This window comes from Devosia sp. Root635 (assembly GCF_001427605.1).
Lineage (GTDB): Bacteria > Pseudomonadota > Alphaproteobacteria > Rhizobiales > Devosiaceae > Devosia.
The window spans coordinates 223237-279659 of sequence record NZ_LMGZ01000001.1 but is presented as its reverse complement, the minus strand read 5'-3'; the positions used below and the strand labels follow the sequence as shown (position 1 = coordinate 279659).

The following is a 56423-nucleotide window of genomic DNA, read 5'->3' as shown; positions in this document are numbered from 1 at the left end:
TGGCACCAATGACCTGACCCAGACCACTTTTGGCATTTCCCGCGACGACGCGCCGACCTTCCTTGCGGCCTACCAGCGCAAGGGCATCTATGAGCGCGACCCGTTCGTCACCATCGACGAGAAGGGCGTGGGCGAGATGATCGCCATTGCCATCGAGCGGGGCAGGGCGGCCAATCCGGGGCTCAAGATCGGCATCTGCGGCGAACATGCCGGCGATCCGGCATCGCTGAAATTCTTTGCCGGTTTGGGCGTCGACTATGTGAGTTGCTCACCCTATCGTGTCCCGGTTGCACGGCTGACGCTGGCGCAGGCTTCTGCTTAAATAGCGAGGCAAGGATCCCCATATGAAGGGGGACCAGCCGGCGGCTGCCGGCACAAAAGGGAATGGGGCATACCGACGTGAGATTTTTGCCGGTTCTGGCGCTGCTGCCGCTGCTGACTGTTTCCACTCCGGCCGTCATGGCCCAGCCGGCCGGCTCCCAATGCACCGCGATCGCGGTCGACGCTGACCGTCTGGCCTGCTTCGATGCGGCCTTTGCCGCCCCGGCGGTGGGCGACGACGCGCTGGTGGTCTTCGAATCCGAGCAACTTATCCCCGCCCGGCCCAATGGCCGCGAACCCGCGACGATTACGGTTGCGTGCGCGGCGGGCGTGCTCACCGTGGCCTTCACCTTTGCCGGCAACACCATGTCGGCGCTGGGCAACGATGCAGGCATTACCTGGCAGTTCGACCTGCAGGCGGCGCGCAGCCGCACTCTGCCGGTCAATGCCGAGAACACCGCGATCCTCCTCAACAATACCCGGGATTCCCTGGACTTCATCCAGAGCGTGGCTGGCGCGACAAACCTCACAGTGCGGGTCACGCCGGTCAGTTCGCGTTCGCTCACGGTGCGCTATCGCGTCGATGAATTTGCCGATCAGGTGGCGCCGATCAGGGGTGCCTGCGGCGCCTGACGCCTGCGACAAAGCTGTCAGTCACATTCCCGCCGGGCGCTGGCCATGGTTAACCCATTGCTGCGCCTCAAAGCCTGTTTACCCAGCGCTAACCCTAATCGGACATCATAACAATTGTCGGCATTTTAGCGTCACTTTCGCCGATCAGTAGTTTTGTTGCGTAGCGTTGAGTAGCGTTTGATGGCTTCTTCCCACCGGCCGGTGCGTTCGCGCCCGGTCAGAGCGGTTCGCCGACATCCCTTCACCAGGCTTCTGGTCGTCGGGATTTTTTGTGGCCTCGGCTATGCCGGGCTCACCAACGGCGCCTTTGGCCCGGCTGCCGACCTTGCTGACGCCCTGCCGTCCGATGTCGATCTGGTCGCCGCCAGTATTTCTTATGCCGGCGTCGATCCGGTTATCACCGGTTCGGTCGATCGCCTGTTCGAAACCGCCAGCTTTACCGGCCCGAACCGGGCCGAAAAGACCGATCGCATGCGGCCGCCGGTTGATGTGCTTGCCATTTCCCGCAGCTTCGAAGACGTCCGCATTCGCCTTGCGGCCCTGCGCGGTGGACCCGCTGATCCGACGGCCCTGGGGCAGTCGCGCATAGCCGACGTGGCCATCGAGCCGACGGGCGATGTCGAGATCGGGCCGCGCATGTCGGTGGCGTCCATCGATCCGGCGACTGCGGCGGCGCTCGACGCTATTGCCGGCATCGCGCCCGCAATGAGCACGCCCATGCCGGTCATGGCCTCCGAGCAACTGGCTTATGCCCGCGCCACAGCCCCGGTTACCGGCGGCTTTTCGAGTGGCACGGCGATGCAGGTATCGGACAAGGAACTGTGGTGCCTGGCCACCGCGATCTATTTCGAGGCGCGGGGTGAAAGCTATCGCGGGCAGGTGGCGGTGGCCCAGGTCGTGCTCAACCGGGTCAAGGATTACCGCTATCCCGACACCATCTGCGGGGTGGTGTTCCAGAACCAGAGCCGGCGCAATTCCTGCCAGTTCTCGTTTGCCTGCGACGGCATTCCCGAGACCGTCAACGATGGCCGCTCATGGGCGCAAGCCGAGGATATTGCAAAGAGATTTACCGACGGCCAGCTCTACCTGACCGAGGTCGGCGACGCGACGCACTACCACGCCAGCTATGTCCGGCCGGCCTGGGCGCCCCGCATGACCAAGGTTACCCAGATCGGATTGCATATCTTCTACAAGTTCAAGCGCGGCTGGCTGTTCGGCTAGCGGGTCGAGCCGTAGTAGGAGAAGGAACCGGCCGTGCCGGTGCGGAAGGCCGACCAGCGGCCATTGGTCCAGTAGCTGAAGACGTTGCGCGCGGGCTCGGCCGCCTCGACACTTATCCCCGGATATTGGACGTGGCTGGAGAACATCGCATCGGTGGAATAAGTGCCGGTCGCGGTGGTGGTGATGGTGACATAGCTGACCTTGCCGGCCTCGACCTTCTTGACCGTGGTGGTCGAGAGCGGATCGGTGGCAACGGAGGCGTCGTAGTCGACGGTGTAGTCACGGTCCTCGAACCTGACCAGGCTCGCGGCATCGATGCCGCTGGGCGTGAATTCATCGGCAAAAGCCTCGAAAACCATGCCCGGTCCGATGGCCGCAAGGGCGGTGGCGCAGAGGGCGCCGACAGTCATGCCGAGCAGGAGATGGCGATCTGGCAGGTTCATGGCGTTCCGTCCCGAAATGAAGCGAATGGCGACATTGTCTTAACGGTTCAGAAACCATAGCAGCCCCGACAGGGCAAAGTTCATCCTTGGTTAGGGTTAATGTCCACAGGAGCCAAGCCCTTGGCCTCTAGACCGAAATCGCTTCGAAGGCGGCGATGAAGCGGTCATGCGCCTCGCGGGTCGGCCAGGGGCGGATCAGCCGATCGAAGGCATCCACGTCGAAGGCCGGCAGGCTCGGTTCGCCGAAGAATTTGCGAGCTTCCGCATCCTCGAAACCGGCCAGATGGATGGCCTCGAAGAAGGCCGCTTCCCGGTCGGCCTTCTTGACCTGTTTGGCGAGGGCCGCCGGCATGGCGGCGGGCAGCGAGAAACGCAGATAGATGGCCGAGAGCAGGCGGTTTTCGACATCCTTGTAGTTGCCGCCCATCGCCGCCTTGAAGGGCGAGATGATGTCGCCCATCACATATTCGGGGGCATCATGCAGCAGCGCCTGCGCCTGCGAGACGGCATCGCAATCGGGATTGTGGGCGCGGAATAACTCCAGCACCAGCACCGAATGCTGGGCCACCGAAAATGGGTAATCCCCCTCGGTCTGGCCGTTCCAGCGGGCGACTCGCGCCAGGCCGTGGGCGATGTCGGAGAGCTCCACATCCATCGGCGAGGGATCGAGGATATCGAGCCGGCGCCCCGACAACATGCGTTGCCAGGCGCGTGCGCTAGTGCGTGCCATCGGTCCCCAAAAGCTAACAGACTGTTAGCATCGAGATTAGCATCAAGGGACGATTCGCAGAACGTCCGTGACGGGTCCGGGCGAGCCCGGCTTGTACTATTCGACCATTTCGCTTCCGCCAAAGGCATAGGTGGCCCAGGCGGGGAGCGTCACGGTGACCGGCTTGCCGTCCACGGTTACCGCTTCGGGATCGGTGATGCGGTCGAGGCGGAGGATGGCGACGGCCTGGCCGTCGACCACCTGGCCGATCGTGCCGGCCTCGCGGCTGCCGGCGATCAGGGCGCTGCCGGCCGGAGCGGTGATACCAGTGACAATGACGGGGCGGCGGCGGGCGGTGCCGCGATGCTTCATGCGGCTGACCACTTCCTGGCCGACATAGCAGCCCTTGGCAAAGTCGATGCCATCAAGGATGTCGAGGCCAATATCGTGGGCGAAGGCATCGTTGGCGGGGAAATCGGCGCCCTGTTCAGCGAGGCCAGCGGCAATGCGGGCGCCATGATACACCGCGTCATCCGTCGACCAGTCGACGGCGGCAGCGAGGGGGGCGACGATGCGCCAGCCGATGCGGGCGGCGCCGAGCCGGTCGATATGGCTGATGGCATCGGGCCGCGCTTCGGTGGTGAAGCCGACGCGGTGGGTTTCGCGCAGATCATCGATCACCACCTGAGCGCGCAGGCGATACATCTTCATGCGCTTGAGGAAGTCGTCGGCCACCGACTGGTGAACGTCGAGCCAGAGCCCATCTTCGGCCCAGCCGGCCAGGCCTTCGGCCAGGATTTTGCCCTGGGGCGAGAGCAGGGCCCACCAGGCGGCCGTGTCACTGTCGCCGGCTGGAACGTGGCCGGTGACCACATCGTTAAGCAGCTTATGCGCGTCGGGGCCGGAGAAACGGAATACGGCGCGGTCGGCGCGCAGATGGATGGTCATGATGGTCTTCCCAGGAGGACCCAAGACATGGCGCAGCGGGGCGGTATTTTCAAGGATGTCGGGTGGCGTTGTCCCTGCCGGCGCTCTCTTGCGCGGCGATGCCGGTGTTCGTCGGCATTTCCAGCCCTCCCCCACCCTTGATCCCTCCCCGCAAGGGGAGGGAGACGACTGAAACATTGCATATGCGATAGCCCCACCTCTCAAGGGGAGGGTGGGCAGCAGCCGAGAGAATGGCGCGCTATTGCAGGATGCGGTCGAGGTTGTATTCGCCGGAACGGATGCGGTCGGGCAGCAGGGCGATGAGGTCGGCGGTGGCCTCGTCGCCGTGCATCTTGACGAAGGTGGCCAAGGCCGCGAACAGCGAGGCATGGGCCAGCGACGCGCTCTGCACGCCATCGTCCTCGGCGCCATGCCAGGCCTCGGCGAGATATTCGAGCGCCAGTTGCCGTTCGCCCTGTTCACGGTCGAAGATGGCAGCCCCGGAAGCGGATGCAAACATGGTTTTGCTCGTGGTCATGACGTTTGGGTTAGCATGAAGGGCCCCAACCGGCGCGCGGGAAGTAACCCGAAGGTTAACGGGCGGTGCGCGATTGTACGGAGAGGGCCGCATGTAGGCGGGGAATCATCGCCCGCCTATTCGGCAAAGCGCGTATGGATGTCGCGCGCGATGCGCTCGGCCTCGACCAGCAGGCGCGTCAGGGCCTCGCGCGCGGCCGGCGTGCAGGCGCGGTGAAAGCGCGAATAGGCGGTGTAGCCGACATTGAAGGCCCCGGCGAGGCGCTGGCGCCGGTCTTCGTCGGGTTCGTCCAGCGCGATGAGCTCGGCCATCTGGGCCCGCCAGTCCTCGGTGCCGGCTTCGCAAAGCGGCTGTAGGAAGTAGAGGCTGCCCATGATCTCGGCAAGCCGCTCCATCTGCCGCTGATAGGGCGGGTCGATGGCGAAGGCCGGGGCAGTGCCCAAGGCAAGCAGCAGGGCGATGGCGAGGCGAATGCGCTTCATGGCGATTGCTTATCACCCTTGCGCCAGAACTGCGAAGGCTCTCGCAAGCACGTCATCGAGGCGGCTGGTGGTGCGCAGGGCAATGAGGGCCGCCGGGTCGAGCCATTTGTGGTCGGCGATCTCGTCGGAGGCGCGCAACTGGCCGGAGAAATCGCGGGTAGCGAACACCGCCAGCCGGAATGTGCCGTCGCGGCCAAGCGGCTGCACCAGCACGGGCCTGGGATTGCGGATGGTGAGGCCCACCTCCTCCGATATTTCGCGGATGGCGCATTGCTCGATGCTCTCGCCCGGCTCGGCGCGGCCGCCGGGCAGGGTCCACAGATGCTGATAGGGCGCATAGGCGCGCTTGATCAGCAGCACTTTGCCGTCGCGGACGAGGGCGACGCTGGCGGCGTTGGGAACGTCTTCGGTCACTTGAGGCTCATTTGCGATTCGGTCGATCGCAGACTACCTGTTGTTTGCTGATTCAGGAGTGCGACCATGTGCGGACGCTACGCTTCGACGCTGCCGCCCGAAATGATGGAAGAGCTGTTCAAGCTGTTCAATTCCATCGACCTGGTGCCGCGCTACAATATCGCGCCAACCCAGCCGGTGGCGGCCATCTGGGAGGCGCATGGCCGGCGCGAGGCGCATTTCGCCCGCTGGGGCCTGGTGCCCGGCTGGGTCAAGGATCCGCGCGATTTCCCACTGCTGGTCAACGCACGGGTGGAAACCATGGCCGAAAAACCGGCGTTCCGCGATGCGCTGAAGCATGGCCGCTGCATCATTCCGGCCAGCGGCTATTATGAGTGGCACACCAATCCGGACAAATCCAAGCAGCCCTATTACATCACCATGGAAGACGACCGGCCGATGGCGCTGGCCGGGCTCTATACGAGCTGGATGGGCCCCAATGGCGAGGAGATCGACAGCGTGGCGACGATCACCGTGCCGGCCAATGAACAGTTGTCGGAAATCCATCACCGCATGCCGGCCATCCTCGAGGGCGAAGCGATCGAGGGTTGGTTGAATGTGCGCAACGTGCGGGCGCGCGAGGCCGGGCAGCTGGCATTGCCGCTGAAGGATGGGGCGTTGAAGTTTCATCCGGTGTCGACGCGGGTGAATTCGGCGCGGGACGACGATGCCGGGCTGATCGAGCCTGTGACGGTGGTGCGGCCGGAGCCGAGGCCGAAGAAGGTCGCCGGGGGTGGGCAACTGGATTTGTTCTGAGGGGGCGCCGTGGCCTCGGTCCACACCCTCCCCTTAAGGGGAGGGTAGCGTCGCTCGGCCCAAAGGGCCGTAGCAAAGCTAGGGAGGGGGTTGCTGATGCCCCAAAGGTCCGCGTTCGTGGAACCCGCGACACCCCCACCCTGCTCGATTCAACGGACTTAGCAAACGCTAGGTCCTATCTCGCTTCCCTCCCCTCAAGGGGGGAGGGTGGGGCCGGTGGATGGGGCCAGCGGGGTAGTCGCTACATAATCCCGAAATAGCCCAGCGCGTCGCCCATGGCGTCTTCTTCCCAGCCGAGATGGGACAGCAGGACACGTTCGAGGGCGTGGTAGACGGTTTTGGCGTCTTCGAAGCGCGTAGGCGTCGGCTCGGCAGCGAGCGCATTGAGGGCGGTGACGAGGCGTTCGAGCAATTCATGCACTACCACATGCTCGGCCGTCAGCCGCTCGGCAATGGCCTTGAAGGCAGGCCCCTGCAGAGCGAGCACTGGAAAGAGGTGGTGATCCTCGATGGAATGATGCGTGTCGACAATGCCGCAATGCTGGCCGCAGAGATTGCCGAAGCGGCGGTAGTTGGCGACCATGGCCAGATCACCGGTTTCGGTGGCGATCTCGGCCGGCGTCACGCTGCCGGCATTGGCGCGTTCGATGAGCTTGCCGAGGGTGACCATGTTGGCGCGCAGGTGATCGTGGATCATGCGCAGATGTTCGCCGGGGGCGCGCTGAGCGTCGGTCAGGCCTTCGAGCCTGGGCACGGGGGGGCGGGTGGCGTCGTCGAGGAAGGTGATGTTGAGCAGCATGGCGGATAGATGGGGCCAGCGCAGGATGAGTGCAAGACGGCACCGGTGGGGAACTGGGTGCCCTTCATGTGACCGTGGCACGCCCTCGTGGTTCGAGGGTCGCTGCGCTCCCGCCTCACCATGAGGGCTACTTCCAGCTCGGTGTACCAGGAGCCCTCATGGTGAGGTGCGCTTCTTCAGCGCCTCGAACCACGAGGGCGTGCCACTAGCCCAGCATCTTTCCCGGATTGAGGATGCCCCTGGGATCGAGCGCGGTCTTGATCGAGCGCATCATGTCCAGCGCCACCGGATCCTTGACCTGCCTGAGCAGGTCCACCTTGAGCTGGCCGATGCCGTGTTCGGCCGAGACCGAGCCACCCAGGCGCAGCACGATTTCGTAGATGGCTTCGTGCAGGATTTCGTCGGCGCTGGCCATGAAGGCCTTGGCATCGGCGCCGACGGGCTGGCTGAAATTGAAGTGGATATTGCCGTCGCCCATATGGCCGAAGGGCACCGGGCGGATGCCGGGGACCAGGCGCTGGGCGGCGGCGCTGCCCTCGGCGATGAGTTGGGGCACCGCGGCGATGGGCACCGAGACATCGTGCTTGATCGAGGCGCCTTCCTGGCTTTGCACCTCGCTCATCTGCTCGCGGAAGGCCCACATGCGGGTGCGGTCGGCGAGGGATTCGGCGAAGACGGCATTATCGAGCAGGCCATCGGCAAAGGCGGCTTCTATGGCGGCCATCAGCGCGCCGGACGCGCCGCCCTTCATGCGGCTGACTTCGATCAGCGCATACCAGGGGGACGGGCCGGCGCTGGGGTCACGGTCGAGCACGCCATGACGAAGCTGCATCTCGAGCCCGATATGGGGCACGATCTCGAAGGCATTGAGCCGGCTGCCGATGCGTTCGCGCAGGACCTGAAACAGGGTGAGCGCGGCTTCCGGCCCGGTAATGCTGATCAGCGCGGTTTCGTAATCTTCCGGCTTGGGGAAGAGCTTGAGCGTGGCGGCGGTGATGATGCCCAGAGTGCCTTCGGCGCCGACCAGCAGATCCTTGAGGTCGTAGCCGGTATTGTCCTTCTTGAGGGAATTGAGGCCCCGGTAGAGGCGGCCATCGGCCAGCACGGCCTCGACGCCCATGGTGAGCTCGCGGGCATTGCCATAGGCCAGTACATTGACCCCGCCGGCATTGGAAGAGAGCAGGCCCCCGATACGGGCCGAGCCCTGCGAAGCCAGCCAGAGCGGGAAGATCATACCTTCGGCCTCGGCGGCCTTGTGGGCGTTTTCGAGGATAGTGCCAGCCTCTGACGTCATGGTGCCGGCGGCGGTGTCGAGGACGCGGATATGGTCGAGTCTGGCAAGGCTGACGATGACTTCGTCGCCGCGCAGGGGCACCTGGGCGCCTACCAGCCCGGTATTGCCGCCCTGGGGGATGAGGCCGACCCGGTTTTCATTGGCCCAGCGGACGATGGCCTGCACCTGCTCGACCGAGGCGGGCAGGGTCACGGCGGCCGCCTTCTGGTGGAAGCGCTTGCGAGGCTCGTTGAGGTAGGGAACCATTCGCCCGGTTTCCCCGATGACCGCATTGGCGCCGACAAGCGCGGTGAGCTGGGCAACGATATCGGCGGCGGAAAGGGGCATGGCAAAACCGGAGCTTGGTGTCAGGCGGCTGGCGAACTGATCCTCCATGTGCCACAACCAGCGCAACGACTCCACTGCCTTAGGACGCGCCGGCTTGGCGGCGCGGGAATGTCATGACAGCCCTCGTCTGGCCGGAAATCTACTTTGTCCGGCATGGTGAAACCCCCTGGAATGCCGAACGCCGCTATCAGGGGCGCAAGGACATTCCGCTCAACGACAAGGGCCGCGGCCAGGCCAACCAGAATGGCAGGACGCTTGCCGCCCTGTTCGCCGCGCGCGGGCTCGATCCGCAGGCCTTCGAATGGCACGCCTCGCCCCTGGGGCGGACGCGCGAGACCATGGAGCGGGTGCGGGCCGGGTTCGATGCGCACCTGCCCGAGGTGAAATATGACGTGCGGCTGATGGAGATTTCCTTCGGCGTGCTGGAGGGAGAACTGTTCGAGCAGCTTCCGGCCAACATGGCCATCGCGCCGGGCGAACGCACCGAGGACTATTGGGACTATCGCCCCGAGAATGGCGAGAACTACCGCGATGTCGAGGCGCGGCTGGCCGAATTCGCCAGCGTGCTCAAGGGGCCCTCGGTGGTGGTGGCCCATGGCGGCATCGCCCGGACCCTGCGCGTGCTGATCGAGCATGCGCCGATCGTGGAAGTGATCAACTGGGCCCCGCCGCAGGACGCGGTCATGCATTTCACGCCGGGGCGGATGGAGCTGTTGCGGGGATAGCGGCGGTTGTTGCAGGCGCGGTTCGGGCTTATATTGGCGAGGTCAGCCGATGGAGGCGTCCGTGAACGAGATCAAGAAGTCCAGTCTTTTTCAATCGATCGATGGACAGGCGATAAAAGTTCCCGCTGGATTTGAGATGCCTGGGACTGAAGTCACCGTCACCAAGGACGGTGAGCGCCTGATTGTCGAGCCGACCGGGGAGACATCGAAAGGCCCTCTTACCTGGGCCGAACTGCTCGACCAAATGGAAACGATCGACGTTGATTGGCCAGATGTCGATGAGGGGTTGCTTCCGCTGGATGACATAAAACTTTGATCGACATCGAATTGATGCTCGATACTAATATTATGTCGCATTTCATGCGCTTCCCGGCTGGTCATGTGGCGGAGCGCATCAGGCGATATAATGTCCAAAGCACCGGCATATCCATCATCGTCGCCAGTGAGTTGCGATACGGAATAGCGCGGGTCAATTCCCAGCGGCTTCAGCATCAGATCGAGTGGGCCTTGTCATTTGTCACGATCCTGCCGCTAGAACCGCCAGTTGACGAAATTTACGCAAATCTGCGCGACCGATTGGCAAAGGAAGGTCGGCCAATCGGTCCGAATGACTTGTTCATCGCTGCTCATGCGCTTGCGTTGAATGTGCCGCTGGTGACGGACAACATCGGCGAATTCTCCCGCGTGCCCGATCTGCGGGTCGAGAACTGGCTCGATTGACCTGACGCGCGGCGCTGCCTAGAAGGCGCCGGGGCACGTAGCGCGGAAAAATCGATGACACAACTGGATTGGCCGGACTTCTATTTCGCCCGGCATGGCGAGACCGACTGGAATCGCGAGCGGCGTTACCAGGGTACCCTGGACATTCCCCTCAACGATACGGGCCGCAAGCAGGCCGATGCCAGCGGCGTGCTGCTGCGGGAATTGCTGGAACGGGACAATGTCGACCCGCTGTCGCTTCGCTGGTTCGCCTCCCCGCTCGGCCGGGCGGCCGAGACCATGGAGCGCATGCGGGCCGCCTTCGACACGGACCTGCCGCCGGTGGTGCTCGATCCGCGACTGCTCGAAATCTCGTTCGGCACGCATGAGGGCCGGCTCCACTCCGAAATCGCGCGCGAACAGGCCCTGGTGGGTGACCACGACCGCTGGCATTACCGGCCCGAACAGGGCGAAAGCTACGATGACGTGGCGCTGCGCCTGCTCGATTTTGCCCGCGAACTGACCCAGCATGCCGTGGTCGTGGCCCATGGCGGGGTGCTGCGGGTGTTGCGCCACCTCGTCGAAGGCGTGGAGCGCGACCAGGTGGTGAGCTGGCCGCCGCCGCAGGGCGCCGTTGCCCATTTCGTGCGGGGCCGCATGACGCTCTATTCGGCGACCAACACGTGGGACAGCGTGGATTGATTTGACCTTATCGCGCCGGGCCGACTTTTGAAGCCGCGTTTTCGGAGCGGAAAAGTGTTTCCCACTTTTCCTGAAAACGCTTTATGAAAGCCCGCAACCACGGGGGCGCGCCATGTCTTTCAATACGTTCGGACATCTCTTCCGCTTCACCACCTGGGGCGAGAGCCATGGGCCGGCGCTGGGCGTGGTGGTGGACGGGTGCCCGCCGGGCCTGAGCCTGACGCCGGACATGATCCAGCGCGACCTGGACCGGCGCAAGCCGGGGCAGAGCAAATACACCACGCAAAGGCGCGAGGCCGACGCGGTGAAAATCCTCTCAGGCGTGTTCGAGGACGAGCGCACCGATGGGCCGCGCACCACCGGGACGCCGATTTCGCTGCTGATCGAGAATACCGACCAGCGCTCCAAGGATTATGCCGAAATCCGCGACAAGTATCGGCCTGGCCACGCCGACTATACCTATGACCAGAAATACGGCCTTCGCGACTATCGCGGCGGTGGCCGCACCTCGGCGCGCGAAACGGCAGCGCGGGTGGCGGCGGGCGCGGTGGCGCGGCAGGTGCTGGCGGGCATATCCATCCGCGCCAGCCTGGTGCAGGTGGGGCCGCACAAGATCGACTACAATAATTTCGACTGGGATCAGGTGGACGAGAACCCGTTCTTCTGCGCCGACGCCAAGGCGGCGTCGCTCTGGGCCGACTACCTCGACGGCATCCGCAAGCAGGGCAATTCGGTGGGGGCGGTCATCGAGGTCGTGGCCGAGCATGTACCGGCTGGCTGGGGTGCGCCCATCTATGGTAAGCTGAGCGCCGACCTCGCCTCGGCCATGATGAGCATCAATGCGGTCAAGGCCGTGGAAATCGGCGCCGGCTTCGAGGCGGCGAGCCTGACCGGCATCGAGAATGCCGACCAGATGCGTTCGGGCGAGGCGCGGCCGTATTTCCTTTCCAACCATGCCGGCGGCATTCTGGGGGGAATTTCCAACGGCGACCCCATCGTCTGCCGTTTCGCGGTGAAGCCGACCTCATCGATCCTGACGCCGCGACAGACGGTGACGACGGGCAACGAGGACACCGATATCGTGACCAAAGGCCGGCATGACCCCTGCGTCGGCATCCGTGCCGTGCCGGTGGGCGAGGCGATGATGGCGCTGGTGCTGGCCGACCATGCGCTGCGGCATCGCGGGCAGACCGGCCGGGATGGGGCCGTGGGGTTCGAGCGGAACTGAGCGGCTGCCAGGATCGGTCGGTAATCAGGCGCGACGACATCAACACCCACCAGCGCTTCCCGCGGACTTGATCCGCGGGTCTCTCGCAGCTTGCGCCGTGTTGAAAGTGACCCGCGGATCAAGTCCGCGGGAGGCGCCGGTGGGTGGGGTAGGTTGGATTTTCCCCGCAATACTGCCAAAGCCTGAATGTCGATTGACCCTAGCGCTTAGCGCTTGCGCACGAATTCGGTGCGCAGCACCAGGCCCTTGATGGCGTCGTGGCGGCAGTCGATTTCCTCGGGATTGTCGGTCAGCCGGATCGACTTGATGACGGTGCCCTGCTTGAGGGTCTGCCCGGCGCCCTTGACCTTGAGGTCCTTGATCAGCACGACGGAATCGCCATCGGCCAGCACAGTGCCCGATGCGTCGACTACGGTCGGGCCGGCTGCGGCCTCGGCCGCCAGTTCGAACGCCGGGCGCCATTCGCCGGTCTGTTCGTCATAGACATAGTCGTCATTGGCATCGGTCATGCTGGAATCCTGTCGAGATATCGGGGGGTGCCATGCCCTAGCCGAAGCGGGCGGCAAGGACAAATTTGGGTTCTGATTGCGGTCGCTGCGTGGCTGCGGCGGGTTTGTGGGAACAGCGTGCGCCACGCCCTCGTGGTTCGAGGCGCGTGAAGAACGCGCACCTCACCATGAGGGCTACTCCTGGCGCAATGTACCGGTAGCCCTTTGCGAGAACAGAACAATGAGGGGCGTGGCAATCAGCCTCGTCTGAAGACCAGCACTGTCTCCACATTGCCGTCGCCGCCGGCGATGGGCGAGGGGACCGATACCCGGTGCCGAAACCCCTGTGCCTCGAAGAAGGCGATGACTTCAGCGAGGGCAGTGGCGATGGCGGCATTATCCGTGACGATGCCGCCCTTGCCGACATTCTGGCGACCCACTTCGAACTGCGGCTTGAACAGGATCACCGCGTCGGCGGTCGGCGTGCAAAGGACCAGCGGCGCGGCGAGAACCTTGGTGACCGAGACAAAGCTGATATCGGAGACCAGCAGGTCTATCGGCTCGGGGATGGTCTGGGCGGTCAGGTCACGGGCGTTGATGCCCTCCATGCCGATGACGCGGGTGCTGCCCTTGAGGCGCGCATGCAGCTGGTCGTGGCCGACATCGACGGCATAGATGCGGGCGGCACCGCGCTCCATAAGGACCTGGGTGAAGCCGCCGGTCGAGGCACCGACATCGAGACAGGTCTTGCCGCTGGGGTCGATCCCGCCGGCATCGAGGCCGGCGACCAGCTTGAGGGCAGCGCGGGACACGTAGTTGGCGGCGGGGTCGCTCAGCGCCAGCGTGTCGGTTGCGCCGACCATCTGGTTCTGCTTGTGGGCGGTGACGCCGTTTATGGTGACAGTGCCGCGCAGGATGGCGTCGCGAGCGCGGGCCCGGCTGGGCAGCAGGCCGCGCTGCTCGAGGGCGAGATCGAGGCGGATGCGCTCGCTCATCCCTCGACCAGGCGCTTGACCTTGGCGATGGCGGTATCGGTAGCTTCCTCATAGGCGACGGTGCTTTTGAAGGTGCCGTCGGCGTCGATGAGGAAGGTCTGGGCGGTGTGGTCGACGAGGTAATAGGGGTCGTCGGCGGCATAGCCATCGGCCTTTTCGCCGACGACGCCGAAGGCGGCCTTGACGGCTTCGGTCTGCGCTTCGTCGCCGACCAGGCCGATGATCGAGGGGTCGAAGCCTTCGACATAGCCCTTGACCGTATCGAGCGTGTCGCGCGCCGGATCGACGGTGACGAAGATGATGCGGAGCTGTTCGGGCGTGAGGCCGAGTGCGGCGCGCCAGGCGGTGGTTTCGGCCAGCGTGGTGGGGCAGACATCGGGGCAGAAGGTGTAGCCGAAGAAGATGAGGCTGGGCGTGCCCTTGAGGCTGTCCTGCGTGAAGCTGCCGCCCTTGGTGGAGGCGAGTTCGAATGGCTGGCCGGTAACGCCCAGCGGGCGGGTCGGGGGGCGGAACAGGTAGAGCGCGGTGGCGCCGATGGCCACGACGGCGACCAGCGCCCAGAGTGCGATGCGGAAATTACGGAGGGATGCGGGGGTTGTCATGTTGCCTCGGTGGCACGCCCTCGTGGTTCGAGGCTCGTGAAGAACGCGCACCTCACCATGAGGGCTACTCTTGGCTCGGTGCTCCAACAGCCCTCATGGTGAGGCGGGAGCGTAGCGACCCTCGAACCACGAGGGCGTGGCACGATTTTACGCGTCCAGCGGCTCGGTGCCAGTGGGGTTTCCGTCGCGGGAGAGGGTGATCTTCTCGATGCGGGCCTCGGCCGCCTGCAGCAGGGCTTCGCAATGCTTCTTGAGGGCTTCGCCGCGCTCGTAGATGGCGATGGATTCGGCCAAGGGCGCGCGGCCCGATTCGAGCTTGCCGACGATTTCCTCGAGTTGGGCCAGGGCGGCCTCGAAGCTCAGCGTCTTGACGTCGTCATTGTCGGCCATGGTGAAATCCTACTCGTCGAGGCGCCCGGTGGCGCCGTCCATCAGCATGGCGACATGGTGTGAAACACCCCCCGCCAGGCCCTTGAGGTCATAGCCACCTTCGAGCAGCGACACAATGCGGTTGCCGCAGCACCGCGCCGCCGCATCCATCAACTTTCCCGTGAGCCAGCCATAGTCGGATGATTGCCAGTTGAGCTGGGCCAGCGGGTCACGCTCATGGGCGTCGAAGCCGGCGGAGATGAGAATGAGATCGGGTGCGAAATCGATCAGCGCCGGGATGATGCGGGACTGATAGGCGTCACGCATGGACTCACCGCCGGTATTGGGGGCGAGGGGAGTGTTGGCAATGTTGCCGACGCCCGTCTCGCCGGCCTTGCCGGTGCCCGGATAGAGCGGCATCTGGTGGCTGGAGGCGTAGAAGACCGTGGGATCCGACTTGAAGATATCCTGCGTACCATTGCCGTGATGCACGTCGAAATCGACGATGGCCACGCGTTCGGCGCCATATTTGCGCTGCGCCTCGCGGGCCACGATGGCCGCGGTATTGATGAGGCAGAAGCCCATGGGCGTGGCGATTTCGGCATGATGGCCGGGCGGGCGAATGGCGCAGAAGGCATTGTCGGCCTCGCCCAGCAGCACCGCGTCGAGCGCCGCCAATGCACCGCCGAGGCCGGTGGCGGCGGCGGCGAGCGAATTGGCCGAAATGAAGGTATCGGCATCAAGCTGGCCGATGCCCTCGGCCGGGCGGCCCTGGCGCAGATGGGCGAGATAGCTGGAATCGTGGACCAGCTCGGCCAGCATCAGGTCGCCGGTGGGCGCATCGCGGCGCAGGAGCTTGTCGAAGCGCGGGCTTCTCAGCGCATCCTCGACCGCGCGAATGCGGTCGGCACGCTCGGGGTGCCCCTGCGGCGTGACGTGATCGGCAAAGTTCGGCTGGCTGACGAGCAGCGTGGTCACCGGGGGCTGGTCTCCTGATTCGCTCCTTCGTCTTGACGCGCGAGGGCGGCATTGTCAAACAACCGGCCATGACCGAACCCGCCGTCGACCCCCGAACCGTGACCGAAGCCGCCGCCCTGCTGCGCGCGGGCAGGCTCTGCGCCTTTCCCACCGAGACCGTCTATGGGCTGGGCGCCGACGCGACCGACGCCGACGCCGTGCTGGCCATCTATGAGACTAAGGGGCGGCCGCGTTTCAACCCGTTGATCATCCACTGCGCCGACCTGGCCATGGCCGAGGCGCTGGCGGAGTTTTCGCCGCTGGCGCGAAGGGTGGCGAGCCTGTGGCCGGGCAGCCTGACGCTGGTGCTGCCGGCAAAGAAGGGCAACGGGCTGGCCGATGTGGCCATGGCCGGGCTCGACAGCGTGGCGATCCGGGTTCCCGACCATGCCTTGGCGCTGGAGCTGATCGCGGCGGTGGGCAGGCCACTGGCGGCGCCATCGGCCAATCCATCGGGGCGGCTGTCGCCGACCACGGCGGAGCAGGTGCGGCAGGGCTTTGGCGGCACGGTGCCGGTGCTCGATGGCGGGCCGTGCCGGGCGGGGGTGGAATCGACGATCATCCGGGTGGAGAGTGAGCGGCTGGTGCAATTGCGCGCCGGGGCGGTGGCGCGGGCGGAGATCGAGCGGCGGTTGGGGCTTGCCGTGGCTGTGGCGGAGAAGAGTGCCGCGGTGGCGGCGCCGGGGATGCTGGCGAGCCATTATGCGCCCAATGCGCAGATGCGGCTCAATGCGGCGCCGCGGGATGGCGAGGCTTATCTGGCGTTTGGGGCGGCACCGGATTTCGATGGGGTGACGCGGAACCTGTCGCCGGCGGCGGATTTGCACGAGGCGGCGCGGAACCTGTTTGCGATGCTGCATGAGCTGGATGCGGCGGGGGTGGGGGTGATTGCGGTGGCTCCGATCCCGGAGGAGGGGCTGGGCGAGGCGATCAATGATCGGCTGCAAAGGGCGGCGGCGCCGAGGGATTAGAGCTGCTCTAACCTCTCCCTTCGGGGGAGAGGTCGACTTGCGAAGCAAGGCGGGTGAGGGGGCCTTTCCCACGCACTGCACCATGCAAAGGCCCCCTCACCCGGCGCTGCGCGCCGACCTCTCCCCCAAAGGGAGAGGTAAGGAAGGCTAATCCCGCACCTTATACGGCTTCTGGTCCCGCATGAACCGGGCCAGGGCCTCAAGGTCCTGATCGCCGCCGGGGGGCAGGACGACGCGCAGGTTTACATAGAGATCGCCATCGCCATGGAGGCCCTTGCCCTTGAGGCGGAGGGCCTTTGACGTGTCGACGCCGGGGGGCAGGTTGAGTTCGACCGAGCCGTCAAGCGTGGGCACGCGGACCTTGGCGCCGAGTACGGCTTCGTAAAGCGCCAGCGAAACGTCGGTGCGCAGGTCGGCGCCGTCGCGGCGGAATTGTTTGGATTTCTCGAAGCGCACGGTGACCAGGGCGTCGCCGGGTTCACCCATGCCGGGCGAGCCCTGGCCCTTGAGGCGGATCTGCTGGCCTTCCTCGACCTTGGCCGGGATCTTGACCGACAGCACCTTGCCCGAGGGCATGCGCACATCGATCGGCTTGGCTTGGTGGGCATCTTCCAGCGAGATCGTGGCGTTGACCACGATATCCTCGCCTTTCATGCTGCGGCCGCCGCCGGCTGTTGCGCCGGCAAAGGGGTCCCACTGGGCGCCGCCAGCCGGGCCACGGCCATTGCCCATGCCGCCGCGCTGCTGGCCACCGAAGCCGCTCATGAATTCCTTGAGGATGTCCTCGGCCGAAAAACCCGCGCCGGCCGCACCACCGCGAGCGCCACGCGCGCCGCCGCCAAAGCCGCCGGGATTGAAGCCGGCGAATTTGGGATTGCCGTCGGCGTCGATCTCGCCACGGTCGAACTGGGCACGCTTGCCGGCATCGGTCAGCAGGTCATAGGCATTGGTCGCCTCGGCAAACTTGCCGTGCGCCGAGGGATCATCCGGGTTCTGGTCGGGGTGATACTTCTTGGCCAGCTTGCGATAGGCGGACTTGATGTCCTTCTCGCTCGCCGATCTTGGCACCCCAAGCACGGTATAAGGATCGCGCATTTGGTCCGTTCAATGTCGAGGGCGTTGCTTCGCCCAAGGTTCAAGTCCTATATGGCCACCGCCCCCGGTAATGTCCAGTTATGCGCGACGAAGGGATGATTCCACCATGCTCCAGACGCTGACCGAGCGCCTGTTCGACGATAGCGACCGCGCCGACCTCGATCCGTTTGCCCTGTTCGAGGAATGGTTCGCTTTGGCCAAAGAGGCCGAGTCCAACGATCCCCATGCCATGGCGCTGGCCAGTGTCGATGCGGATGGGTTGCCTGACGTGCGCATGGTGCTGCTCAACGCGCGGGATGCGCGCGGGTTCTGCTTTTTCACCAATTTCGAAAGCGAAAAGGGCAAGCAGTTGCTGGCCCAGCCCAAGGCGGCCATGGTGATGCACTGGAAGTCGCTGCGGCGGCAGGTGCGGATGCGGGGCCCCGTGGAGGTGGTGACGGACCAGGAGGCGGACGCCTATTTCGCTTCGCGCGCCAAGGGCAGCCAGATCGCCTCGTCGGCCTCGGAGCAGTCGCGGCCGGTTTCGAGCCGCGAGGCGCTGCTGACGCGAGTGGCCGAGATCAGCGCCGAAATCGGCGAGAACCCGGTGGTGCGGCCGATGCACTGGTCGGGGTTCAGGATCGTGCCTGAGAGCATCGAGTTCTGGAAGGACGGGGAATTCCGGCTGCATGACCGGGTGCGGTTTGTGCGGGATGGGAATGGGTGGAGGAGTGAGAGGCTTTATCCCTGAGTGTACATTTTGAACGCATGAACATCAGCTCACCGTGGGCAGCCGCCTTCCCAATCCCTTCCGCCTCGCCTAAAACCCTCTGATGGCTTGAGGGTGGATCATGGAGCGGCCGGTGGCGGTGGTGTTTACCGGAACGCGGCGGGAACTGGGGTTCATGCTGCTGCGCGGTTATGTGCTGCTGATTCCCAGCATCGGGCTCTATCGGTTCTGGCTGACGACCTGGAAGCGGCGCTTCTATTGGGCCAATACCGAGATCGATGGCGATCCGTTGGAATATACCGGCAATGCCATCCAGCTCCTGCTCGGCTTCCTGATGGCGCTGGCGGTGTTCGTGCCGCTTTACGGGCTGTTCTTCTATCTTTCCACGCAATCGTCCGAAGCGGCCATCATTGGCTATTCTGCTGTCGCGGTGCTGGTCTGGTTCCTTATGGGCTATGCCATCTATCGGGCGCGGGACTTCCGGCTGTCGCGGACACTGTGGCGCGGCATACGCTGCGACCAGGGCGGCAATGCGTGGAACTATGCGGTCCGGCGGTTCTTTTGGTCGCTGCTGGTGCTGGCGACGGCGGGGCTGGCTTATCCGTTCATGGCGGCGAACCTGTGGTCCTATCGGTATCGCCATAGCTGGTATGGTGACCGGCAATTCGGTTTCGTGGGTAGTTGGAAGCTGCTCGCGCGGCCGTTCTATGGGACCTATCTCGCCATGGCGGTGATCGGTGCGGTGGGATTGGGCATAGGCTCCGCCATGGGTGGGCTGCCGGTGAGCGGCGTGCCGACCGTGGGAGGTGCCGTGGTGATGGTTATCGCCGCGGCGCTGATGGGCCTGCTGGTGCTCTATTACCAGTCGCGCGAGATCAGCCGCATGTTTTCCGCGGTCCGGTTGGGACAGGCGGCGCTGACGGTAACGGTGCGGGCGCGGAGCCTGGTCGGGCAATATGTGCTGTTCGGGCTCGCTTTGGCCGGGAGTTACGTCGTGCTGGCGGCCGGCGGGCTGATCGTGCTGGGCTCGGTGGCGAGTGGGGCGTTTGCGGGGGGTGGATTCGACCCGCAGGTGTTCAGGCAGAGCCTACAGGGAAGCTTCAGCGTGCTGCTGGCCATCGTCTTCGGCTATCTGCTGCTGTTGGGCGCTTTCAGCCTGATGGTTGAACTGTTCCTGGGGCTGGGCTTCTGGAAGCTCGTGGCGCAGGGCGCCAGCATTGCCGGGCTCGACAGCCTGCGCGACGTCAAGGCCCGCGGCGAGGATACCCGTCTTGGCGGCGAAGGGCTGGCCGATGCCCTCAATGTCGGGGCCTATTGATGAGCGGGAGCATAGCGGCGCGCTTTCATGACGGGCTGGTGGCGCAGGTTCACGCCGTGGCGCTTATGCACGAGGCCGGGACGCTGGTGATCCGCGCCGGGGATGGCGCCGAGCTGGGGCGTTGGGCGACGGCGGATCTCTTTGCCGTCCATGGCCGCAAGGACGAATTGCGGCTGGGCGCCAATGGCCAGCCGACCGGCGCCCGCGTGGTGGTCAAGGGGCGCGAGGATGTGGCGCGGGTGCTGGCGACCTTGCCGGTGCTCGGTCAGAAGCGGCGACAGCAGACCGGGCGGGAAATCCGGATCGCGGTGACCGCCACCGTGGCACTGGCGGCGGTGATCGTCGCCTATCTCTATGGCGTACCGCTGCTGGCGGGCCGCATCACCGGACTGGTGCCGCCGGAATGGGAGCGGAACCTGGGCGAGACCGTCGCCCGGCAGATGGAAGCCAGCCTGGGCGACGACAGCGGCTTCGAGGTCTGCGACAGCAATCCGGATAGTCTCGCCAACCGGGCCATCGCGCGGTTCGGGGCGGCGGCGCTGGAGGGATCGGGATCGCCATTCGAGCTCGATATCAGGGTGGTCAAATCCGAGATTCCCAATGCCTTCGCGCTGCCGGGCGGGCAGGTATTCTTCTTTTCCGCATTGCTGGAACAGGCCGAGACGCAGGACGAGTTTGCCGGGGTGCTGGCTCATGAGGTGGGCCACGTGGCTTATCGCCACGGCATGGAGCAATTGATTTCCACCGCCGGCACCGGCGCGCTGATCGGCTTCATCCTGGGCGACATGACCGGCATTTCGGTGGCGGCGGGCCTCGGCGCGACGATCATCGACGCCCGTTTCTCGCGCGATGCCGAGCGGCAGGCCGATGCCTTTGCCGCCCATGTGGCCGAGCGCATGGATTTCAACCCGGCCGGGCTGGCCGATCTCATCAACCGGGTCGGGGCGGACGATGAATTCGCCCGTGCCCTGGCGCTGCTCAGCACCCACCCGCTGACCGATGACCGCAAGGCGGCGCTGGACCCGCTGAGCCAGCAGCGGCCGACCGGGCTTGAGCCGCCCTTCACCACGGCGGAGTGGAACGCCATCCGCTCCATGTGCGGCATGCCCGATCCCAAGACCAAGAGCAAATGATCGCCACCCGGGGAAATCTTCAAATTCGCGCAATACCTTGCGGGTAATCTCGCGGCGCATGTGAAGGGGCGGCATTGCGCATACTGATCCGGACATCGAAATGGGCAATCGTGGCGCGCCGGCTGGGCAGCGTCGCGGTGCCGCTCGTCGTTATTTCGGTGCTGCTGCACTGGTTCCGGCTGATCACCAGCGACCTGTTCCTGGTGGCGGCGCTGGCGGCGGGCCTGGTGGCCTTGCTGGCGGTGCTGGCCGCGCTGATCGCGCTGGCGCGGCTGTGGCAGACGGGCGACCAGGGCTGGGGCAGGGCACTGGCCGGGCTGCTGTTCGGCACGCTGAGCCTGCTGCCCTTTGCCTGGTATGGCAGCCTGATGCTGACCTATCCGCCCGTGACCGATATCGCCACCACCGACCGGAGCCTGCTGCCGCTGGTCTTCGAGCCAGGCATGCAGGCCATGCCGGCGCCGAAAATGCTGTCGGCCGAGACCATGGCGGCGGTTTTTCCCAATGCCGAAACGCGCACTTATCCGCTGGGGCTGGTGCCGACCTTCGGGCTGGTGCGGGCTTTGGTGGCCGGCAATGGCTGGGAAATCCGCCTGCTGCGCGAGCCGACGGCCGGGTTCGATCCGGGGCAGGTCAATGCCCAGATCGTGACGCTGCCGGGCTGGCGCGAGGAGGTGGTGATCCGGGTGACCGGGACGCTGACCAATTCCACGGTCGACATGCGCTCGGCCTCGCTCAACGCCTTGCATGATTTCGGCTCGAACGGCTCGCGGATCGAGGAATTCCTGGCGGCGCTGGACGATGCGGTGACAGGGCTGCTGCGCGACAATCCCAATGCCAATGTGCCGTTGGAGGCGGGGGTGGAGGAGGCGGAGTAGCCTGCAGTAGACCTCATGGTGAGCTTGTCGAACCACGAGGTCGTGGCACCCAGGCCTCCACTCGCTCGACCTCGTGGTTCGACAAGCTCACCATGAGGTCTTCATGGCATCTGGGCCCGCATCCCGAACAATGCCCCAGAACGTCATTCCCGCGCAGGCGGGAATCCACTCTTTGGAAGGTGCGGGGATCGACAAGAATGGATTCCCGCCTGCGCGGGAATGACACCGTGATTTAGGTATCAGCGGAAATCCGCATCCCCAGCAATCCCCGCGACACGCTCAACGCGCCCAGCCCTTCGAGATATTCCACATGGGCGGTGATGGTCAGGCGGGCGGCGCGGCGGACGGGCAGGGGCTGGGCGGGGTAGATTGCCGCCACGATGGCCGGGACGGTGCGGGCACCCGCCCTGACGGCGGCGACGACCTGCTGGTTGCGCATCTGCCGGTGGGCCTTGAGAGCGGCGGCATAGGCCGGGCCGTCGACGATGGGGCCGCCGTGGGCCGGCACGTATTGGCGGCAGGGCAGGGCGATGACCTTGTCGAGCGAGGCGAAATAGTCGGCCATCGAGCCATCGGGGACCGAGACGAGGGTCGAATTCCAGCCCATGACATGATCGCCGCTGAGCAGGATGTCACCGGCGCTGAAGGCCAGGTGATTGGCGCAATGGCCGGGCGTGGCGTGGACGGTGAGGGGCACGTCGCCCGCAGTGATGGTCTCGCCATCAATGAGGGTGCGGTCGGGCACCAGATCCCAATCGCAGGAGTTGCGGATGGGATTGCGCTCGAATCGGCGCAGCGGGCGCGACAGGCGATGCTTGCCGCCGAACCAGAGGGGGACACCCAGATCGCGCGCCAGCCGTGATGCCGATGCGCTGTGGTCGCGGTGGGTATGCGAAAGCATGATGGCATCGACGGGGCGGCCGCCGATGCCATCGATCAGCGCGGCGAGGTGAACCGGATCGTCCGGGCCCGGATCGACCAGCGCAAGGCGTTCGTGGCCCAACAGAAAACTGTTGGTGCCGGTAAAGGTATAGGGGCTGGCATTGGGCGCGGTGATGCGGGTGATACCGTCGGCGACGGGTACGGCGCGGCCAGTCTGGGGGTCGAAGTCCCTGTCGAAGGACAGGGCCGGAACGGGTGATGCCATTGCACTCACTTTGCCGAGAGACTAAAGAAGTCGTGATTTGAACGACAGCGCGGCCCGGGAGGGGACGCCGGTTCAGACAAGCATGGAAGGTATGAAATGGCCGTGACTTTGACCACGCCCAATACGCTGCTCGGCGTATTCCAGCCCAAGGGCGATACTGCCAAGCTGGCAGCCAATCTCGCAACCATCGTGCTCGGCACGCTGCTCATCACCATCTGCGCCAAGATCAACGTGCCGGTATGGCCGGTTCCGGTGACGCTGCAGGGCTTTGCCATCGCGGCACTGTCGGCGGCTTTCGGCCTGCGCATCGGCGTCGCCACCGTGGCGCTCTACCTGCTCGAAGGCGCCTTCGGCCTGCCGGTCTTCGCTACCGGCGGTGGCCTGGCCTATCTCGTCGGCCCGACCGGCGGCTTCCTACTCGGGTTCCTGGTGATGGCCGCCATCATCGGCTATGCCGCCGACAAGGGCGCCTCGGGCAAGCCGCTGACCCTGTTTGCCGCCATGGTCGCGGCCGATGCGGTGCTGCTGGTGCTGGGCTTTGTCTGGCTGCTGGCCTTGTCCGGCAATGCCGGCTGGATCGACCAGAACAACGTGGTCGCCTCGGCCTTTGCCGGCGCCATCCAGCCGTTCATCGTCTGGGATATTCTCAAGATGGCCCTGGCCGCGCTGACTGTAACGGGTGCCTGGAACATCCTGGCCAAGCGCTAAACCTCTGTAAAAGACTGAAAAGGCCGGCCTCGTGCCGGCCTTTTGCTTGACATTTTACTGCTCAGTGAGCAACGGATGGACACATCTATTCTGGTGTCGCCGCGAGGCGGCGCGGCTATTGGGCTGGGGGAACCATGATTGATGCACCGATGCGCACGGTGCTGATTGCCGACGCCAGTGCCGACAGTCGCCGGCCGCTGCGAGACGCGCTGAGCGACGCCGGCTTCGCTGTTGTCGAGGTCGACGATGGCATGGAGGCCATCGACACATTGGGCCGGGAAGCCTTCGACGTGGTGGTGACCGATCTGTGGATGCCGCGCGCCGATGGCATCGCCATCATCCAGTCGATGCGCGCCGCATCGCCGGCAGCCGAGATATTCGTGGTCACCGGGGGCGGGCCGGGCCTGTCCATCGCCACAGCAGCGGCGCTGGCGCTGGTCTGGGGTGCCCGCAAGGTCTATGTGAAGCCGTTCGACATGGGCGAGCTGATCGCCGATATCAGGGCGCTGTTCGGCTCGCTAGCGCAGCACCGATAGCCGCCGGACGATGAGTTCGAGCGAGCGGGCAAAGCATTCCTGCTCGCTGGCCTCCAGCCCGCTGATGATTTCCTCGACCGCCAAAGTCGGATCCTGGTCGAGCATCGCCCGACCCGCATCGGTCAGCTCGAGCAGCTCGGCGCGCCCCTTGGGCTGCTCTGCCGCCTTGGTCAACAAGCCCTTCTGCACCAGGGTCCGCACGGTGCGGCTTACCGGGCCGTTGGCGAGACTCTGGAAACGCGCCAGCTCGCTGGCCGTACGCTGGCTGATCGGGGCGCGGGAAAAATAACGCAAAGCCGTCCATTGTGCTGGAAACAGGTCGGCCGCATAGCCGCGCGAATGCAGCATGCGGGCCGTAAGCTCCAGCAGTTCGGCGAGCGCAGATGTCGATAGGGACCGCAAAGCCAACTCCGCCGCAAGGCTTTCGCCCCGACGCGTACGCGTCCGGGCCAAGACCGATCATGTCGATGCCCCCTATTCATACAAACCCTTTTACACGACGAACAACGCCACGTCACAGCATCGTTAAAAATGTTATTTGTTCACTGAGCCATGATGCGGCCTTCGGCCTGCTCAGACGGGCATCTGCAGCCGGGCCTTGAGGTGATCGCGGAGGCGCTGGTCGCGCGACTCGGGCGGACGCAGGACACAGGTGGTGCAATATTCGCCTGCTGATTCCCCCGTCGTGTAATAGCGGCAGCAGCCGCCCCGCGCCCGGAACCATTCGCAGCCCAGGACGCGCTCGGGATCGGTCTCGTCGCGCAGCACGATCTCGACGAACCCGGTTTGCTTGTTGGCCAGCGGCGAGCCAGGGGCCCCGATGATGGCATTGGCCACCCGCATGGCGTGCTCGGGCAGGCCGATGCGCTTGCCGACCAACAGCCAGCCCGCCGCCAGCGCATCGGCCACCAGCCGCCACATGGCGCTGCGCCCCAGCCGGGTCAGGCCGGACAAGGTTTCGATCAGCGGGGCATGGGCGGCCACCGCCAGGGCGCGGATGCCATCGATATCGAGCGGACGGTGGGTGGCGTCGGGGGCAGCAAGCAGCCGCAGGGTGAAGCGCAGGGCCTCCCCGCCTTCACCATCCTCCTCCCAGCGATACCATTGCGGCGCGGCGGCGATGGAACCGGCCCCGATATCGGGCAGGCCGGGGCCGGCCAGGTGCAGCGCCGCCAGGTTGCGTCCGAAGGCCCAGGCGATATCCCCGATCAGGTAGGCGGCGCACGTCCGCGCCTCCATATCCGCGTGGTCGCGGCTGACAGCGGCCAGCCAGGCCTCGACCACGGCGGGAGGCAGGGCGACGATGGGCTCATGCCCGGCGCGATCCGCGCCGATGGAGAGCTGCAGGTTTTCGGCCGATTGCAGCGGCTCGAGAAACTGCCGCAGCGGCAAACCATCCGTCGCGTCGATTGCCGTCAAGATATATGAACTCCGAAGTCAGGATTTAGCTAGTTCCCGCCCCGGCAAATGTCAATCAGCTCGGCGGCGCTTGACGGGCATCACCGGCTGTGATTGGTCCCCGCCTTCCTCCCCGCGCCCCACAATGGTCGGGCGCGACACAGCATTGGACCACGATATGAAGGTTATCTTCGATACCGATCCGGGGATCGACGACGCCATGGCGCTGCTCTACCTGAGCAAGCTGCCCGACATCGAACTGCTCGGCATCACCACCGTCGTCGGCAATGCCGATATCGCGACCACGACGCGCAACGCCCTGTTCCTGCGCGAGCGCTTCCATATCGCCGCGCCAGTCATCCAGGGCGCCGGCCAGACGCTCGATGGCAAGATCAAGCCCGAACCGGTCATCGTGCATGGCCACAACGGGCTGGGCGACATCGATATTCCGGCGGTCGACGAGACCGGCCTGCAGCCGGGCGCGGCATCGCAGTTCATCATCGATACGTTGCGCGCCCATCCGGGCGAGGTGACGATCATCGCCGTGGGGCGGATGACCAACCTGGCGCTCGCCCTGCGGCAGGACAGGGCCATTGCCGGCCTCGCCAAACAGGTGGTGATCATGGGCGGGGCCTTCGGCTATGAAGGCCGCAGCGGCAATATCACCCCGGCAGCCGAAGCCAATATCTATGGCGATCCGGTCGCCGCCGACGAGATTTTCGCGGCCGAATGGCCCGTCGTGGTGGTGGGGCTCGATGTGACGCATGACATCATCCTCACCGGGGATTATCTCGCCGCTTTGTCGGCCGAAGCCGGAGAAAATGGCGAATTGCTGCGCCAGATGTCGGATCACTATGCGCGCTTCTACAAGGAGGTCATGGGTCTTGCCGGCGTGGTGGGGCACGATCTGCTGGCCGTGACCTACGCACTGCGTCCCGACTGGTTCGAAACACGCTCCGGCCCCATCTGCGTCGTCTGCGACGGCATCGCCGCCGGCCAGACCATCCAGATGCCGGCAGCCCGCAAGGGCGGGCACCCCGACTGGGCCAACCGCCCGGCGCACCTGATCTGTACCGCCGTCAACGCCGACGCCGTCCTGCGCCACTATCGCGAGACAGTAGCAGGATAGAGACGTGCTCGAGAACTGCTAGGCTGGACCTCTACGCGAGGTGCTGATCGCGCAAGTTGCCGTTGGCCCGTCTTCTCTGAACTGCTAGGCTCATGGCCAGCGCCCTGCGGCACTCGTGGAGTTGCCGTTGGCCGTCTTCTCTGAACTGCTAGGCTTACCGAACTCGCCGGTTACAAAGTAACGCAGTTGCCGTTGGCCCGTCTTCTCTGAACTGCTAGGCTGCCGCCACCGCCCGAGGGCTGACCCCATCTGTTGCCGTTGGCCCGTCTTCTCTGAACTGCTAGGCTATGATTGCCGCCTCAACCGTCGCAGGGCATGTTGCCGTTGGCCCGTCTTCTCTGAACTGCTAGGCTCGCGCTTCCTCAATGCAGGCTTGGATGAACAGTTGCCGTTGGCCCGTCTTCTCTGAACTGCTAGGCTTGTCGCGCATGGTGCCCTGAAGGTTCTGCTGTTGCCGTTGGCCCGTCTTCTCTGAACTGCTAGGCTGTGTGAAACGCGCGACCCCAAAAATCATCAGTTGCCGTTGGCCCGTCTTCTCTGAACTGCTAGGCTCCCGGTGATCGTCGGAACAACCGTGTTTTCGTTGCCGTTGGCCCGTCTTCTCTGAACTGCTAGGCTAGGCGGCTTTCGTTGAGCATCAGCCAATCGGTTGCCGTTGGCCCGTCTTCTCTGAACTGCTAGGCTCTTGCCGAACGACATCAGCTCGACGTCACCGTTGCCGTTGGCCCGTCTTCTCTGAACTGCTAGGCTCGGGGGGCTGGCGATCATCGCGCTGATGGTGTTGCCGTTGGCCCGTCTTCTCTGAACTGCTAGGCTTGTCCAGTGCTCCGGTCTGGCCGGCCAGGGGTTGCCGTTGGCCCGTCTTCTCTGAACTGCTAGGCTAGTCGTTGAAGGGCATTGCGCGGCGCATCCGTTGCCGTTGGCCCGTCTTCTCTGAACTGCTAGGCTAGAGGTTGAGCGGCTGAATGAGCAGCTTCGCGTTGCCGTTGGCCCGTCTTCTCTGAACTGCTAGGCTCCCATCCGTGGATGGGGTCATGGGTTCGCTGTTGCCGTTGGCCCGTCTTCTCTGAACTGCTAGGCTCAACGCGAAAAAGGCCGAAACTCTGCTGACGTTGCCGTTGGCCCGTCTTCTCTGAACTGCTAGGCTAGAATGGCCCTTCGCAACGTGTCCCCCGACGTTGCCGTTGGCCCGTCTTCTCTGAACTGCTAGGCTTGCGCAGCAGGATGATGCGGTGGTTGATGCTGTTGCCGTTGGCCCGTCTTCTCTGAACTGCTAGGCTAAGCCCAGGCAGCACACGGAGGCGAATGCGGTTGCCGTTGGCCCGTCTTCTCTGAACTGCTAGGCTCGAGGATGGTGATGATCTAGGCGCAACGGTGTTGCCGTTGGCCCGTCTTCTCTGAACTGCTAGGCTTCAACGCGGACGGATTAGCCGACTGCAAGGTTGCCGTTGGCCCGTCTTCTCTGAACTGCTAGGCTGCCATGGTATTCGCACTCGTGCTGATGGCGGTTGCCGTTGGCCCGTCTTCTCTGAACTGCTAGGCTCCAAAAGCGCAAGTACCAGAAGCTCAAGAAGTTGCCGTTGGCCCGTCTTCTCTGAACTGCTAGGCTGGCAAAAACTACCGCTCCGCTTCTCGGCTTGTTGCCGTTGGCCCGTCTTCTCTGAACTGCTAGGCTGCAGATGTTTGAATACCATGGCGGCGCTGCGTTGCCGTTGGCCCGTCTTCTCTGAACTGCTAGGCTAACACGCTCGACCTCATGCTTTGCAATGAAGTTGCCGTTGGCCCGTCTTCTCTGAACTGCTAGGCTCCAGAAGGCGTTCGGGGAACAGCGTGGTTTGTTGCCGTTGGCCCGTCTTCTCTGAACTGCTAGGCTTTCGGTATTCCATCCCCGCACAGAAGAGCAGTTGCCGTTGGCCCGTCTTCTCTGAACTGCTAGGCTCGGTGCGCGAAACGACAACTCCGCCGCCAGGTTGCCGTTGGCCCGTCTTCTCTGAACTGCTAGGCTAAGGCGGTTCGACACTCGCTCAGGCGAACCGTTGCCGTTGGCCCGTCTTCTCTGAACTGCTAGGCTAAGCGAGCCAAGCGGCGGCAACAGCCACAGGTTGCCGTTGGCCCGTCTTCTCTGAACTGCTAGGCTTCCGCGGCCAACACGGCAGAGGCCGCCACTGTTGCCGTTGGCCCGTCTTCTCTGAACTGCTAGGCTAACTGCCGCCCGGCTACACCATGCGCGATGAGTTGCCGTTGGCCCGTCTTCTCTGAACTGCTAGGCTCGATGTTGGCCGAAATCTCTGTAAATACAGGAGATTTCGGCCACTTCGGCGTCTGGAAATTGGCGGTCGGAGCTAGAAAAGGGCCATCTGGTCGGGATTTTTCTGGCTGGGCGGCGGCCTTGATCCGAGAATCGCACGATGTTTTCATATTGCCGGTCGGTGAACTGGAAGATGTAGACATTGCCAAACTCCGGCAGTCTTGCGCCGATCTTGCGCACGTAGGAGTCGAACTGCTCCTTGCCGTTGCAGAAGCGAAGATAGTTGGAAAGCTGGCTCATTTCAAAGCCAAGATCGAGCAGGTCGTGGCGGAACCGAGTGGCGGCCTTGCGCTGGGCCGGTGTCTCGACAGGCAGGTCGAAAGTTACCAGCATCCACATGAATCGATATCCGCTGAGGTGGGACGGTTCGGCATTGGCCCTAAGCTCCCGTCGGGTCATCGATGGCCTCCTCACGGCGCTCGGCCAGCACAAGACCGGCGGGGAGGGCGAGCCGGGCTTCGCCGGTTTCGAAGCTGGTCGCCACCGAATGGACGAAACGCTGCACGTGGACCGCGAGCGGCGAGACGATGTCGCCGGTCGCCAGGTCGAGCGTGGACATGGCCGCCAACTGCCGCTTGCTGTCGGGATTGACCTCGGTGACGCCTTCGGTGGCAAGGCGTCGGACCAATTCGTCCACGAGCGGGCGGTAGGGCTCCATCAGGTCGTCGGACAGGGCGAAAGCGTTGCCGCGATTGGAATGGAAAACGCTGATAGTGGGGTGCAGCCCCGCTGCGCAAATGGCGCGGGACACGATCGCGCGCAAGACGGCATAGCCGTAGTTGAGCAGGCCATTGAGACCGGCTGCGTCTTGATCGCGCGAAAAGTCCGGACCGAACAGGGCTTTCCAGTATCGCCGCGCCGCCTGTGCCTCCACATTGCCGGGGTCGCCAGAACGAACCTTGCGGGCGAGCATGTCGAAAGCGCCGGCCTCGACACCGCGGCGCGCCAGAACGTCGCCCTGCATGCGGATTTTGCTGGCCACGATCCTGGCCCAAATCTGCTTGCCGAGTGGCCGGGTGGCTGCAATCTGCGCCCGCATGCGCGCCGCCTGCAGGTGGTGTCCCTCCAGCGGCCACACGCAGGCGACCGGCGCATGGTTGCTGCCGCAGATGACCACGGGCACGGCGCGCTCGCTCAGTCGCGTAAAGACGCTATTGGACCAGCTGGTGCCATGGGCATGGACAATCAAGCCACCGATATCGTCGAGTGCAATGCGCCCGCGCTCCTCGCCGGCCTCGCTCACGGTCAAGAATCCGCGATGCACCGCCAGAAACAGGCCATCGGTTTCTATGTCGACTATCCGTTCCATGGCGGCAACACTATGCCGTCGCCAATGGAGGCGAAATTTATTCCTTTATTTAGTGTTAACCGGCGGCGCTCTGCTTGCGCGCATTTCTGCTCTCGCGGTCCTGCGGGCCCGGATCGAATACGCGACCGGTCTCATCCACACGAACCTGGCGGAGTCGCGCGTCCCGCATGGCGCCGCCTGACTTGTAGAAATAACGGAAGCGATCCTCCGGATCGGCGTCGCGGCTCTTGAGCGCTCCGCCCTCCCGATTGCCCGCAAGCGCCATCTGGCCGCCCGAGCCGAATTTCACGACCCGGCCGATGGTGTAGCCGTCCTGTGGATGCTCATAGGCCACCATGTCGTTCTGGTGCAGGCTCAGCACCTTGCGGGCGGCAGGGTTTTTGTTGCGAATTTCGGATTGCCAGTCGGGCCGGTGGGCGTCGAACATGCTCACGACCTCGTGGGTCCATTTGCCATTGGGCAGTTCCCAGACATCGTAGCGATAGTTGGCATCGCCCTTGTAGCCCTTGTAGGGCGTCCCGTCCCGGTCCTTTATGGCGATGACGCTCACCGGCTCGACCACGCGCACATGGCGGATGCCTTTATAGGGTCCGCTCGCGCTGAAACGGGCGAGCGCGGCCGCCAGCTCGGCTTTGCCGGAAATGCCGGCTATCGCGCCATAGAGCGCCTCGGCGAGCTGCCGATCGCGGATCGAGGGGATGTCCTTTTCGGTCAGGGTGGCGAAGGGGACTCGATGCACCATGATTGGTACGCCCTTCCGTTCCTCGCCGGTAAAACCGTAGGCGGTGTCATTGTGCAATTGGCCGGCCGTCCGGGCTGGCTCGCCCGGTTTGGGCAGGGAGCCGTGATCGGGCTTATGGCTGACCACGATCCTGTCGATGGCTTCCTTCACGTCGTCGTAAAAACCCGGCCAGGGCGGCTCGATCTTGCCGATCGTTTCCTCGAGCGCCAGAGCCTCCCGCCCGCCGGCCGCGGTCGCGATGCGCTGCAGCAGGCGCCGGGTGGTCACGCCGACGACTATGGCGTCGATGGCATGATGGCGGTGGTCGTTGCGGTTCTTCTGGTCGTGGTCGGAGATGATGGCGTTGAGGCCCCATTGCCGGCGCAGCATCTCGGTCATCCGCCCCGGAATGACGCGCACATGGTTCCGGCGCGTGAACACCCCCCATTCGTCCGGTTCTTCATCGGGATAAAGCGCGGCGACATATTCATGCGCCATGCGCGAGAGATACTGGGTGTCGGTCAGTTGCCGGGCAAGGAAGCTCTCATCGTCCTTGAATTTCTTCATCGCCTCGCGGCCGAAGCGCCAGGCCTTGTTGCGGGGCAGCCGTTCGGCCCGCGCCAGGATGTCGTCATATCGATCATGCCATTGCGGCACCTCGGCGGGCGCGTGATTGCCCTTTTGCCGATTGCATTCGACATGGCAGACGATGCGATTGGCCTGGCTGTCGTCGAGGGTTTTCGACCAGGGCAGGATATGGTCGATATCGACCTGATTGGAAAACAGGGTGCCGATGCCGATCGCCTTGCCGCAATAGATGCATTCGCGGTTTTCCGGCTGCCTGAGGTTGAGGTCTTCCCACAGCTTGAGCAGAACCCGGTTATAGCCGTTGTCGTCGATGTCGAGCTGGCGCAGCTTCTCCGACCGGGCCTGGGCCGCCTTGGTGTTCCGCGCGATCTCCCGGTCTTTCTCGGCCTTCTGTTCCTCGTTGAGCTTGAGCTCGCGCGCCAGTTCCAGCGCGATCTGGTCGGGCCGGCCGTGGCGGCGCACCAGGGCATTGACGACGCGCTTGAGCTGGTTGAGCCCGATATGGACGGTGGGGTTGGTCAGACGCCCCTTTTGCACGTCATAAGGATCCTCAGGCTTGCCGGTGCCCGGCGGGATGCGCCGGCCCAGAACCTCCTGATAGGGCGGAAGTTCGCGCGCATCGGCCACGACACGCTGCAGGGCGGGGTTGTCCTTCCAGATATTGTCCATAGCCTGCCGCTCGGTCAGCACCACGTCGCGCCCGCTATCGTCCTTGACGGTGCCGTTTTTCAGTTCATCAAGCATATCCCGCAATGCCGTCTCGCCCAGGCGGCCATAGCCGGGCGGCAGTTTGGCGGCGGCGATGGCATCGATCCTGTCGGCGGCAAAGCCATAATGCTCTTCGAGCCACGCCTTGACCTCAAGCGGATCCTCGGTGTCGAGCAGCATCTCGATCACCGCCCAGCGCTCGGCCAGCGGCATGCCGATCCAGGCCTGGCCGAAGCGGTCCTTATGGCTCATTTCGGCCGCGACTTCGTCGCCCTTGAGCTTGTCGCGGGCGTCGCTCTCCTTGTTGAAGCGGGTGCCCGTGGGTGCCTTGAGGGTCTTGCGCAGCGCGGTGAAGGCAGAGGAGCGCTGGGTGCGCAACTGGTTGAACAGCGTATCGCGCTGTTCAAGCGTCAGTTTTTCACGCCGATCGCCCCGATGGACGACTTCCAGCTCATTGAGCTCCTTGACCAGCCGGAATTCCTGGAACAGCGGATGCGCCTTGGGCAGGCGGTCTTCGTCTGGATAGAAACTGCATTTGCCGACCTTCGGGCGCTTGAGGGGGCGTTGAAAAAACATCACCCGATGCAGATGATCGCCCCGCTCCTCGGTCAGCAGTTCGGGATAAAAGGCGGCCTGCGCCTTCCAGATTGCAGCGAATTCGCGCTCGAGAAAGCTGCGCTCGGGATAGAAGCCGTAGCCGTCCTCCTCCTTGTCATCCTTGCTCGGAACACGGGAGGGTCGCACCCGCACCCATTTTCCGGCGGAATGCTGCCGATGCAGGAATTCGCCGAGGGTTCGGGCGCCGGCTTCATCGAGCTTCTGGCCAAGACGCGAAATGCCCGAGGCGATCTTGCCCTGGTCATTGTCGCGCTTGTCGGTCTTGCGATTGGATTTGAAGCCGCGGCGCTGGTTGAGATGGAACAGGGCCCGCCCCAGATGATGGAGCGGCAGTTTTTCGTCCAGCGCGCGGGCCCGCAGCGCATAGACATTGCCGGCCACCGCGCCGAAGCGCCGGTCGTTGGTTTCGGCCAGCAGCGCCTTGCGTGCCTCGTCGGTGGGCGGCATCAGGCCGAATTCGGTCAAGGTATTGAGAAGGGTCCGGCGACGGCGCTTGTAACGGTCGCGGCGGCGCGACATGCCGCGCGCCAGCCGCCGCCCTTCGGCCAGCGAGGTGCCGGACTTGGGCTCGCGGCCATCGGCATAGATGCGGACTGCGGCGTTGATGATGCCGATGGGCTCGCCTCGGTCATCGAGCCGCAATACGGCCGAGCCGATTGACTTGGTGCCGATGTCGAATGCAAAGGCCGAACGAGAAATGTCTGTCACTATTGTTGCCCCCATATGACCTGCATATTTGCAAACACCGGCATCCACGCCAATGGCTCTCGCCATGGCGTGGATGCTGCCGCCCAGCAGTCCAGGGAAGATGTTCCGACGGCAACCAGGAATAACTGCATTCGCCTGACCGCGGGTGGCCATGCCCCGAATTTCGCTTACCTGATCGGTGGCCCCTGCCAGTGGAACGGCAATCCCGCGCGTCCGCATCCACCGGGAAAGAATAGATGCGCCATTCGCCGCGATCTATTCCGTAGGAATAACTATCGCGCCCTACGCACTTCCCCCGAGCGCGGCGATATTGCCCGCTTGGCAGACTTCCGCTAATGTCTCTGCACTGCCTAGCAGTTCAGAGAAGGCGGACCGGCTGTTAACAAGCGAAAGCTCGTAAAAGCTGAACGCACCAAATAAGGCCCTCGCTCCGGCGGGGGCTTTTTGGTTTTGCGGCCATGGGCGGGTGCCCGGTGGGCAAGGCGAAAGTTATTTCAGCGACAGATCGAACAGCCGGTCCTCGAACAGCCGGTTGCGGGAGCTTTCTATGTGTTGCCGCATCCGCGAACGGGCGGCCTCGGCGTCGCGGTCGCGGATGGCCTCATAGATGCCGGCATGTTCCTTGAACACATGTTCGAGGCCGGTGTCCCGGTCGTTCATCAGGGAGCGGCCATGCAGGCGCATGCCGACATGGATATGCTCGCGTAAAGCCTTCATCGAGGCTTCGTAGTAGTGATTGTTGGCCGCCGCGGTGATGGCCATGTGGAAGGCGTAGTCGGCGTCTTCGCGGTGGCTGTGCTGGCTGGTGGCATCGCTGAGCAGGGTCAGGACCTGGCTGAGCTCGTCCAGCATTTCCTGATTGCGGCGCTGCGCCGCGTAATAGGCGGCGTCCGGCTCAATGGTGAGGCGGAATTCGTAACAGCGCTGGATATCGGCAATGGTTTCGACGGGCGAATAGCCCAGGCCATGCTGGGCGTCGCCGGGGCGGACGAAACTGCCCGCGCCCTGGCGGGAATAGATCAGCCCCTCCGAGCGCAGGCGCTCCAGCGCGGCGCGCAGCACCGGTCGCGACACGCTCAGTTCGGTGGCCAGCTCGTTTTCGGAGGGCAGGCGCTGGTCGGCGGCATAGGAGCCGTTGGCGATGCGGCTGTGCATGACATGGTAGACGCGGTCGGCCAGCAGCATTCGCGCCCCGCCGCTTCCCTGCCTGCCATGTTTGGCGCTGCGCCGCTCAGCTTGCTCCATCTCGCGTTCCCGGTTTCGCCAATTGCATCCCTGTTTACAACAGGAACACTTCGAATCGCCACCATTTAGATGGCTCGATCAATACCTTGCGCTGACGATCCATGACGGCCGAGGCCTGTTGAGCTGGCAAGCTCAATAGGCGGCGCGATAGATCGCTTCGATATCGCCGGCTGACAGGGCGAGCGGGTTGAAATCCAACAGCCGCCGGATGGCATGGGCCTGCTCGGCCATTCCGGGCAGCGCATCCTGGGTCACGCCGTGATCGGAGAGGCGCATGGCAAGGCCCAATGCCGCGCAGAAGCCGGTCGCTTCCTGCAGCAGCTCGGCGCCAAAGGTGCTGCGCAGGCCCAGCGCGGCGCAGATCGCCGCGGTTTTTTCCGGAACGGCGGCGGCGTTGATGGCCAGCGTATGGGGGAAGACCAGGGCGTTGGCGACCCCGTGCGGAATGCCGAACACGGTGCCCAGCGGATAGGAAATGGCGTGGCCGGCCGTGGTGTTGACCGGCCCGAGGCACACGCCGCCATAGAAGGCGGCCAGGCTGAGGCCGGCGCGGGCTTCGAGATCGCCGCCATCGGCCACCGCGCGCTTGAGATAGCGGCCGATAAGGCGGATGCCCTCGATGGCATAGGCATCGACCACTGGATGGGCGCGACGGCTAGTATAGGCCTCGACGCAGTGAGCAAGGGCATCGACACCCGTCGCTGCCGTAACCGCGGGAGGTACGGAGGCGGTCAGGACGGGGTCGATGATGGCAATATCGGCCAGCATATGCGGGCTTTCGGTCGATATCTTGTTGAGCGTGGCCGGATCGGTGATCAAAGCGCGCGTGCCGACCTCGCTGCCGGTGCCGGCCGTGGTCGGAATCTGGGCGAGGCCCACGCGGCGCGCCGGAGCCCGGTTGAGCCCGGAAATGGAATCGAAAGGCTGGTCGGTGCCGGCCAGCACGGCGAGGATCTTGGCCAGATCCATGGCGCTGCCGCCGCCGAAGCCGATGACGAGGTCGGGGCCGACCGCCTGCATGGCCGCGCGCGCCGCCGCCAATGCTGCCAGGTCAGGCTCGGCGCGCAACTCGCCGAAGACCGAGACCGACCCAAGGCCCAGTTCGACCAGACGCGCGGCGTTGAAGCTGTCGGACACGACAAAGGGGCGCTTGAAGCCCCGTTCGGCAACCCAGTCCGCAAAACCGGCCAACTGGCCCGCGCCAAAACGCACGAGAGGCGGGCGGCGCAGGTCGATCTTGTCGTCCAGTCTCGCGGTCATTGGGGAACTCCGGGGGAAACAGCATGCAGATGCCATCAGGAGATAGGCTGGGACCTATCGACTTGTCAACATGGAAGGAGTTGTCTGGTCATTTCGACGAAGTTCGTGACATCACGCAAGCTCGGGTTCAGAAAAAAATTGGAAAATATGATGTTATATCAGTGGTATGATCTGATTTTTGGGTCGATGCTGGTTGGGCGTACATGCAATCTTTTCAACTTGAACGGTTGACAAGATATTTGTTCGTGTCGATAACGCTGGACGAAATTCGAAAGAGCTCAGAGGAGGAGCGTCCTGTGCCTAACAAGAAAATGAACAAGTTGTCGGCAATTCTGCTGGCGGGGGTATCGCTGATGCTGGCCGGCCCGGCCATGGCTCAGGACTTTCCGTCCCAGCCCGTCGAAATCATCGTGCCCTATGCGGCCGGTGGCGGTACCGACCTGTCGGTGCGCGTGCTGGCCGACGTGATGCAGAAGCATCTGGAGGGATCGACCATCGTGGTGCGCAATGAAGCAGGCGGGGGCGGGGCCATCGGCACCGGCTCGGCGCTGGCCGCCAAGGCCGACGGCTATACGCTGGGCACCGGCGCCCAGGGGCCGATTTCGCTGCTGCCGCATTACGGCGCCACCAGCTACACGATCGACGATGTCGATTTCCTGGGGCTGATGGGCCGCAACCTGCAGGTCGTGCTGGCCTGCGCCGATGCGCCTTTCAGCACCTTCGAGGAGTTCATGACCTATGCCAAGGCCAATCCGGGCATGGTGCTGATCGGCAATTCGGGTGCCGGCGGCGCCAATCACCTGTCGGTCGAGGCCTTCGCCAAGGCGTCGGGCACCTCGTTCGAGAATGTGCCGTTCGGCGGCGCATCCGAAGCGCTGACGGCCTGTGCCGGTGGCCATATCGACGCCGTGACGGCCACGCCCGCCGAGGCCCGTCCGCATCTGGAATCGGGGGCGGTCAAGGCGCTGTTCATCATGGAGCGCGAGCGGTTGGGCAGCATGCCCGACGTGCCGACCGCCGTTGAAAACGGCATCGACTTCACCTGGTCGTCCTGGAAGGGCATCATTGCGCCCAAGGGCATACCGGAAGACGTTCGCGACAAGCTGGTCCAGGCGCTGGCCGAAACCATCAACGATCCGGAATTCCTGACCAAGATGGAAGAGATGGGCGAGTTCGTGGACTATCGCGATCCGGCCGGCTACGAGGCCCTGGCGCGCGGCGACAGCGGCGTGGCCGAAGGCATCATCCGTGAACTCGGCATGTATGGCATGAACGCCCAGTAGGGCCTCAACTCGAACAGACCAGGACGGCAAGGAGCTTCCATGGACTCGCGTGAAACCTTTGTTGCCCTGGTCACCTGTTTCGACCAGGCCGAGGCTATCGACTACAAGGCGGTGCGCGCCCAGGCGCGCCGGCAGATGGACGCCGGCAACAACATCATGTGCGCCGGCACCAATGGCGATTTCACCGCCCTGACTTTCGATGAAAAGGTCAGGCTGACCGAGGAAATCGTCGACGAAGTGGGCGGCCGCGCCAAGGTGATCGTCAATGCCGGCATGCCGGCGACCTACGAAACGCTCCTGCTGGCGCGTGAATTCGACCGCATCGGGGTCGACGGCATTGCGGTCATCACACCCTATTTCATCGCCTGCACGCAGGATGGGCTGGTGCGCCATTTCTCCAGCATCGCCGATGCGGTGTCGACGCCGGTCTATCTCTATGACATTCCGGCGCGCACGCAGAACCATATCGAGCCGGAGACGGCCCGCGCGCTGGCGGCGCATGGCAATATTGCCGGTATCAAGGATAGCGGCGGCAGCCAGGAGACGCTGGAAGCCTATCTGGCCGTGTCGAGGGACGTGGGCGGATTCGATGTCTATTCGGGGCCGGATTCCCTGGTACTGTGGTCGTTCCAGAATGGCGCCAAGGGCTGCATTTCCGGATTGGGCAATGTGATGCCCGACGTGCTCGCGGCGATCTGCCGGGCCTTCAATGCCGGCGATATCGCCGAGGCGGAGCGCCAGCAGGCCCGGTTCACCCAGTTGCGCACCGATCTCTACGCGCTCGGCTATCCGCCGGCGCTGGTCAAGCGCGCGCTCTATCTGATGGACAGCAGCGTCGGGGCCAGCCGGCAGCCGGCTTTGCTGCCCAATGACGCACAGGATGCGCAGATACGGGCCATTCTCGCCAAGCACAAATTGATCCAGGACTGACCATGACTGTTATCGCCACGACCTCGCCCGGCTTTGGACGCTATGGGCGCGTACCCGGCCGGATCGAGGCGCTGGGCTGGGATTTCATCCGCTGCGTGGATACAAACCGGGCCGATGGCGGCCTCGGCGATCATCTGGTGCGCGTCGATTTCCTGATCGCGGGGCTGGTCGCCGTCACCGATGAAACGCTGGCCCAGGCGCCCCGGCTCAAGGCCGTGCTCAAGCATGGCGTGGGTGTCGATAGCATCGATATTGCTGCCTGCACCGCGCGTGGCGTGCCGGTGCTCAATACGCCCGGCGCCAATTCCAATGCGGTGGCCGAACTGGCCGTGGGCATGATGTTCGCCCTGGCTCGCAACCTGCCCGCCGCCAATGCCGGCATTGTCGGCAAGAGCTGGACCCGCATGGTGGGCACCGAGATTGCCGGCAAGGTGCTGGGCATTGTCGGGCTGGGCAATATCGGCAAGCTGCTGGCGCGCAAGGCCATCGGGCTGGGCATGCGGGTCATCGCCTCCGATCTCTATCCCGACCTGGCTTTCGCGGCGGCCAATGGCATCGAAATGCTGAGCCTCGACGAGGTGCTGGCCCAGGCGGACTATGTATCGCTGCATGTGTTCGGTGGCGGCGGCGCCCTGATTACGGGCGAAAAGCTGGCATTGATGAAGCCGACGGCATGCCTGCTGAACCTGGCGCGCGGTGAAGTGCTCGACCTGGATGCGGCCAATGCCGCGCTCGGCGCCGGCAGGCTCGGCGGGGTGGCGCTCGATGCCTATCCAACCGAGCCGCCGGACTGGTCACACCCGATCTTCGCGCAGAAGCGGGCCATTTTCACGCCCCATACCGGCGCCGACACGGCCGAGTCCGTGGAGAATGTCGGCCTGATGAATATTGCCGATATGGAAGAACTGCTGGCCGGGGGGCGGCCTGGCCGCACGCTCAATCCCGAAGTCTATGACAGGACGGCACGATGACGGCGGAGCGTTTCGCGCCGGCGGCGCTGGTCGATTTTGCCGAGCAGCTTTTCACCGCCGCCGGCCTCGAGGCCGACAAGGCGGGTGCCATCGGCAAATATCTGGTCGAGGCGGACCTGATGGGCCACACGACCCATGGCCTGGCGCTGGCGCCGTGGTACCTGCAAAGCATCGCCGATGGCGTGATGGGCAAAAGCGGGCAGCCGGACGTCTTGTCCGATCGCGGTGCGGCCATCTGCTGGGATGGACGGCGCCTGCCGGGCGCCTGGCTCACCGCTCAGGCCGTGGCGCTGGCCTGCGAGCGGGCCCTGGCGCATGGTGCGGCGACCGTCGTCGTCGGCAATAGTCACCATATCGGGTGCCTCGCCGCCTATCTGCCCGAGGCGACGGCGCGCGGGCTGATGATCAGTATTGCCAGCTCGAGCCCATCGGGTGCGCAGGTGGCGCCATTCGGCGGGCTCAAGGGCATCTATACCCCCAATCCGGTGGCGCATGGCATTCCCACGCCGGGCGATCCGATCCTGATCGATATTTCGGCCTCGATCACCACGGTCAATATGAGCCAGCGGCTGACGCGGGAAGGGCGCAAGCTCGACCATGCCTGGCTGATGGACAAGGCGGGCAATGCGTCGAACGATCCGGCGGTGCTGGCCGATGGCGGCACGCTGTTGCCCACCGGCGGACTGGACCATGGCCAGAAGGGCTATGGCATGGCGCTCCATGCCGAGGTGGTGACGCAGGGCCTGGCCGGCTACGGTCGCGCCGATGCGCCCAAGGGCACCAATGCGGCGATGACCGTGCAGGTCTACGATCCGGCGGCCTTCGGCGGCGCCGACGCCTTCTTGCGCCAGACCGGCTGGTTGGCCGACGCCTGCCGCAGCAATCCGCCGCGGCCGGGCGTCGAAGCGGTGCGCCTGCCGGGGCAGGCCGCCCTGCACCGGCGCCGGACAGCGCTGGCCGAGGGCGTGGTGCTGTATGCCGGGATCATGGATGGACTGCGCCATGCGGCGGCAACGCTGCATGTGGCGGTGCCGGCGGCGCTCTAGCCGGCTATCCGCCGCAGCAGAATTTCAAGCGTTTCCGGCGGGCCGAAGCCGCCGGATTTGGTGACGAGGGTCAGGCTGCGCCCATGATGGCGGAAGCGAGACATGGGAATGCCCGGCAGGAACTCGCCTGCCACCTCCAGCATATTGACGCCGAAGATGCCGAGCAGGCCATCGGCCGTTTCGCCACCCGAGGCGAAAATGGTGGCGGGCGCCATGCGATCGGCCAGTTCGGCGAGCGCGGTCGAGAACAGGGCCGTCGCCGCGGCGCTGCCGATGGGCTCATGGCCCTGGGTCATCTGGATGAGCAGGGGATGGGCCGGCGATACGCTCGGCGGGATGGTGCCATTTGGCGCCGCCACGATCAGCGACTTGCCGCGTATCGCATCGACCTGGGCGAGCGTGATCGGATCCCGCGATCCGATGGCAATCAGCAGCGGAGCCTGGGGCGCCAGCGCGATCTCGCGGCCGCCCTCCGGCTGCGCCTGGGCCAGGGCCGCGGCGAGCCCGCGCGCGCCGACCAGCAGCGTGCTGTCGAGATCGGCCAGCAGGGGGGTGAAGTCGTCCGGCGCGGCGACCGTTGGAATGCGCAGCGGGAGGGCAAGGGCGGCAAAGCGGCCGGCAATGTCGATCCCGCCATCCAGGCCATGCCCGGTCAGCAGACCATCCCGGACGATGCGTCCGAATTCCGGAATGGCCGGGGCAATGACGGCCTGATGCCGTTTGCACAGGCGCGCCACGACGGCCACCTCATCGGCAATATGGCCCTTGAGCCGCGAATCGACCTTCTTGAGCACGATATCGGCCCACCCGGCCACCGGAGCGATGGCGGCTTCGACGATCCGGACGGCCTCCGGTGCCGGCAGTTCGCGCGTGCCCGTGGCGATGGCCAGGACATCGGGCTCGGCTCGCATGGCCTCGGGCAGGGCCTCTGGCCGGCGCAGAACCAGGGTTTTGAGGCCACGCGCGGCGAAGGCCGTGGCGGAATCGAGGGCGCCTGTGAGGTCATCGGCGACGATCAGGATCTTTTTCATGATTTTTCATCATCACAGATGCAAAGAAATTACAAGTTTTTGTCAGGCATCGGTGCGAAATTTGGCCGATAACACCTGAAATGCTTAGAAACTTTGCGACATAGGCACTACCTATCCAGCAAAATTGGAAACGAGTTGACAAGTTGCGGATGATGCGGGAGAACCGGGCGCAAGGAGACGACCATGACCGACACATATCGCGCGCCCATCGCCATCACCATGGGCGACCCATCCGGCGTCGGCGCCGAGGTGATCGTCAAGGCCCTGGCCGAGAAGCCGGCGGCGGACCGGGCGCGCTATGTGGTGGTGGGCGACCGCGATACGCTGGCGCGAGCCCTTGCTGCCTGTAGTGTGACCATCGGCCTGTCCGAGACGGGCGAGGGTGACGCGATCCGGCTGGAGCATGTGGCCGTCGACGGGCTGCCGGGGCAGTTCGGCGTGCTGAGCCCGGCCTGCGGCGAGGCCAGTTTCCGCTATATCGAGCGCGCCGTTGCCATGGCGCAGGACGGGCGCGCAGCCGGCATCGTGACGGCACCGATCAACAAGGAAGCGCTCAATTCGGCCGGCCATCACTATGACGGCCACACCGGCATGCTGGCGGCGCTGACCGGAGCCAAATCGTCCTTCATGCTGCTGGCCTCCGAGCGGCTCAAGGTGATCCATGTCTCGACCCATGTGTCGCTGCGCGGGGCCATCGAGCGGGCGCGCACCGAGCGCGTGGTCGCCACCATCCGCGCCGGGCACGAACATCTGCAGCGCATGGGCCATGCAAGGCCACGCATCGCCGTGGCGGGCATCAATCCCCATTGCGGCGAAAACGGCCTGTTCGGCACCGAAGATGACGAACAGTTGCGGCCGGCCGTCGCGATCTGCCAGGCGGAGGATATCGACGTGGTCGGGCCGATCTCGGCCGATACGGTCTATCATCGCGCCTATCAGGGAGCGTTCGACCTGGTGATCGCGCAGTATCACGACCAGGGGCACATCCCGATCAAGCTCGTGGCCTTCGATACGGCGGTCAATGTTTCGCTGGGCCTGCCGATCGACCGAACCTCGGTCGATCATGGAACGGCCTTCGATATTGCCGGTACGGGCAAGGTCAATCACGTGAACATGCTGGCCGCTCTGGCCTATGCCGACCGGCTGGCCGCCGGGCGGCAGGCCTGAATTGGCGGGCACCGCATCAAGGGGAGAGACTATGTCACGGACCGAAGTGCTGCTGCGCGACAAGAACGTGCTGGCAGGTCTCATATTCCTGCTGATCGCGGGCACCTATGGCTATGCCGCCTTCCGCCTGCCCCTGGGATCGACGCTGCGTATGGGGCCGGGCTATTTTCCGCTGATGTTGACCGGAATGCTTGGCCTGCTCGGCCTGCTGTCGGTGGTCAACGGCTTCCGCACGGCGTCACCGGAAACCGGCGTGTCCGGGTTCGTCTGGTCGCGCGTCGCCCTGGTCTGCGGCGCGGCATTGTTCTTCGCACTCTGCCTCGATGGATTGGGCCTGCCACTTGCGGTGTTCGGCACGGTGTTGATCGCGGCCATGGCGAGCCAGCGCTTCCGGCTGGTCGAAGGGCTGCTGCTGGCTCTCGCGGTGGCGGTCGCCTCCTGGGTGCTCTTCCATGTGCTGCTGGGGCTGTCCTTCCGCATGTTCGGTTCCTGGTTCGGCTGAAAGGAGCCTCGTCATGACATTATTCAGTGATCTCGCCCTCGGTTTTTCCACTGCGCTCAGCCTCAACAACCTGTTTTACTGCTTCGTGGGCACGTTGGTCGGCACGCTGATCGGCGTCTTGCCGGGCCTGGGCCCGGTCGCCACCATCGCCATCCTGCTGCCGATGACCTTTGGGCTCGACCCGGTAACGGCGCTGATCATGCTGGCCGGCATCTTTTATGGCGCCCAATATGGCAGCTCGACCACGGCCATTCTCATCAACCTGCCGGGCGAAGCATCCTCGGTGGTGACGGCGCTGGACGGGCATCGCATGGCCAAGGAAGGGCGGGCCGGCACCGCATTGGCCACCGCCGCCCTCGGCTCGTTCTTCGCCGGCACCGTTGCAACGCTCATCATCGCCACCCTGGCCCCGCTGCTGGCGAGCGTGGCGCTCAAATTCGGCCCGGCCGAGTATTTTTCCCTGATGGTACTGGGGCTTATCGCCTCCATCGCGATGGCGTCCGGCTCCGTCGTCAAGGCGCTGGCGATGATCGTGCTCGGCGTGCTGCTGGGCCTGGTGGGCCAGGATATCTATACCGGCGCGCCGCGGCTGAATTTCGGGCAGGTGCAGTTGCTGGATGGCTTCGATTTCGTCGCCATTGCCATGGGCCTCTTCGGCCTGGCGGAAATCTGCAAGAATCTCGAGGACGAAGAAGCCCGCTCTGGCCTGATCAACAAGGTCAATTCGCTGTGGCTGACCATGAAGGAGTTCAGGCAGATCGTGTTTCCCGTGCTGCGCGGCACGGCGGTCGGCTCGGCGCTCGGCATCCTGCCGGGGGGCGGCGCGACGATCGGCGCCTTCGCGGCCTATCTGCTGGAAAAGCGCACCTCGCGCACGCCCGAACGCTTCGGCAATGGCGCCATCGAAGGGGTGGCCGCGCCCGAAAGCGCCAACAATGCCGGCGCCCAGACCTCGTTCATTCCGCTGCTGACGCTGGGCATTCCCGCCAATGCCACCATGGCCATGATGGTGGGCGCGCTCATTCTGCATGGCGTGACGCCCGGCCCCAATATCATCACCAGCGAAGCGCCGCTGTTCTGGGGCCTCATCGCCTCGATGTGGATCGGCAATGCCATGCTGCTGGTGCTCAACCTGCCGCTGATCGGCATCTGGGTGAAGATGCTGTCGGTGCCCTATCGCCTGCTCTTCCCGATGATCGTCGCGCTCTGCTGCATCGGCGTCTATACGATCAACAACAGCACGTTCGACGTGCTCGTCCTGGTCGGGTTTGGGGTCATCGGCTACATCCTGATCAAGCTCGATTGCGAGCCGACGCCCCTGCTGCTGGGCCTGGTTCTCGGCCCCATGCTGGAGGAGAACCTGCGCCGCGCCATGCTGACCGGAAGGGGAGATCCGATGGTTTTCCTCACCCGGCCCATTTCGGCGACATTGCTGGCGGTTGCCGCATTGTGCCTGCTGCTGATGATCCTCCCGGCCATCCGCAAAACACGCGAAGTGGCCTTCAAGGAAGAGTAGCGCCGGCACGGCTCCGCAACACGCCTGAAGCTGCCAGCCCTGTCGGTGGAAATCGATCTAGCGGACGAAGGCGTCCCGGCCTCCCGCCGGCATCGGAGCCTCGCGGTCCAGGATAAAAGAGGATCCCGACGAGGTCGTCGTTCGAGAGGCGATACTTGGCAATGATATCCGCCCGCGCCGTGTCGCGTTCCTGCAGCAGATTGTCGAAATAGGAGCGGGTGGTGAAATCGTCGAACTGGTTTTCGGACAGCGGAAGCGCCAACGAGAGGGTAAGGCGTCCCCCCGCGACGCATATCCCTGAACATAGGAGAATGTCGTTGCACCCGTAGCTGTCGACGACAGCAGGCCGATGGGCTCTTTGAAGCCATCGAGGCGAACATCAAGGTGTATCAGCGAGCCTTCACTTCCAGGTCGAGACCCAGAGCCGTGAGAACCTGCAGCAGTTTCCCGAGTTGAACGGTAGCCTTGCCGTTCTCAAGGTCGGAGACAAAACGACGCCCGACGCCGGCGATGTCTGCAAACTCCTGCTGCGTATATCCGCGTGATTTTCTGGCTAGGGCGATGATCGCGCCCAGTTCGCTCCCGGAGCGGATTGGTCCTGATCGAGATATTGATTGGTTCGACATTCTTGCATGCGTCCGTGTTCCCGATCGGGAACGACGCTCGTTCACTGACCGATAATGTTCCCGTTCGGGAGCGCTCGCGTGGATGCACCGAACCCTGTCGGCGTAAAAAACCCCGACCTCGCGAGAGGCCGGGGTTGATTGGTCGGAGTAGAGTGATTCGAACACTCGACCCCCTGCTCCCGAAGCAGGTGCGCTACCAGGCTGCGCTATACTCCGTCAGGAACGCGACTCGGGATTGATGGCAGCGGGCCGGTTTGGGCGGGCGCTGCCAGTCGCGATGGGGCGGGTTATAGCTGCGCTTGCCGTCCCGTTCAAGCGCTTAGAGCAGGGTTTTTACCGGTGTCGCGGTCGTGTTGCGAAGCCTGGGCAAACCGTGTAGGAACCGCGCCACGTTGGGGTGTCGCCAAGTGGTAAGGCAGCGGTTTTTGGTACCGCCATTCCCAGGTTCGAATCCTGGCACCCCAGCCAATTTTCCTCGCCCTAAAGCTGTGCGCCCGAAGGCCGTGTCGCCACCGAGGCGCGTTCCACGAGCTCCGGCACCAGCATGACCCGCTGCGGCGGCAATTGATGCTTGCCGCTGTTGATCCGCTCGACCAGCAAACGAAACGCGGCGGCGCCCATATCGGCGCCCGGAAGCCGGACGGTGGTGAGCATGGGCGAGATCTGGCGGGCGGCGGCGAAATCCCCGTAGCCGACAACCGATATATCCTCGGGAACCCGGTAACCCATCCGGTGCAGTTCAGAGATGACATGCACGCCCAGCCCGTCATGCGAGCAGAACAGGGCCGTGGGCATTTCGCCCTCCGCCTTGAGCGCGAGGAAAGCGCCGGTAAAGCCCTCGTCCTCGTATTGCACCTCGCAGACGCTGGCATCGTCCTGCGGCAGCAGCGCCTCCCGCAGCCCGAACAGGCGCTCCATGCGGCCGCGCAGCACCCGTGCGCCGTGCACAAAGCCGATGCGGCGGTGCCCCTTGGCCAGCAGATACTGGCCGATGGCATTGCCAGCCTCATGATCGGCGCCGGCAACCTGATCGACCGGCTCCAGCGGCTGCACCCAGCCCAGGCGGACCACCGGCTTACCCGAGCGCCTTACGGTATCCAGCGTCTCGGGCTCATGCTGGCCGACCAGCACGATGCCGGAACTGACCCCGACGATATTGCCGACCTGCTCGGCCTGCCGCGTCCAGTGAATCTGCACCTCATAACCCGACCCCGAGGCCTCGGTCTGGATGCCGTTCTGCATCTGCATCCACAGTTCGCTGTTCACCGGGTCATGGTCGTTGAAGACGATGTGGATGGCGGGACGCTTGGCGGCGGTGTCCACCGCCCGAAGATAGCCCAGTTCCACCGCCTTGCCGTTGACCCTGTCGCGCGTTTCGGCGCTGACGCCACCCTTGCCGGCAAGCGCCCGCGATACGGCGAACTTGGAGACGCCCAGATTGTCCGCAATATCCTGCAGCGTGACTTTTTTCATCGACCTACCGTAGTTTTGTTAGGTTCTATCACATCAATCGGTTTGCGCAATGTTTTGTACGGAAATTCAATTAAGTCGTGTAATATCAAATGGGTAACGATAGGAAATCCACACCGTAAACGTTTCTGTAAAATATGTTGACCTAACAATCATCGCTTGAAAGGCTTGTGTTAGCCCGAAGAGCGCCGCGTTAGGTGTCCGGGTGGAGGAGGAATTCATGACCCTTATCAGTCGCAGAGCATTTCTGGCCGCCACCGGTGCGGCCATGGTCCTGCCGGCCATTCCGACTTTCGCCCAGTCCGGGCTCAAGGAGGCTCCGGCTTTGGCCGAAGCGGTAGCGGCCGGCACCCTGCCGCCGGTCGCCGAGCGCCTGCCGGTCAACCCCATGGTTGTCCAGCCGCTGGAGAGCGTCGGCACCTATGGCGGCGACCTGCGCGCCGCGCTGGTCGGTGGCGGGTCGCTCAACATGATGCATCGCTACCAGGGCTACGAGCCGCTGGTGCGCTACACACCCGACTGGACCGGCGTCATCCCCAACGTCGCCGAGAGCTTCGAGGCTAACGAGGATGCATCCGTCTACACCTTCAAGCTGCGCGAGGGCCACAAATGGTCCGATGGCCAGCCCTTCACCACCGATGACATCATGTTCTTCTACGAGGATGTGCTGCTCAACGAGGAGCTGACCGTCAGCCCGCCGACGCCTCTGCGCACGCTCGATGGCCGCACCGCCAAGTTCGAGAAGGTGGACGCGACCACCTTCCGCATCGTCTTCCCCGAATCCAATGGGCTGCTGCCGCTGCGCCTGGCCTGGGCCAATGACGACCGCTCGACGCGGGTGCCGCGCCACTACCTCGAGCAATTCCACATCAAGTATAATCCCGATGCCGACAAGCTGGCGACCGACCAGGGCATGACCGGCTGGGTACAACTGTTCCAGATCAAGAGCGGCATCGCCGTGGATGGCGAAATCTTCAAGAACAAGGACATGCCGACCCTCTACGGCTGGAAGATCACCCAGCCCATCGGGGAATCCGCCGAATATTCGATCGCCGAGCGCAACCCCTACTATTTCAAGGTCGATACCGACGGCAACCAGCTCCCCTATATCGACCGGCTCACCTATGCGGTGGCGGCCGACAACGAGGTGCTGCTGCTGAAGGCGCTGCAGGGCGAGATCGACGTGATCGACCAGTGGATCTGCACGCCGGCCAACCGCGCCGTGCTGTTCGATGGCAAGCAGGCCGGTGGCTACGACTTCTACACCACCACCTCCACCGAACCCAACGAGATGGTGTTCCAGCTCAACCTGACCCATGTCGATCCGGTCAAGCGCGCCCTGTTCCAGAACAAGGATTTCCGCATCGCCCTCTCCCATGCCATCGACCGGCAGGCGGTGATCGATACGGTTTTCATCGGCCAGGGCGCGCCGGCCCAGCCGGCCATCCGCCCCGAGGACCCGCTCTATAACGAGCAATTGGCGACCCAATATACCGAGTTCGACCTGGCCAAGGCCAATGAGCTGCTCGACACCATCCTGCCCAACAAGGATGGCGAGGGCTACCGGCTGATGGAGGACGGCAAGCGCCTCACCATCATCTTCGAGATCGACCAGGTGCGTACGACATTCGTCGATTCCTTCCAGCTCGTGCTGCCCATGCTGCGTGCTGCGGGCATCGACACCCAGATGCGCACGATGGACCGCTCGCTCTGGGAAGTGCGGGTGCGCCAGGGCGGGGAATATGACGCCACGGTGCACAAGTTCGGCGGCAATGGCGGCATCGCGGCCATTCTCGACCCGCGCTACTTCTTCCCCAATACCACCGAGGCCATGTACGCCAAGGGCTGGCAGATCTGGTACAATGACCCGACCTCGCCCGATGCGGTCGAGCCGCCTGCCGCCACCCAGCAGCAGTTCGCGCTTTACGATGAACTGCGCCAGACCGGCGACCAGGCCCGCCAGCAGGAATTGATGGCGCAAATCCTCCAGATCGCCGCCGATCAGTTCTACGTCTTCGGGGTGACCCTGCCGCTCAATGGCTACGGCATCGTCGCCAACCGCATCCACAACATGGCCAAGTCCATGCCCAATTCCTGGGGTTACCCGACGCCGGCGCCGACCAACCCGGAACAATATTACATCAGCTGACCCCTCCCAATGTCAGCACTGCACGCCGGCGACGCCTGTCGTCGCCGGCGTGATTTTCTCACGCCAAGACCCGGACGCCCCGATGCTCAAGCTCGAAGACCGACCAGAAGCCCAATTGCGTACTCAAGACTGGTACAAGACGGCGACGCGCTGGACCCAGCTCACCTTCGTCGAGGACGATCCGCAGCGCTACGATCCGGCCTTCTGGGTCGATGTGTTCAAGCGCACGCGATCCAATGCCCTCTGTCTGTCGGCGGGCGGCTATATCGCCTATTATCCCAGCGAAATTCCCCTGCATTACGTCTCGAAATATCTGGGTGATACCGACCCGTTCGGCACGCTGGTCGATGAGGCGCGCAAGCTCGACATGCATGTTATGGCCCGCGTCGACCCCCACGCCATCCATGCCGACGCCGCCGAGGCGCATCCCGAATGGGTATCGCTGACCAGGGATCGGAAGCCGCGCGAGCACTGGGCTTTGCCGGGCATCTACGTCACCTGTGCCTATTCGAGCTACAATTTCGATTTCATAACCCAGGTGATCGTCGAGATCGCCGAAAAATACGACATCGACGCCCTGTTCGGAAACCGTTGGCAGGGTCATGGCGTCTGCTATTGCCAGGCCTGCGAGGATAATTTCCGGGAAGCGACCGGCCATGACCTGCCCGAGGGCAGCAATGCCGCCGATCCGGTGTGGCAGGCCTGGGCAGCCTGGCGCCGCACCGTGCTCACCCGCCTCGTGGCCCATTGGGACGACGCGGTCAAAGCCGTGCGCCCCCATGCCAGCTTCATTCCGAATATGAGCGGATCGTCGCTGATGGAATTCGACCTGTCGGTCATCCAGAAGCATTGCCCCATCCTGTTCGTCGACCACCAGGGCCGCCGCAATGTGGAGCTGGGCTGGTCGGCCGGCCGCAACGGAAAGCGCATCCGCGCCACCTTCCGCGATCGCCCCGTAGGCCTCATCACTTCGATCGGACCGGAGGAGGAGCCGCGCTGGAAGGATTCGGTGCAGACCGGTCCCGAAATCGAGCAATGGGTGCATGCCGGCATCACCCAGGGCCTGTTCCCCTGGTTCACCAAGTTCAACGCCTGCATTCCCGACGACCGCTGGGTCGAGCCGGTGGTGGACTCCTTCAATCTCCATGCCGATCTGGAGCCGGTGCTCGGCCAGATGCAGCCGACCGCCGAAATCGCCGTCATCGACCCGGCCACCACCCTGCGCCATTGGGCGCCGGAGAAGCGGCATCTCGCCGAGCTCAACGACCTGGGCGTCTACCAGGCGCTGGTCGAGGCGCGGCTGCCCTTCGAATTTCTCTCCGATCAGGTGATGAGTGCCGAAGCGCTCGGGCGCTTCAAGCTGGTGATCCTGGCCAATGCCACCTACCTGTCCGATGCCCAGTGCCAGGCCATCCGCGACTATGTCGCTGCCGGCGGCAGTGTCGTTGCGGCGCATGAAACCTCGCTCTACGACGAGAAGGGCAAGGCCCGCGCCGATTTCGGCCTTGCCGATGTCTTCGGCGTCACCATGACCAGCCCGCCGCGCAGCGGGGTGCGCAACAGCTATGTCGCGCTCAATGGCCTCCACCCGATCAATGAGGGCTTTGGCACGGCGCAGCGCATCATCGGGGGTACGCAGCTTATTGCGGTCGAACCCATGGTCGATGTTGACCTGCCCTTCCTGACCGTGCCTGACTTCCCCGACCTGCCGATGGAGGAAGTCTATCCGCGCCTGCCGCCCCAGGGCGCGGGCGTTGTGGCGCGCAGCACCGCGGCGGGCGGTCGCGTGGTCTATGTGCCGTGGAATATCGGCGAGGTGTTCTGGACCTATCTGGCGCCCGACCAGGGGCGGCTGATCGCCAATGCCGTCAAATGGGCTTTGGGCAAGGCGCCGCAAATAGAGATCGAGGGGCGCGGCGTCTTCGATATCGCCTTGCATGACGGTGACGAGGGCAGGGCGCTGTGCCTGCTCAACCTCACCAATCCGATGATGATGAAGGGCCCCTTGCGCGAGACCTGGCCGGTCGGCCAGCTAAAAGTCACGATTGAGGTGCCAGGGGGGCGGCGCGTCGGCAAGGCGCGGCTGCTGGTCGCCGGCCGCGATGTGCCGTTCGACCTTGTGGATGGGCGCGCCGTGGTGGATGTGCCGGGGCTGGAAACCATGGAAGTGGTCCAGTTGAGCTGGGAGTAGTGTGTTGCAGATATGCGCGGAAGCGGTGCGGCTCCATCCCACCCTCTCCCTTGAGGGAGAGTGTTCGCCTTGCGCGCTGGGGTTGGCCTCTTTCCCTTCTCCCCTTGTGGGAGAAGGTGCCCGAAGGGCGGATGAGGGGGCACTGAGCCATCCGCCGACATTGAAGCATGGGATGGCGCGGTACCCCCTCACCCGGAAATCCGCTGGACGCGGATTTCCACCCTCTCCCACAAGGGGTGAGGGGTGGCCGAACCCTGAGTCGGGGTGGGAGGCGAAGGAGCCGATGATGCGCGCAAAGCCCGAGGAGGAGAGGTCGTCGTGCTGAGCTATATTTTGAAGCGGCTGGTCTACATGATCCCGACGCTGATCGGCATGTCGATCATTTCGTTCGCCATCATCCAACTGCCGCCGGGTGACTACCTCACCTCGCTCATGTCGACCCTAGCCGATGGTGGGGCGCCGATCGACGCGGCCACCGTCGAGCGCTTGCGCTCGCAATACGGCCTCGATCAGCCCATCTGGCTGCAATATGGCAAGTGGATGGCCGGCATCCTGTTCCGGGGCGATTTCGGCTTTTCCTTCGAATGGAACCAGCCGGTCGCCGAAGTGATCTGGTCGCGCATGGGTTCGACGCTGGCGCTTTCCTTTGCCGCGCTGCTCTTCGTCTGGGCGGTGTCGTTGCCCATCGGCATCTACTCGGCCGTGCGGCGCCATTCGGTGGGCGACTATGTTTTCACCTTCCTGGGTTTCATCGGCTTGGCCGTGCCCAATTTCATCTTCGCGCTGACGCTGATGTATGTCTCGTTCCGCGTGTTCGGCCAGTCGGTGGGCGGGCTCTATTCTCCCGAATATGTCGATGCCCCCTGGAGCTGGGCCAAGCTCTGGGATCTCATCATGCATCTGTGGATTCCCATCATTGTCATCGGCACGTCTGGTACTGCCGCAATGATCCGCATCCTGCGGGCCAATCTCACCGATGAACTTGCCAAGCCCTATGTCACCACGGCGCGCGCCAAGGGCCTGCCCGAATACAAGGTGATCGTGAAATACCCGGTGCGCATCGCGCTCAACCCCTTCGTCTCGGCTATTGGCTGGGTGCTGCCCGAGCTGGTGTCCGGCGTCACCATCACCGCCATCGTGCTCAACCTGCCCACGGCCGGGCCGCTGCTGCTGCGGGCGCTGGTGGCCCAGGACATGTATCTGGCCGGCAGCTTCATCCTGTTGCTCAGCGTGCTGACCCTGGCGGGCATGCTGGTATCCGACATCCTGCTCGCGCTGCTCGATCCGCGCATTCGCTTCAACTGAGGTGCCGGCATGACCATGACCCCCAGCCTCGACGACGCCGTGCTCGAAGATGGCCCCGCCATCAGCGGCCTCAAGCCCGGTCTCGCCCCGACATCGGACGCCGCGGCCGGCCAATGGACGCTCATCGCCCGCAAATTCCTGGCCCAGAAACTGGCCGTGTTCTGTGGCGGGGTGATCCTGGCGCTCTATCTGGTCGCCGCCCTTGCCGAATTTCTGGCGCCGGGCCTGCCCGATACCAGCCGGGCCCAGTTCACCTATGCCCCGCCCCAGAGCATCGGCCTGTTCACGCCCGAGGGCACGTTCCAGCCGCATATCAAGGGCTACAAGGTCGAGATCGACCAGGAAGCCCTGCGCCGAACCTTTGTGGTCGATGACTCGATCGTCGTGCCCATCGGCTTTTTCGTCGAGGGACCGGCATACAAGTTCTGGGGGCTTTTCGAGAGCAACCGCCACCTGATGGGGCCGCTCGATCCCACCCAGCCCATGTACCTGCTCGGCGCCGACCGCCTGGGGCGCGACTTGTTGAGCCGGCTCATCTACGGCACCCGCATTTCCATGTCGATCGGGCTGATCGGCGTCTGCCTGTCGCTCATGCTGGGCGTCGTGCTCGGCAGCATTTCGGGCTATTTCGGCGGCTGGATAGATACGGTGGTGCAGCGCATCATCGAGGTGGTGAGCGCCATGCCCACAATTCCCCTCTGGCTCGGCCTTGCCGCGGCCATCCCGCTCACCTGGTCGCCGGTGCAGGTCTATTTCGTCATCACCGTCATCGTATCGCTGCTGGGCTGGACCGGCCTTGCCCGCGAAGTGCGCGGCCGCTTCTTCGCCCTGCGCAACGAGGATTTCGTCACCGCCGCCAAGCTCGATGGATCGAGCGAGCGGCGGGTGATCTTCCGGCATATCCTGCCCTCGCTCACCAGCCATATCCTGGCCGTGGTGACGCTGGCCGTGCCCTCGATGATCATCGCCGAAACCTCGCTGTCCTTCCTCGGCGTCGGCCTCAAGGCGCCGGTCGTGAGTTGGGGCGTGCTGCTGCAGGATGCCCAGAATATCCGCTCCATCTCCACCGCGCCGTGGCTGCTGATCTGGCCGAGCCTGGCCGTGGTCATCGCGGTGCTCTCCTTCAACTTCTTCGGCGACGGCCTGCGCGATGCCGCCGATCCCTATGAAAGCTGAGGAGACGACCATGGATAGTCCCATCCTGAGCGTGGAAGACCTGTCGCTCGATTTTCACCTGCGCACCCATATCCTGCATGCCGTGCGCAATGTCAGTTTCGACCTCTATCGCGGCCGCACCCTGGCGCTGGTGGGCGAAAGCGGCTCGGGCAAGTCGGTGACGGCCCGCGCGCTGCTGCGCATTGTGGATCGACCCGGCCAGATGGTCGGTGGGCGCATCCTGCTGCGCACCGACCATATTGAGCTCGACCTGGCTCCGCTGGCTGCCAATAGCCGAGAGGTGCGCGCGGTACGCGGCGCCCGCATCGGTCTCATCTTCCAGGAGCCCATGGCCTCGTTGTCACCGGTCCACACGATCGGCAGCCAGATCGACGAAATGCTGCGCCTGCATGCCGGGCTCGACAAGAAGGCGGCCCGCGCCCGCACCATCGAACTGCTGGGCCAGGTCGAAATCCCCAATCCTGCCGAAATGGCCGACCGTTACACGTTCGAATTTTCCGGCGGCATGCGCCAGCGCGCCATGATCGCCATGGCCCTGGCCTGCAATCCCGACGTGCTGATTGCCGACGAGCCCACCACGGCGCTCGACGTGACCACCCAGGCCGAAATTCTCGATCTCATCAAGCGCCTGCAGGTGGAGCGCGGCATGGCCATGCTGCTCATCACCCACGATATGGGCGTGGTGGCCGAAGTGGCCGACGACGTGGCTGTGATGCGCTTCGGCAAGATCGTCGAGCAGGGTTCGGTCGACGACATTTTCCACGCCCCCAGGCACCCCTATACCAAGCGCCTGCTGGCCTCGACCCTCAAGCTGGAACAGGCGGCCGAAGTCCGCGCCGGGCAGCGGGGCGAACCGGGTCCGATCCTTACCATCCGCAACCTCGCCAAGACCTATGGCGGCGCCAAGGGATTCCTCGGCACCAGCAAATTCGCGGTCAAGGCGGTGGACGATGTCAGCCTCACCCTCAATGCCGGCGAAAATCTCGGCATTGTCGGCGAAAGCGGTTCGGGCAAGACCACGCTGGGACGCCTGATCCTGCGCACGGTCGAGCCGAGTTCGGGCCAGGTGCTCTACAAGGATCGCCAGGGTCGGGACGTCGATGTCACGGCGCTCTCCAAATCAGGCCTGCGGAAATTCCACGCCGATGTGCGGCTGATTTTCCAGGATCCGTTCGCCTCGCTCAATCCGCGCATGACCATCGGCCAGATCGTCGGAGATCCGCTGGTTGTCGCCGGGGGGCATACGGCAAGGCAAATCCAGGAAAAGGTGGCCGAACTGCTGGGTCTGGTCGGGCTCGACCCGGCCGTAATGGAGCGTTATCCGCACGCCTTTTCCGGCGGCCAGCGCCAGCGCATCGGCATTGCCCGCGCTTTGGCGCTCGATCCCAGGGTGGTCATCGCCGACGAGGCGACTTCGGCGCTCGACGTGTCGATCCGCAGCCAGATTCTCGACCTGTTGCTGGACATCCAGCAGCGGCTCGATCTGTCCTTCATCTTTATTTCGCACGACATTTCGGTGGTGCGCTACTTCTGCGACCGCGTCGCGGTGATGCATCGCGGCAAGGTGGTGGAGGTGGGCCCGGCCGACAAAATCTGCACCGCGCCCGATGCCGACTATACCCGCGCCCTGATTTCGGCGGTGCCCAATCCCGACCCGCGCCACAAGCGCATGCTGCATCGCACCCGTTTCAACCCCGATCTGCAACCCACTGCCTGAGACCATGACCACCCATCAGAAAGCCGTGCTTGCCGGCGCCGGCGCCATGAGCCGCAAATGGCTCGACGCCATCAGGACCATTGGCGGCGTCGACATTGTCGGCATCGTCGATATCTATCCCGCCAATGCCGAAAAACGCGCCGAGGAGCAGGGCATAGCGCCCGAAATCGGCACCGATCTCAAGGCCATGCTGGCGCGGCTGACGCCGGATATCGTGCTCGACGTCGCCATTCCGGCGGCACGGCACGAGATCGTCTCGACAGCGCTCGCGGCCGGCGCGCATGTGCTGTCGGAAAAGCCCATGGCCGAGACCATGGAACAGGCCCGCGACCTGGTCGCACGCGCCAGGGCGGCCGACCGTCTCCATGTCGTCGTGCAGAACCGGCGCTATCTGGCCCAGCTCCGGCGTATCCGCCGGCTGGTCGCTTCCGGCGCCATCGGCGAACTGACAGCCATTCACTGCGACTTTTTCCTCGATCCCCATTTCGGCGGGTTCCGCGAGCAGATGGCCCATGTGCTGCTGCTCGACATGGCCATCCACACCTTCGACGCCGCGCGCTTCGTTGCCGATGACGCGGCAAGCTCGGTCTATGCCGAAGAGTGGAACCCGGCCGGCAGTTGGTATCGCGAGGGCTCCTCGGCGCTTGCCAGCTTCCGCTTCGCCGGCGGCGCCGTCTTCACCTATCGCGGCTCGTGGTGCGCGCCCGGCCTGCGCACGAGCTGGGAGAGCGCCTGGCGCATCGTCGGCACGGCCGGCAGCGTGGTCTGGGACGGCGCCGACGATATCCGCGCCGAGCGCAGCGTTCCGGGCGCCGGCCAGTTGCTCCCCGCCGTCGAGCCTGTCGCCATTCCGGTGCTCGATCCGGCCGACCGCATCGGCGGCCATCTGGGCGTCATCACCGACTTCATCGCCGCCACGCGCGGCGGACCCGTGCCCGAAACGGTCGGCCACGAAAACATCAAGAGCCTCGCCATGGTTCTCGGCGCCATCGACAGCGTCGGGCAGGGCGGGCGCGTCGAAATCGTCATCTAGGAGACAGTCATGAGCATCGACCCCAAGGCCATCCGCATCGGCACCATGATCCGCGGGCACGAGCCCGATCCGGTGGGGTATCTCAAGGACATCCT

Annotated in this window: 55 protein-coding genes, 2 tRNA genes, 2 pseudogenes and 1 CRISPR repeat array (2 of these 60 only partly in view); of the genes and pseudogenes, 32 read left to right on the top strand and 27 right to left on the bottom strand. The window is 64.4% G+C overall.

Annotation, left to right across the window (positions count from 1 at the left end; translation table 11 throughout):
- From ASD80_RS01380 to ASD80_RS19270, 3 genes and pseudogenes are all read left to right on the top strand, one after another.
- Positions 1-322, top strand: the 3' end of a protein-coding gene (locus ASD80_RS01380) for a putative PEP-binding protein (RefSeq protein WP_156460269.1). 1961 nt of this gene lie to the left of the window's left edge; 322 of the gene's 2283 nt are visible here — the last part of the coding sequence; its start codon lies beyond the left edge, outside the window; the stop codon is at positions 320-322.
- Between the two features lie 77 nt (positions 323-399).
- Positions 400-954 (top strand): hypothetical protein, encoded by a 555-nt coding sequence (locus tag ASD80_RS01375; protein WP_210168423.1) that lies wholly within the window; start codon positions 400-402, stop codon positions 952-954.
- A gap of 807 nt (positions 955-1761) precedes the next feature.
- Positions 1762-2175, top strand: a pseudogene (locus tag ASD80_RS19270) (cell wall hydrolase); the annotation flags it as partial.
- On the opposite strand, the gene ASD80_RS01365 reads toward ASD80_RS19270, so the two are convergent.
- From ASD80_RS01365 to ASD80_RS01340, 6 genes are all read right to left on the bottom strand, one after another.
- Complete coding sequence (locus ASD80_RS01365; RefSeq protein ID WP_056227848.1) at positions 2172-2618, bottom strand: hypothetical protein; 447 nt, start codon at positions 2616-2618, stop codon at positions 2172-2174. The pseudogene ASD80_RS19270 and the gene ASD80_RS01365 sit on opposite strands and share 4 nt — an antisense overlap.
- A 127-nt stretch (positions 2619-2745) precedes the next feature.
- Entirely contained in the window at positions 2746-3348 is a 603-nt protein-coding gene (locus tag ASD80_RS01360) for an HD family hydrolase (protein ID WP_056227845.1), read from the bottom strand.
- Between the two features lie 96 nt (positions 3349-3444).
- Entirely contained in the window at positions 3445-4275 is an 831-nt protein-coding gene (locus tag ASD80_RS01355) for a YgfZ/GcvT domain-containing protein (RefSeq protein WP_056227843.1), read from the bottom strand.
- 238 nt (positions 4276-4513) lie between these two features.
- A complete protein-coding gene (locus ASD80_RS01350; protein ID WP_056228229.1) occupies positions 4514-4774 on the bottom strand; it encodes a hypothetical protein in 261 nt (86 codons plus the stop codon).
- A 134-nt stretch (positions 4775-4908) separates the two neighbouring features.
- Positions 4909-5274, bottom strand: a complete 366-nt coding sequence (locus tag ASD80_RS01345; RefSeq protein ID WP_056227841.1) for a TIGR02301 family protein — start codon at positions 5272-5274, stop codon at positions 4909-4911.
- Between the two features lie 12 nt (positions 5275-5286).
- Entirely contained in the window at positions 5287-5688 is a 402-nt protein-coding gene (locus ASD80_RS01340) for an NUDIX hydrolase (RefSeq protein ID WP_056227838.1), read from the bottom strand.
- A 66-nt stretch (positions 5689-5754) separates the two neighbouring features.
- Here ASD80_RS01340 and ASD80_RS01335 point away from each other — a divergent pair, with 66 nt between their 5' ends.
- Positions 5755-6483: an SOS response-associated peptidase gene (locus tag ASD80_RS01335; protein WP_056227835.1), complete on the top strand. Its 729-nt coding sequence runs from the start codon at positions 5755-5757 to the stop codon at positions 6481-6483.
- A 241-nt stretch (positions 6484-6724) separates the two neighbouring features.
- Here the strand turns inward: ASD80_RS01335 and ASD80_RS01330 are convergent, their stop codons facing one another.
- Both ASD80_RS01330 and ASD80_RS01325 read right to left on the bottom strand, forming a co-directional pair.
- Positions 6725-7282, bottom strand: coding sequence for a hemerythrin domain-containing protein (locus ASD80_RS01330; RefSeq protein ID WP_056227832.1), 558 nt, complete (start codon positions 7280-7282; stop codon positions 6725-6727).
- Positions 7283-7487: 205 nt separating this feature from the next.
- On the bottom strand, positions 7488-8903 hold the full coding sequence (locus tag ASD80_RS01325; protein WP_056228226.1) for an FAD-binding oxidoreductase: 1416 nt from the start codon (positions 8901-8903) through the stop codon (positions 7488-7490).
- A gap of 113 nt (positions 8904-9016) precedes the next feature.
- Here ASD80_RS01325 and ASD80_RS01320 point away from each other — a divergent pair, with 113 nt between their 5' ends.
- From ASD80_RS01320 to aroC, 5 genes are all read left to right on the top strand, one after another.
- Positions 9017-9628: a histidine phosphatase family protein gene (locus tag ASD80_RS01320; protein WP_056227830.1), complete on the top strand. Its 612-nt coding sequence runs from the start codon at positions 9017-9019 to the stop codon at positions 9626-9628.
- Between the two features lie 61 nt (positions 9629-9689).
- Positions 9690-9944, top strand: a complete 255-nt coding sequence (locus ASD80_RS01315; protein ID WP_200950190.1) for an antitoxin — start codon at positions 9690-9692, stop codon at positions 9942-9944.
- Between the two features lie 14 nt (positions 9945-9958).
- A complete protein-coding gene (locus tag ASD80_RS01310; protein ID WP_056228224.1) occupies positions 9959-10348 on the top strand; it encodes a type II toxin-antitoxin system VapC family toxin in 390 nt (129 codons plus the stop codon).
- Positions 10349-10402: 54 nt separating this feature from the next.
- Positions 10403-11029 carry a histidine phosphatase family protein gene (locus tag ASD80_RS01305; RefSeq protein WP_056227824.1) on the top strand — a complete coding sequence of 209 codons (627 nt, stop codon included), beginning with the start codon at positions 10403-10405 and terminating at the stop codon, positions 11027-11029.
- A 112-nt stretch (positions 11030-11141) separates the two neighbouring features.
- Positions 11142-12257, top strand: coding sequence for a chorismate synthase (aroC, locus tag ASD80_RS01300; RefSeq protein ID WP_056227823.1), 1116 nt, complete (start codon positions 11142-11144; stop codon positions 12255-12257).
- A 206-nt stretch (positions 12258-12463) separates the two neighbouring features.
- Here the strand turns inward: aroC and ASD80_RS01295 are convergent, their stop codons facing one another.
- From ASD80_RS01295 to ASD80_RS01275, 5 genes are all read right to left on the bottom strand, one after another.
- Positions 12464-12766 (bottom strand): alkylphosphonate utilization protein, encoded by a 303-nt coding sequence (locus ASD80_RS01295; protein WP_056227820.1) that lies wholly within the window; start codon positions 12764-12766, stop codon positions 12464-12466.
- Positions 12767-13002: 236 nt separating this feature from the next.
- On the bottom strand, positions 13003-13740 hold the full coding sequence (locus ASD80_RS01290) for a TlyA family RNA methyltransferase (protein ID WP_056227816.1): 738 nt from the start codon (positions 13738-13740) through the stop codon (positions 13003-13005).
- Positions 13737-14342: an SCO family protein gene (locus ASD80_RS01285; protein ID WP_056227814.1), complete on the bottom strand. Its 606-nt coding sequence runs from the start codon at positions 14340-14342 to the stop codon at positions 13737-13739. The genes ASD80_RS01290 and ASD80_RS01285 overlap by 4 nt, the downstream gene beginning before the upstream one ends.
- Before the next feature lie 147 nt (positions 14343-14489).
- Positions 14490-14732 (bottom strand): exodeoxyribonuclease VII small subunit, encoded by a 243-nt coding sequence (locus ASD80_RS01280; protein ID WP_056227811.1) that lies wholly within the window; start codon positions 14730-14732, stop codon positions 14490-14492.
- 9 nt (positions 14733-14741) lie between these two features.
- A complete protein-coding gene (locus tag ASD80_RS01275) occupies positions 14742-15689 on the bottom strand; it encodes a histone deacetylase family protein (RefSeq protein ID WP_056227808.1) in 948 nt (315 codons plus the stop codon).
- A gap of 68 nt (positions 15690-15757) precedes the next feature.
- Between ASD80_RS01275 and ASD80_RS01270 the strand changes: the two genes are divergently transcribed.
- Entirely contained in the window at positions 15758-16699 is a 942-nt protein-coding gene (locus ASD80_RS01270; RefSeq protein WP_056228221.1) for an L-threonylcarbamoyladenylate synthase, read from the top strand.
- A gap of 147 nt (positions 16700-16846) precedes the next feature.
- On the opposite strand, the gene ASD80_RS01265 is transcribed toward ASD80_RS01270, so the two are convergent.
- Positions 16847-17794: a DnaJ C-terminal domain-containing protein gene (locus ASD80_RS01265; RefSeq protein ID WP_056227805.1), complete on the bottom strand. Its 948-nt coding sequence runs from the start codon at positions 17792-17794 to the stop codon at positions 16847-16849.
- A 106-nt stretch (positions 17795-17900) separates the two neighbouring features.
- Between ASD80_RS01265 and pdxH the strand changes: the two genes are divergently transcribed.
- The 4 genes from pdxH to ASD80_RS01245 all read left to right on the top strand — a co-directional run bounded on the left by pdxH (position 17901) and on the right by ASD80_RS01245 (position 21832).
- Complete coding sequence (pdxH, locus tag ASD80_RS01260; protein ID WP_056227802.1) at positions 17901-18524, top strand: pyridoxamine 5'-phosphate oxidase; 624 nt, start codon at positions 17901-17903, stop codon at positions 18522-18524.
- A gap of 100 nt (positions 18525-18624) precedes the next feature.
- Positions 18625-19821 (top strand): DUF898 family protein, encoded by a 1197-nt coding sequence (locus ASD80_RS01255; RefSeq protein ID WP_056227800.1) that lies wholly within the window; start codon positions 18625-18627, stop codon positions 19819-19821.
- Positions 19821-20954 carry a M48 family metallopeptidase gene (locus ASD80_RS01250; RefSeq protein WP_056227797.1) on the top strand — a complete coding sequence of 378 codons (1134 nt, stop codon included), beginning with the start codon at positions 19821-19823 and terminating at the stop codon, positions 20952-20954. The genes ASD80_RS01255 and ASD80_RS01250 overlap by 1 nt, the downstream gene beginning before the upstream one ends.
- Positions 20955-21028: 74 nt before the next feature.
- Positions 21029-21832, top strand: coding sequence for a DUF1499 domain-containing protein (locus ASD80_RS01245; protein WP_156460267.1), 804 nt, complete (start codon positions 21029-21031; stop codon positions 21830-21832).
- A gap of 232 nt (positions 21833-22064) precedes the next feature.
- On the opposite strand, the gene ASD80_RS01240 is transcribed toward ASD80_RS01245, so the two are convergent.
- Positions 22065-22979: an MBL fold metallo-hydrolase gene (locus ASD80_RS01240; RefSeq protein ID WP_056227790.1), complete on the bottom strand. Its 915-nt coding sequence runs from the start codon at positions 22977-22979 to the stop codon at positions 22065-22067.
- A 96-nt stretch (positions 22980-23075) separates the two neighbouring features.
- On the opposite strand from ASD80_RS01240, the gene ASD80_RS01235 reads away from it, so the two are divergent.
- Entirely contained in the window at positions 23076-23687 is a 612-nt protein-coding gene (locus ASD80_RS01235; RefSeq protein WP_056227787.1) for a biotin transporter BioY, read from the top strand.
- Between the two features lie 134 nt (positions 23688-23821).
- Positions 23822-24223, top strand: a complete 402-nt coding sequence (locus tag ASD80_RS01230) for a response regulator (RefSeq protein ID WP_056227785.1) — start codon at positions 23822-23824, stop codon at positions 24221-24223.
- Here the strand turns inward: ASD80_RS01230 and ASD80_RS01225 are convergent.
- On the bottom strand, positions 24206-24625 hold the full coding sequence (locus tag ASD80_RS01225) for a MarR family winged helix-turn-helix transcriptional regulator (protein ID WP_156460266.1): 420 nt from the start codon (positions 24623-24625) through the stop codon (positions 24206-24208). The genes ASD80_RS01230 and ASD80_RS01225 overlap by 18 nt on opposite strands.
- A gap of 171 nt (positions 24626-24796) precedes the next feature.
- A complete protein-coding gene (locus ASD80_RS01220; protein ID WP_056227778.1) occupies positions 24797-25642 on the bottom strand; it encodes a (2Fe-2S)-binding protein in 846 nt (281 codons plus the stop codon).
- A gap of 157 nt (positions 25643-25799) precedes the next feature.
- On the opposite strand from ASD80_RS01220, the gene ASD80_RS01215 reads away from it, so the two are divergent.
- A complete protein-coding gene (locus ASD80_RS01215) occupies positions 25800-26750 on the top strand; it encodes a nucleoside hydrolase (RefSeq protein ID WP_056228218.1) in 951 nt (316 codons plus the stop codon).
- Positions 26751-26935: 185 nt separating this feature from the next.
- Positions 26936-29020: a CRISPR direct-repeat array (repeat unit 36 nt; unit sequence GTTGCCGTTGGCCCGTCTTCTCTGAACTGCTAGGCT).
- 185 nt (positions 29021-29205) lie between these two features.
- Here ASD80_RS01215 and cas2 read toward each other — a convergent pair.
- The 5 genes and pseudogenes from cas2 to ASD80_RS01190 all read right to left on the bottom strand — a co-directional run.
- Positions 29206-29391 (bottom strand): annotated as a pseudogene (gene cas2, locus ASD80_RS19015) (CRISPR-associated endonuclease Cas2); the annotation flags it as partial.
- 46 nt (positions 29392-29437) lie between these two features.
- Positions 29438-30367: a type II CRISPR-associated endonuclease Cas1 gene (gene cas1, locus ASD80_RS01205; RefSeq protein ID WP_056227776.1), complete on the bottom strand. Its 930-nt coding sequence runs from the start codon at positions 30365-30367 to the stop codon at positions 29438-29440.
- A 55-nt stretch (positions 30368-30422) separates the two neighbouring features.
- Positions 30423-33710, bottom strand: coding sequence for a type II CRISPR RNA-guided endonuclease Cas9 (gene cas9 / locus ASD80_RS01200; RefSeq protein WP_244488900.1), 3288 nt, complete (start codon positions 33708-33710; stop codon positions 30423-30425).
- A gap of 489 nt (positions 33711-34199) precedes the next feature.
- A complete protein-coding gene (locus ASD80_RS01195; protein WP_082554960.1) occupies positions 34200-34895 on the bottom strand; it encodes a FadR/GntR family transcriptional regulator in 696 nt (231 codons plus the stop codon).
- 192 nt (positions 34896-35087) lie between these two features.
- Positions 35088-36215 carry an iron-containing alcohol dehydrogenase family protein gene (locus ASD80_RS01190; RefSeq protein WP_056227768.1) on the bottom strand — a complete coding sequence of 376 codons (1128 nt, stop codon included), beginning with the start codon at positions 36213-36215 and terminating at the stop codon, positions 35088-35090.
- Positions 36216-36511: 296 nt separating this feature from the next.
- On the opposite strand from ASD80_RS01190, the gene ASD80_RS01185 reads away from it, so the two are divergent.
- From ASD80_RS01185 to ASD80_RS01170, 4 genes are read left to right on the top strand one after another with little or no spacing between them, the layout of a single operon-like run.
- Entirely contained in the window at positions 36512-37498 is a 987-nt protein-coding gene (locus ASD80_RS01185) for a Bug family tripartite tricarboxylate transporter substrate binding protein (RefSeq protein WP_244488899.1), read from the top strand.
- 39 nt (positions 37499-37537) lie between these two features.
- On the top strand, positions 37538-38428 hold the full coding sequence (locus ASD80_RS01180; protein WP_056227762.1) for a dihydrodipicolinate synthase family protein: 891 nt from the start codon (positions 37538-37540) through the stop codon (positions 38426-38428).
- 2 nt (positions 38429-38430) lie between these two features.
- Positions 38431-39399, top strand: a complete 969-nt coding sequence (locus ASD80_RS01175) for a phosphoglycerate dehydrogenase (protein WP_056227759.1) — start codon at positions 38431-38433, stop codon at positions 39397-39399.
- Positions 39396-40445: an Ldh family oxidoreductase gene (locus tag ASD80_RS01170; protein ID WP_056227756.1), complete on the top strand. Its 1050-nt coding sequence runs from the start codon at positions 39396-39398 to the stop codon at positions 40443-40445. Before ASD80_RS01175 ends, ASD80_RS01170 begins: the two co-directional genes overlap by 4 nt.
- Here the strand turns inward: ASD80_RS01170 and ASD80_RS01165 are convergent.
- Positions 40442-41476, bottom strand: a complete 1035-nt coding sequence (locus ASD80_RS01165) for a four-carbon acid sugar kinase family protein (RefSeq protein ID WP_056227753.1) — start codon at positions 41474-41476, stop codon at positions 40442-40444. The two genes, ASD80_RS01170 and ASD80_RS01165, sit on opposite strands and share 4 nt — an antisense overlap.
- Before the next feature lie 183 nt (positions 41477-41659).
- Between ASD80_RS01165 and pdxA the strand changes: the two genes are divergently transcribed.
- From pdxA to ASD80_RS01150, 3 genes are read left to right on the top strand one after another with little or no spacing between them, the layout of a single operon-like run.
- Positions 41660-42643, top strand: coding sequence for a 4-hydroxythreonine-4-phosphate dehydrogenase PdxA (gene pdxA / locus ASD80_RS01160; RefSeq protein ID WP_056227748.1), 984 nt, complete (start codon positions 41660-41662; stop codon positions 42641-42643).
- 31 nt (positions 42644-42674) lie between these two features.
- Complete coding sequence (locus tag ASD80_RS01155) at positions 42675-43145, top strand: tripartite tricarboxylate transporter TctB family protein (protein ID WP_056227746.1); 471 nt, start codon at positions 42675-42677, stop codon at positions 43143-43145.
- A gap of 13 nt (positions 43146-43158) precedes the next feature.
- Complete coding sequence (locus tag ASD80_RS01150; protein WP_056227744.1) at positions 43159-44661, top strand: tripartite tricarboxylate transporter permease; 1503 nt, start codon at positions 43159-43161, stop codon at positions 44659-44661.
- On the opposite strand, the gene ASD80_RS19265 is transcribed toward ASD80_RS01150, so the two are convergent.
- The 3 genes from ASD80_RS19265 to ASD80_RS01145 form a co-directional block, all read right to left on the bottom strand.
- The gene (locus tag ASD80_RS19265; protein WP_413813353.1) at positions 44648-44956 is read right to left on the bottom strand and encodes a HipA N-terminal domain-containing protein; all 309 of its coding nucleotides are present in this window, start codon (positions 44954-44956) and stop codon (positions 44648-44650) included. The two genes, ASD80_RS01150 and ASD80_RS19265, sit on opposite strands and share 14 nt — an antisense overlap.
- Before the next feature lie 94 nt (positions 44957-45050).
- Complete coding sequence (locus ASD80_RS18395; protein ID WP_082554957.1) at positions 45051-45287, bottom strand: helix-turn-helix transcriptional regulator; 237 nt, start codon at positions 45285-45287, stop codon at positions 45051-45053.
- Between the two features lie 139 nt (positions 45288-45426).
- A tRNA-Pro gene (locus ASD80_RS01145) sits at positions 45427-45503 on the bottom strand.
- A 177-nt stretch (positions 45504-45680) separates the two neighbouring features.
- Here ASD80_RS01145 and ASD80_RS01140 point away from each other — a divergent pair.
- Positions 45681-45755: transfer RNA gene (locus ASD80_RS01140), tRNA-Gln, on the top strand.
- A 12-nt stretch (positions 45756-45767) separates the two neighbouring features.
- Here the strand turns inward: ASD80_RS01140 and ASD80_RS01135 are convergent.
- A complete protein-coding gene (locus ASD80_RS01135; protein ID WP_056227741.1) occupies positions 45768-46760 on the bottom strand; it encodes a LacI family DNA-binding transcriptional regulator in 993 nt (330 codons plus the stop codon).
- 217 nt (positions 46761-46977) lie between these two features.
- Between ASD80_RS01135 and ASD80_RS01130 the strand changes: the two genes are divergently transcribed.
- The 7 genes from ASD80_RS01130 to ASD80_RS01100 all read left to right on the top strand — a co-directional run.
- Positions 46978-48906, top strand: coding sequence for an ABC transporter substrate-binding protein (locus tag ASD80_RS01130; protein ID WP_056227737.1), 1929 nt, complete (start codon positions 46978-46980; stop codon positions 48904-48906).
- 82 nt (positions 48907-48988) lie between these two features.
- Entirely contained in the window at positions 48989-51097 is a 2109-nt protein-coding gene (locus ASD80_RS01125) for an alpha-amylase family protein (protein ID WP_056227734.1), read from the top strand.
- A 318-nt stretch (positions 51098-51415) separates the two neighbouring features.
- A complete protein-coding gene (locus ASD80_RS01120; protein WP_056227731.1) occupies positions 51416-52402 on the top strand; it encodes an ABC transporter permease in 987 nt (328 codons plus the stop codon).
- Positions 52403-52411: 9 nt separating this feature from the next.
- Entirely contained in the window at positions 52412-53578 is a 1167-nt protein-coding gene (locus tag ASD80_RS01115) for an ABC transporter permease (RefSeq protein ID WP_156460265.1), read from the top strand.
- Positions 53579-53588: 10 nt separating this feature from the next.
- Entirely contained in the window at positions 53589-55295 is a 1707-nt protein-coding gene (locus ASD80_RS01110) for an ABC transporter ATP-binding protein (RefSeq protein ID WP_056228214.1), read from the top strand.
- 4 nt (positions 55296-55299) lie between these two features.
- Positions 55300-56328 carry a Gfo/Idh/MocA family protein gene (locus ASD80_RS01105; protein ID WP_056227727.1) on the top strand — a complete coding sequence of 343 codons (1029 nt, stop codon included), beginning with the start codon at positions 55300-55302 and terminating at the stop codon, positions 56326-56328.
- Between the two features lie 9 nt (positions 56329-56337).
- Positions 56338-56423, top strand: the beginning of a protein-coding gene (locus tag ASD80_RS01100; RefSeq protein ID WP_056227724.1) for a sugar phosphate isomerase/epimerase family protein. The gene runs 829 nt beyond the window's last position; the window shows 86 of its 915 coding nt (coding positions 1-86); it begins with the start codon at positions 56338-56340; its stop codon lies beyond the right edge, outside the window.

Coding starts and splice junctions, on each gene's coding strand:
- ASD80_RS01155 (WP_056227746.1), top strand. CDS start 42,675: ATGTCACGGACCGAAGTGCTGCTGCGCGACAAGAACGTGCTGGCAGGT.
- ASD80_RS01350 (WP_056228229.1), bottom strand. CDS start 4,774: ATGTTTGCATCCGCTTCCGGGGCTGCCATCTTCGACCGTGAACAGGGC.
- ASD80_RS01250 (WP_056227797.1), top strand. CDS start 19,821: ATGAGCGGGAGCATAGCGGCGCGCTTTCATGACGGGCTGGTGGCGCAG.
- ASD80_RS01290 (WP_056227816.1), bottom strand. CDS start 13,740: ATGAGCGAGCGCATCCGCCTCGATCTCGCCCTCGAGCAGCGCGGCCTG.
- ASD80_RS01255 (WP_056227800.1), top strand. CDS start 18,625: ATGGAGCGGCCGGTGGCGGTGGTGTTTACCGGAACGCGGCGGGAACTG.
- ASD80_RS01165 (WP_056227753.1), bottom strand. CDS start 41,476: ATGAAAAAGATCCTGATCGTCGCCGATGACCTCACAGGCGCCCTCGAT.
- ASD80_RS01355 (WP_056227843.1), bottom strand. CDS start 4,275: ATGACCATCCATCTGCGCGCCGACCGCGCCGTATTCCGTTTCTCCGGC.
- ASD80_RS01365 (WP_056227848.1), bottom strand. CDS start 2,618: ATGAACCTGCCAGATCGCCATCTCCTGCTCGGCATGACTGTCGGCGCC.
- ASD80_RS01320 (WP_056227830.1), top strand. CDS start 9,017: ATGACAGCCCTCGTCTGGCCGGAAATCTACTTTGTCCGGCATGGTGAA.
- ASD80_RS01130 (WP_056227737.1), top strand. CDS start 46,978: ATGACCCTTATCAGTCGCAGAGCATTTCTGGCCGCCACCGGTGCGGCC.
- ASD80_RS01170 (WP_056227756.1), top strand. CDS start 39,396: ATGACGGCGGAGCGTTTCGCGCCGGCGGCGCTGGTCGATTTTGCCGAG.
- ASD80_RS01325 (WP_056228226.1), bottom strand. CDS start 8,903: ATGCCCCTTTCCGCCGCCGATATCGTTGCCCAGCTCACCGCGCTTGTC.
- ASD80_RS01190 (WP_056227768.1), bottom strand. CDS start 36,215: ATGACCGCGAGACTGGACGACAAGATCGACCTGCGCCGCCCGCCTCTC.
- ASD80_RS01295 (WP_056227820.1), bottom strand. CDS start 12,766: ATGACCGATGCCAATGACGACTATGTCTATGACGAACAGACCGGCGAA.
- ASD80_RS01360 (WP_056227845.1), bottom strand. CDS start 3,348: ATGGCACGCACTAGCGCACGCGCCTGGCAACGCATGTTGTCGGGGCGC.
- ASD80_RS01125 (WP_056227734.1), top strand. CDS start 48,989: ATGCTCAAGCTCGAAGACCGACCAGAAGCCCAATTGCGTACTCAAGAC.
- ASD80_RS01230 (WP_056227785.1), top strand. CDS start 23,822: ATGATTGATGCACCGATGCGCACGGTGCTGATTGCCGACGCCAGTGCC.
- pdxA (WP_056227748.1), top strand. CDS start 41,660: ATGACCGACACATATCGCGCGCCCATCGCCATCACCATGGGCGACCCA.
- ASD80_RS01115 (WP_156460265.1), top strand. CDS start 52,412: ATGACCATGACCCCCAGCCTCGACGACGCCGTGCTCGAAGATGGCCCC.
- pdxH (WP_056227802.1), top strand. CDS start 17,901: ATGCTCCAGACGCTGACCGAGCGCCTGTTCGACGATAGCGACCGCGCC.
- ASD80_RS01235 (WP_056227787.1), top strand. CDS start 23,076: ATGGCCGTGACTTTGACCACGCCCAATACGCTGCTCGGCGTATTCCAG.
- ASD80_RS01105 (WP_056227727.1), top strand. CDS start 55,300: ATGACCACCCATCAGAAAGCCGTGCTTGCCGGCGCCGGCGCCATGAGC.
- aroC (WP_056227823.1), top strand. CDS start 11,142: ATGTCTTTCAATACGTTCGGACATCTCTTCCGCTTCACCACCTGGGGC.
- ASD80_RS01135 (WP_056227741.1), bottom strand. CDS start 46,760: ATGAAAAAAGTCACGCTGCAGGATATTGCGGACAATCTGGGCGTCTCC.
- ASD80_RS01335 (WP_056227835.1), top strand. CDS start 5,755: ATGTGCGGACGCTACGCTTCGACGCTGCCGCCCGAAATGATGGAAGAG.
- ASD80_RS01280 (WP_056227811.1), bottom strand. CDS start 14,732: ATGGCCGACAATGACGACGTCAAGACGCTGAGCTTCGAGGCCGCCCTG.
- ASD80_RS01310 (WP_056228224.1), top strand. CDS start 9,959: ATGCTCGATACTAATATTATGTCGCATTTCATGCGCTTCCCGGCTGGT.
- ASD80_RS01175 (WP_056227759.1), top strand. CDS start 38,431: ATGACTGTTATCGCCACGACCTCGCCCGGCTTTGGACGCTATGGGCGC.
- ASD80_RS18395 (WP_082554957.1), bottom strand. CDS start 45,287: ATGTCGAACCAATCAATATCTCGATCAGGACCAATCCGCTCCGGGAGC.
- ASD80_RS01265 (WP_056227805.1), bottom strand. CDS start 17,794: ATGCGCGATCCTTATACCGTGCTTGGGGTGCCAAGATCGGCGAGCGAG.
- ASD80_RS01150 (WP_056227744.1), top strand. CDS start 43,159: ATGACATTATTCAGTGATCTCGCCCTCGGTTTTTCCACTGCGCTCAGC.
- ASD80_RS01330 (WP_056227832.1), bottom strand. CDS start 7,282: ATGCTGCTCAACATCACCTTCCTCGACGACGCCACCCGCCCCCCCGTG.
- ASD80_RS01240 (WP_056227790.1), bottom strand. CDS start 22,979: ATGGCATCACCCGTTCCGGCCCTGTCCTTCGACAGGGACTTCGACCCC.
- ASD80_RS01110 (WP_056228214.1), top strand. CDS start 53,589: ATGGATAGTCCCATCCTGAGCGTGGAAGACCTGTCGCTCGATTTTCAC.
- ASD80_RS01215 (WP_056228218.1), top strand. CDS start 25,800: ATGAAGGTTATCTTCGATACCGATCCGGGGATCGACGACGCCATGGCG.
- ASD80_RS01180 (WP_056227762.1), top strand. CDS start 37,538: ATGGACTCGCGTGAAACCTTTGTTGCCCTGGTCACCTGTTTCGACCAG.
- cas1 (WP_056227776.1), bottom strand. CDS start 30,367: ATGGAACGGATAGTCGACATAGAAACCGATGGCCTGTTTCTGGCGGTG.
- ASD80_RS01345 (WP_056227841.1), bottom strand. CDS start 5,274: ATGAAGCGCATTCGCCTCGCCATCGCCCTGCTGCTTGCCTTGGGCACT.
- ASD80_RS01270 (WP_056228221.1), top strand. CDS start 15,758: ATGACCGAACCCGCCGTCGACCCCCGAACCGTGACCGAAGCCGCCGCC.
- ASD80_RS01305 (WP_056227824.1), top strand. CDS start 10,403: ATGACACAACTGGATTGGCCGGACTTCTATTTCGCCCGGCATGGCGAG.
- ASD80_RS01195 (WP_082554960.1), bottom strand. CDS start 34,895: ATGCTGCTGGCCGACCGCGTCTACCATGTCATGCACAGCCGCATCGCC.
- ASD80_RS01285 (WP_056227814.1), bottom strand. CDS start 14,342: ATGACAACCCCCGCATCCCTCCGTAATTTCCGCATCGCACTCTGGGCG.